53 protein-coding genes (1 of these 53 cut by a window edge) are annotated in these 56,560 nt (G+C 64.5%); 23 read left to right on the forward strand and 30 right to left on the reverse strand.

Annotated features, from left to right (window positions below; all coding sequences use genetic code 11):
* Positions 1-158: SDR family NAD(P)-dependent oxidoreductase (locus DIE04_RS26735; RefSeq protein WP_124523396.1), on the reverse strand; the 158-nt coding region annotated here is incomplete at its 3' end.
* Positions 159-209: 51 nt separating this feature from the next.
* Positions 210-950 carry an acetoacetate decarboxylase gene (locus DIE04_RS26740; protein ID WP_044846508.1) on the reverse strand — a complete coding sequence of 247 codons (741 nt, stop codon included), beginning with the start codon at positions 948-950 and terminating at the stop codon, positions 210-212.
* A 449-nt stretch (positions 951-1,399) separates the two neighbouring features.
* Between DIE04_RS26740 and DIE04_RS26745 the strand changes: the two genes are divergently transcribed.
* Positions 1,400-1,981 carry an undecaprenyl-diphosphatase gene (locus tag DIE04_RS26745; RefSeq protein ID WP_124488981.1) on the forward strand — a complete coding sequence of 194 codons (582 nt, stop codon included), beginning with the start codon at positions 1,400-1,402 and terminating at the stop codon, positions 1,979-1,981.
* Between the two features lie 39 nt (positions 1,982-2,020).
* On the opposite strand, the gene DIE04_RS26750 is transcribed toward DIE04_RS26745, so the two are convergent.
* From DIE04_RS26750 to DIE04_RS26760, 3 genes are all read right to left on the reverse strand, one after another.
* Complete coding sequence (locus DIE04_RS26750; protein ID WP_124488982.1) at positions 2,021-2,245, reverse strand: hypothetical protein; 225 nt, start codon at positions 2,243-2,245, stop codon at positions 2,021-2,023.
* A gap of 119 nt (positions 2,246-2,364) precedes the next feature.
* Entirely contained in the window at positions 2,365-3,186 is an 822-nt protein-coding gene (locus DIE04_RS26755; protein ID WP_185500428.1) for a siderophore-interacting protein, read from the reverse strand.
* Between the two features lie 38 nt (positions 3,187-3,224).
* The gene (locus DIE04_RS26760) at positions 3,225-3,935 is read right to left on the reverse strand and encodes a PadR family transcriptional regulator (protein ID WP_044846504.1); all 711 of its coding nucleotides are present in this window, start codon (positions 3,933-3,935) and stop codon (positions 3,225-3,227) included.
* An 875-nt stretch (positions 3,936-4,810) separates the two neighbouring features.
* Here DIE04_RS26760 and DIE04_RS26770 point away from each other — a divergent pair.
* From DIE04_RS26770 to DIE04_RS26785, 4 genes are all read left to right on the forward strand, one after another.
* On the forward strand, positions 4,811-7,594 hold the full coding sequence (locus tag DIE04_RS26770; protein WP_124488985.1) for a type VI secretion system Vgr family protein: 2,784 nt from the start codon (positions 4,811-4,813) through the stop codon (positions 7,592-7,594).
* A gap of 11 nt (positions 7,595-7,605) precedes the next feature.
* A complete protein-coding gene (locus DIE04_RS26775; RefSeq protein ID WP_124524075.1) occupies positions 7,606-9,780 on the forward strand; it encodes a DUF3274 domain-containing protein in 2,175 nt (724 codons plus the stop codon).
* Positions 9,781-9,929: 149 nt separating this feature from the next.
* Complete coding sequence (locus tag DIE04_RS26780; protein WP_260426309.1) at positions 9,930-11,414, forward strand: DUF2875 family protein; 1,485 nt, start codon at positions 9,930-9,932, stop codon at positions 11,412-11,414.
* Positions 11,415-11,433: 19 nt separating this feature from the next.
* On the forward strand, positions 11,434-11,694 hold the full coding sequence (locus DIE04_RS26785; protein WP_124524079.1) for a PAAR domain-containing protein: 261 nt from the start codon (positions 11,434-11,436) through the stop codon (positions 11,692-11,694).
* A gap of 69 nt (positions 11,695-11,763) precedes the next feature.
* On the opposite strand, the gene DIE04_RS26790 is transcribed toward DIE04_RS26785, so the two are convergent.
* From DIE04_RS26790 to DIE04_RS26800, 3 genes are read right to left on the reverse strand one after another with little or no spacing between them, the layout of a single operon-like run.
* The gene (locus DIE04_RS26790) at positions 11,764-12,885 is read right to left on the reverse strand and encodes an aromatic ring-hydroxylating dioxygenase subunit alpha (protein ID WP_124488989.1); all 1,122 of its coding nucleotides are present in this window, start codon (positions 12,883-12,885) and stop codon (positions 11,764-11,766) included.
* On the reverse strand, positions 12,879-14,459 hold the full coding sequence (locus DIE04_RS26795; RefSeq protein WP_124524081.1) for a GH3 auxin-responsive promoter family protein: 1,581 nt from the start codon (positions 14,457-14,459) through the stop codon (positions 12,879-12,881). Before DIE04_RS26795 ends, DIE04_RS26790 begins: the two co-directional genes overlap by 7 nt.
* 13 nt (positions 14,460-14,472) lie before the next feature.
* Entirely contained in the window at positions 14,473-15,408 is a 936-nt protein-coding gene (locus DIE04_RS26800; protein ID WP_044846489.1) for a fatty acid desaturase, read from the reverse strand.
* Positions 15,409-15,521: 113 nt separating this feature from the next.
* Here DIE04_RS26800 and DIE04_RS26805 point away from each other — a divergent pair, with 113 nt between their 5' ends.
* A complete protein-coding gene (locus DIE04_RS26805; RefSeq protein ID WP_124524083.1) occupies positions 15,522-16,406 on the forward strand; it encodes a metal-dependent hydrolase in 885 nt (294 codons plus the stop codon).
* A complete protein-coding gene (locus DIE04_RS26810; RefSeq protein WP_124488991.1) occupies positions 16,403-17,323 on the forward strand; it encodes a hypothetical protein in 921 nt (306 codons plus the stop codon). The genes DIE04_RS26805 and DIE04_RS26810 overlap by 4 nt, the downstream gene beginning before the upstream one ends.
* Here DIE04_RS26810 and DIE04_RS26815 read toward each other — a convergent pair.
* Together DIE04_RS26815 and DIE04_RS26820 are read right to left on the reverse strand one after the other, a co-directional pair.
* Complete coding sequence (locus DIE04_RS26815; RefSeq protein ID WP_260426310.1) at positions 17,311-18,429, reverse strand: hypothetical protein; 1,119 nt, start codon at positions 18,427-18,429, stop codon at positions 17,311-17,313. The two genes, DIE04_RS26810 and DIE04_RS26815, sit on opposite strands and share 13 nt — an antisense overlap.
* The gene (locus DIE04_RS26820) at positions 18,422-19,111 is read right to left on the reverse strand and encodes a hypothetical protein (RefSeq protein ID WP_235879180.1); all 690 of its coding nucleotides are present in this window, start codon (positions 19,109-19,111) and stop codon (positions 18,422-18,424) included. Before DIE04_RS26820 ends, DIE04_RS26815 begins: the two co-directional genes overlap by 8 nt.
* Here DIE04_RS26820 and DIE04_RS26825 point away from each other — a divergent pair.
* Together DIE04_RS26825 and DIE04_RS26830 are read left to right on the forward strand one after the other, a co-directional pair.
* Positions 19,110-20,669, forward strand: coding sequence for a fatty acid desaturase family protein (locus tag DIE04_RS26825; protein ID WP_260426311.1), 1,560 nt, complete (start codon positions 19,110-19,112; stop codon positions 20,667-20,669). The genes DIE04_RS26820 and DIE04_RS26825 overlap by 2 nt on opposite strands.
* 321 nt (positions 20,670-20,990) lie before the next feature.
* Positions 20,991-21,365 (forward strand): cobalamin-dependent protein, encoded by a 375-nt coding sequence (locus tag DIE04_RS26830; protein WP_260426917.1) that lies wholly within the window; start codon positions 20,991-20,993, stop codon positions 21,363-21,365.
* Between the two features lie 165 nt (positions 21,366-21,530).
* Here the strand turns inward: DIE04_RS26830 and DIE04_RS26835 are convergent, their stop codons facing one another.
* Together DIE04_RS26835 and DIE04_RS26840 are read right to left on the reverse strand one after the other, a co-directional pair.
* Complete coding sequence (locus DIE04_RS26835; RefSeq protein ID WP_124488992.1) at positions 21,531-22,478, reverse strand: ketopantoate reductase family protein; 948 nt, start codon at positions 22,476-22,478, stop codon at positions 21,531-21,533.
* 10 nt (positions 22,479-22,488) lie between these two features.
* Complete coding sequence (locus DIE04_RS26840; RefSeq protein WP_124488993.1) at positions 22,489-22,734, reverse strand: hypothetical protein; 246 nt, start codon at positions 22,732-22,734, stop codon at positions 22,489-22,491.
* A gap of 264 nt (positions 22,735-22,998) precedes the next feature.
* On the opposite strand from DIE04_RS26840, the gene DIE04_RS26845 reads away from it, so the two are divergent.
* The 3 genes from DIE04_RS26845 to DIE04_RS26855 all read left to right on the forward strand — a co-directional run bounded on the left by DIE04_RS26845 (position 22,999) and on the right by DIE04_RS26855 (position 25,965).
* On the forward strand, positions 22,999-23,907 hold the full coding sequence (locus DIE04_RS26845) for a LysR family transcriptional regulator (RefSeq protein ID WP_124489030.1): 909 nt from the start codon (positions 22,999-23,001) through the stop codon (positions 23,905-23,907).
* Between the two features lie 352 nt (positions 23,908-24,259).
* Positions 24,260-25,192 carry an MBL fold metallo-hydrolase gene (locus DIE04_RS26850; protein ID WP_124524085.1) on the forward strand — a complete coding sequence of 311 codons (933 nt, stop codon included), beginning with the start codon at positions 24,260-24,262 and terminating at the stop codon, positions 25,190-25,192.
* 242 nt (positions 25,193-25,434) lie between these two features.
* On the forward strand, positions 25,435-25,965 hold the full coding sequence (locus tag DIE04_RS26855; protein WP_124489031.1) for a YbhB/YbcL family Raf kinase inhibitor-like protein: 531 nt from the start codon (positions 25,435-25,437) through the stop codon (positions 25,963-25,965).
* A 16-nt stretch (positions 25,966-25,981) separates the two neighbouring features.
* Here the strand turns inward: DIE04_RS26855 and DIE04_RS26860 are convergent, their stop codons facing one another.
* Positions 25,982-26,731 (reverse strand): SDR family NAD(P)-dependent oxidoreductase, encoded by a 750-nt coding sequence (locus DIE04_RS26860; RefSeq protein ID WP_124524087.1) that lies wholly within the window; start codon positions 26,729-26,731, stop codon positions 25,982-25,984.
* A gap of 110 nt (positions 26,732-26,841) precedes the next feature.
* Between DIE04_RS26860 and DIE04_RS26865 the strand changes: the two genes are divergently transcribed.
* Positions 26,842-27,726 (forward strand): LysR family transcriptional regulator, encoded by an 885-nt coding sequence (locus DIE04_RS26865; protein WP_124524089.1) that lies wholly within the window; start codon positions 26,842-26,844, stop codon positions 27,724-27,726.
* 435 nt (positions 27,727-28,161) lie between these two features.
* Positions 28,162-29,157 carry an alpha/beta fold hydrolase gene (locus DIE04_RS26870; RefSeq protein ID WP_124524091.1) on the forward strand — a complete coding sequence of 332 codons (996 nt, stop codon included), beginning with the start codon at positions 28,162-28,164 and terminating at the stop codon, positions 29,155-29,157.
* Positions 29,158-29,381: 224 nt separating this feature from the next.
* On the opposite strand, the gene DIE04_RS26875 is transcribed toward DIE04_RS26870, so the two are convergent.
* Both DIE04_RS26875 and DIE04_RS26880 read right to left on the reverse strand, forming a co-directional pair.
* On the reverse strand, positions 29,382-31,106 hold the full coding sequence (locus tag DIE04_RS26875) for an ATP-binding protein (protein ID WP_185500429.1): 1,725 nt from the start codon (positions 31,104-31,106) through the stop codon (positions 29,382-29,384).
* Between the two features lie 708 nt (positions 31,107-31,814).
* Positions 31,815-32,765, reverse strand: a complete 951-nt coding sequence (locus tag DIE04_RS26880) for a helix-turn-helix domain-containing protein (RefSeq protein ID WP_124524093.1) — start codon at positions 32,763-32,765, stop codon at positions 31,815-31,817.
* 265 nt (positions 32,766-33,030) lie between these two features.
* On the opposite strand from DIE04_RS26880, the gene DIE04_RS26885 reads away from it, so the two are divergent.
* A complete protein-coding gene (locus DIE04_RS26885) occupies positions 33,031-34,518 on the forward strand; it encodes an NAD-dependent phenylacetaldehyde dehydrogenase (protein WP_124524095.1) in 1,488 nt (495 codons plus the stop codon).
* Between the two features lie 87 nt (positions 34,519-34,605).
* Here the strand turns inward: DIE04_RS26885 and DIE04_RS26890 are convergent, their stop codons facing one another.
* The 5 genes from DIE04_RS26890 to DIE04_RS26910 all read right to left on the reverse strand — a co-directional run bounded on the left by DIE04_RS26890 (position 34,606) and on the right by DIE04_RS26910 (position 39,603).
* Positions 34,606-35,697, reverse strand: coding sequence for a porin (locus tag DIE04_RS26890; RefSeq protein ID WP_124524097.1), 1,092 nt, complete (start codon positions 35,695-35,697; stop codon positions 34,606-34,608).
* A gap of 220 nt (positions 35,698-35,917) precedes the next feature.
* Entirely contained in the window at positions 35,918-36,640 is a 723-nt protein-coding gene (locus tag DIE04_RS26895; protein ID WP_124524098.1) for an SDR family NAD(P)-dependent oxidoreductase, read from the reverse strand.
* Positions 36,618-37,739, reverse strand: coding sequence for a 2,3-butanediol dehydrogenase (locus tag DIE04_RS26900; RefSeq protein WP_124524100.1), 1,122 nt, complete (start codon positions 37,737-37,739; stop codon positions 36,618-36,620). The genes DIE04_RS26895 and DIE04_RS26900 overlap by 23 nt, the downstream gene beginning before the upstream one ends.
* A 1-nt stretch (position 37,740) precedes the next feature.
* Positions 37,741-39,051 carry an MFS transporter gene (locus DIE04_RS26905; RefSeq protein ID WP_124524102.1) on the reverse strand — a complete coding sequence of 437 codons (1,311 nt, stop codon included), beginning with the start codon at positions 39,049-39,051 and terminating at the stop codon, positions 37,741-37,743.
* 18 nt (positions 39,052-39,069) lie between these two features.
* Complete coding sequence (locus DIE04_RS26910; protein WP_124524104.1) at positions 39,070-39,603, reverse strand: 2,4'-dihydroxyacetophenone dioxygenase family protein; 534 nt, start codon at positions 39,601-39,603, stop codon at positions 39,070-39,072.
* Positions 39,604-39,780: 177 nt separating this feature from the next.
* Between DIE04_RS26910 and DIE04_RS26915 the strand changes: the two genes are divergently transcribed.
* Positions 39,781-40,743, forward strand: coding sequence for a helix-turn-helix domain-containing protein (locus DIE04_RS26915; RefSeq protein ID WP_124524106.1), 963 nt, complete (start codon positions 39,781-39,783; stop codon positions 40,741-40,743).
* A gap of 92 nt (positions 40,744-40,835) precedes the next feature.
* Here the strand turns inward: DIE04_RS26915 and DIE04_RS26920 are convergent, their stop codons facing one another.
* The 4 genes from DIE04_RS26920 to DIE04_RS26935 all read right to left on the reverse strand — a co-directional run bounded on the left by DIE04_RS26920 (position 40,836) and on the right by DIE04_RS26935 (position 46,097).
* Complete coding sequence (locus DIE04_RS26920; protein ID WP_409333461.1) at positions 40,836-42,425, reverse strand: GMC family oxidoreductase; 1,590 nt, start codon at positions 42,423-42,425, stop codon at positions 40,836-40,838.
* A 187-nt stretch (positions 42,426-42,612) separates the two neighbouring features.
* Positions 42,613-43,581, reverse strand: a complete 969-nt coding sequence (locus DIE04_RS26925; RefSeq protein WP_124524110.1) for a helix-turn-helix domain-containing protein — start codon at positions 43,579-43,581, stop codon at positions 42,613-42,615.
* Between the two features lie 588 nt (positions 43,582-44,169).
* Positions 44,170-45,117 (reverse strand): aldo/keto reductase, encoded by a 948-nt coding sequence (locus DIE04_RS26930; protein WP_124489009.1) that lies wholly within the window; start codon positions 45,115-45,117, stop codon positions 44,170-44,172.
* Positions 45,118-45,476: 359 nt separating this feature from the next.
* Entirely contained in the window at positions 45,477-46,097 is a 621-nt protein-coding gene (locus DIE04_RS26935; protein WP_124489010.1) for a LysE/ArgO family amino acid transporter, read from the reverse strand.
* Between the two features lie 106 nt (positions 46,098-46,203).
* Here DIE04_RS26935 and DIE04_RS26940 point away from each other — a divergent pair, with 106 nt between their 5' ends.
* Positions 46,204-47,097 carry a LysR family transcriptional regulator ArgP gene (locus tag DIE04_RS26940; RefSeq protein ID WP_124524112.1) on the forward strand — a complete coding sequence of 298 codons (894 nt, stop codon included), beginning with the start codon at positions 46,204-46,206 and terminating at the stop codon, positions 47,095-47,097.
* Positions 47,098-47,157: 60 nt separating this feature from the next.
* Here DIE04_RS26940 and fnr read toward each other — a convergent pair whose 3' ends face one another.
* The 3 genes from fnr to DIE04_RS26955 all read right to left on the reverse strand — a co-directional run bounded on the left by fnr (position 47,158) and on the right by DIE04_RS26955 (position 49,329).
* The gene (gene fnr / locus DIE04_RS26945; RefSeq protein ID WP_044846467.1) at positions 47,158-47,904 is read right to left on the reverse strand and encodes a fumarate/nitrate reduction transcriptional regulator Fnr; all 747 of its coding nucleotides are present in this window, start codon (positions 47,902-47,904) and stop codon (positions 47,158-47,160) included.
* Positions 47,905-48,082: 178 nt separating this feature from the next.
* Positions 48,083-48,550, reverse strand: a complete 468-nt coding sequence (locus tag DIE04_RS26950) for a universal stress protein (protein WP_124524114.1) — start codon at positions 48,548-48,550, stop codon at positions 48,083-48,085.
* Between the two features lie 368 nt (positions 48,551-48,918).
* Positions 48,919-49,329, reverse strand: a complete 411-nt coding sequence (locus DIE04_RS26955) for a DUF3005 domain-containing protein (RefSeq protein WP_124524116.1) — start codon at positions 49,327-49,329, stop codon at positions 48,919-48,921.
* 279 nt (positions 49,330-49,608) lie between these two features.
* Between DIE04_RS26955 and DIE04_RS26960 the strand changes: the two genes are divergently transcribed.
* Positions 49,609-49,842: a hypothetical protein gene (locus DIE04_RS26960; protein ID WP_044846464.1), complete on the forward strand. Its 234-nt coding sequence runs from the start codon at positions 49,609-49,611 to the stop codon at positions 49,840-49,842.
* Between the two features lie 137 nt (positions 49,843-49,979).
* A complete protein-coding gene (gene epsC / locus DIE04_RS26965) occupies positions 49,980-50,900 on the forward strand; it encodes a serine O-acetyltransferase EpsC (RefSeq protein ID WP_124524118.1) in 921 nt (306 codons plus the stop codon).
* Between the two features lie 131 nt (positions 50,901-51,031).
* Here epsC and DIE04_RS26970 read toward each other — a convergent pair whose 3' ends face one another.
* From DIE04_RS26970 to DIE04_RS26980, 3 genes are all read right to left on the reverse strand, one after another.
* Positions 51,032-51,835, reverse strand: a complete 804-nt coding sequence (locus DIE04_RS26970) for an SDR family oxidoreductase (RefSeq protein WP_124524120.1) — start codon at positions 51,833-51,835, stop codon at positions 51,032-51,034.
* Positions 51,835-52,464, reverse strand: coding sequence for a GTP cyclohydrolase I FolE (gene folE / locus DIE04_RS26975; RefSeq protein WP_044846461.1), 630 nt, complete (start codon positions 52,462-52,464; stop codon positions 51,835-51,837). Before folE ends, DIE04_RS26970 begins: the two co-directional genes overlap by 1 nt.
* Before the next feature lie 101 nt (positions 52,465-52,565).
* Positions 52,566-53,492 (reverse strand): LysR family transcriptional regulator, encoded by a 927-nt coding sequence (locus DIE04_RS26980; protein WP_044846460.1) that lies wholly within the window; start codon positions 53,490-53,492, stop codon positions 52,566-52,568.
* Between the two features lie 117 nt (positions 53,493-53,609).
* Here DIE04_RS26980 and pobA point away from each other — a divergent pair, with 117 nt between their 5' ends.
* The 4 genes from pobA to DIE04_RS27000 form a co-directional block, all read left to right on the forward strand.
* On the forward strand, positions 53,610-54,842 hold the full coding sequence (gene pobA / locus DIE04_RS26985; protein WP_044846459.1) for a 4-hydroxybenzoate 3-monooxygenase: 1,233 nt from the start codon (positions 53,610-53,612) through the stop codon (positions 54,840-54,842).
* A 145-nt stretch (positions 54,843-54,987) separates the two neighbouring features.
* The gene (locus DIE04_RS26990; RefSeq protein ID WP_124489018.1) at positions 54,988-55,704 is read left to right on the forward strand and encodes a 3-oxoacid CoA-transferase subunit A; all 717 of its coding nucleotides are present in this window, start codon (positions 54,988-54,990) and stop codon (positions 55,702-55,704) included.
* Between the two features lie 15 nt (positions 55,705-55,719).
* A complete protein-coding gene (locus DIE04_RS26995; protein ID WP_012365076.1) occupies positions 55,720-56,376 on the forward strand; it encodes a CoA transferase subunit B in 657 nt (218 codons plus the stop codon).
* An 88-nt stretch (positions 56,377-56,464) separates the two neighbouring features.
* Positions 56,465-56,560 carry the beginning of a 3-carboxy-cis,cis-muconate cycloisomerase gene (locus DIE04_RS27000; RefSeq protein WP_124540754.1) on the forward strand. 1,278 nt of this gene lie beyond the right edge of the window, so only the first 96 of its 1,374 coding nucleotides appear in the window; the start codon lies at positions 56,465-56,467; the stop codon falls past the right edge of the window.

Genomic DNA, 56,560 nt, shown 5'->3' on the forward strand with positions numbered 1-56,560 from the left:
GCCTTGACGATCTCGTCGGCAACCGCGTTTGCGCCGTCCTGGTTCAGGTCGGCGATCGCCACGGCCGCGCCCGCTTTCGCGAGCTCCAGCGCGATTTCCTTGCCGATGCCGCTTGCGGCGCCCGTGACGACTGCGGTCTTGCCATTCAGGTTGCTCATTTCGAATTCCCGTGGTGAAAGGATTGACAGGGAGAAAGGACTGCGGACGTGTTACTGAGCCAGGTAATCGTAGACGACTTCGCCGAGGCCGAGTGTCAAATCCGCGACGAGGTGGCGCGCTTCGACGATCTCGAGCACCGGCAGGTCGGCCACCGGCGCGAGCGCGTGCGGTGCCAGTTCGAGCGACGCGGGGCCCGTCCACGCGCCCTTCATCCTGATGTCCTGCATGTAGTAGCGCACCAGTTCGCACACGCGCGCGGTGCCGTCGACGTGCGGGATGATCTTCAGCAGGAAGTTCGGGCCGGCGAGGCGCTTCGTCTGCTCGTCGATGTCGAGTTCCTTGTGCTTGTAGCCCATCGTGCCGGTCGCGACGCGCACCTTGCCGTAGTCGAGCGTGCCCAGGAGGTGGTCGGTGTTCACGTGCAGCGTGGGCGACGCGAGTTTTTTCGGGAAACCCCACAGCTCGCGGCCGCCGGCGATCGGCGGGTGATCGTCGAGATACATCGCGAGCGTGTAGCCGCCGGCCTGGCCGTTGTACTCGACGGGGATCACCTGGCCGCTTTCCGTGTAGTCGCCGAAGCCGGTCGAATCGGCCATGCGAATGAATTCGTAATGGACGAGCGGCTCCTTGACCTGCAACGGCTCGGGCACGATTTCACGCAGACGGTCCGGATCGGTGCGGTACGTGATGATCAGAAACTCACGATCGACGAAACGGTACGGGCCCATCGGAAAGGCCGGGCTGGTCAACGGCATCGCAAACGCTTTCGATCGGACATCGCTGGGTTTCATGCGGACTCCTTGTTGTTGATCGCTTCGTGGATGAGTGCTCGTAAGCTCGTAATCCTATGCCTGTGCGTTGCCGTTGTGCGATGCCGCATATGGAATTAATTGTTGCCGATTTCGAATGATTTGCGACGCAAATATTGAGACGAACGGTGCAAACGGCATGGCGCGCGTGAGCGGTCCGATACTCGCACGGGCCGGTGACGCCACGATGTGAAAAAGGTGAGCCTTTACGGGATAGTCGGTGAGCTTTTACGGGAGACAGTCGCGCGTGAATGTGACAATTATGTGAACTTGTGTTGCAGTACAGGCTCTAAGTGCGTTCGCGCGCGGGCCTCGGTCCTGGTCACCGGTCGCCCGGCGCATTAAGCACTGCTTAAGCGAGTGAGCACTAGCATCGTTCGCATCCGACCGGCACCGCCGGTCCCGTCACGACATCCCACGCAACCGGATTCATGCAGAACCTCAATCTCACCCTGTTTTCCGCCTTCAATGCCGGCGCCGCGCCGCACCCCGGCGTTGCCCACCTCGCGATCTTCGCCGCCGACTGGCTCGTCTATGCGCTGCCCGCGATGCTGCTGCTGGCCTGGATCTTCGGCGAACGCCCGACGCGCCGCCAGGCGATCGAGGCCGGCGTCGGCACGTGTGTGGCGCTGGCGCTCGCGCAGGTGATCGGGCATTTCTGGTTTTCGCCGCGGCCGTTCATGGCCGGAATCGGCACGCAACTGATTCCGCATGCGCCGGACAGCTCGTTTCCAAGCGATCACATGACGTTTGCCTGGAGTCTCGCGGTCGGCATGATGCTCGCTGGTACCACGCGGCTGACCGGCGTCGTGATGGCCGCGATGGCCGTCGCGATTGCATGGGGGCGTGTGTATGCGGGCGTGCACTGGCCGTTCGACATGGCCGGCGGCGTGCTGGTCGGCACGGCCGGCGCGCTGGCCGCGCACCTGTACGGACAACGCGTGGTCGAGCTGCTCGAACGGATCGGCGACGTCGTGCACGCGGTGCTGATGGGGCGCGAGCGCACGCCCTGAGCGGCAGGACTACGCGGGAGAAGTGCGGGCCGGACGCCGTCAACCGGGCGTCTTGGCTGCTTCCGCCGAAGCGGACGGGCCGCCGCCCGCTTCATGCAGTTCGGGCGTCTCGCCCGGATGCTGCGCGGCGTCACGTTCGAGCGCGCTTTCCTTCAGGATCGCGCACATCGCGACGAACAGCGCGAGCACGACGACCGCCAGGCCGCAATAACCGGCGATCTTCAGATTGCGAAGGAAAGGCGAAGCGTGGCTTTCTCTTGTCATGACCGGGCGCTCCTGGGCGGGCTGCGGCGGCTGTCGCCCGACAGCGGCGTCGCAGACATAGATATATACCAGCCGCCCCGCCGATGCCAAGCCCGCCCGTGCGCGGGCACCCGTCCGCGTCAGTCTTCCAGCGTTTCGTGCACGGCCGTCGCGCCGCGCTTCCAGTAGGCCGCCGCGCGGATGCGCGACTTGTCGACGCCGCACTCGCCGGTCAGGTACTGACGCACCGCGCGCATCGCTTGCGCTTCGCCTGCCGCCCACACGTAACCGTCGCCGGAGGACGGCAGCGGCAGCTCGCGCACCGCGTTCAGCAGCAGGTCGCCGTCCGCGGCGTCGGCTTCGTCGCGAAAGCGCCAGATTTCGTGCACGTCGGCACGCGTATCGAACGCGATCTGCGCGGTGCGATCCGCGACTTCCAGCACGACCGCCGTGCGTGTGCCGGCCGGCAATTGCTCGAGACGCCGCGCGACCGCCGGCAGCGCCGTATCGTCGCCGATCAGCAGATGCCAGTCGAAATCGATCGGGACCACGAACGATCCGCGCGGGCCGCCGATGCCGAGCCATTGGCCGACGCGTGCCTGTGCCGCCCACTGCGATGCGGGGCCCGGATGGTTCAGCACGAATTCCAGATCGAGTTCGCAGGCGGCGCGGTCGAAACGGCGCGGCGTGAAATCGCGCGCGACCGGCTTCGGTTCGCCTTCGGGAAACTCGGGGCCGTTCGCGCCGAGCGTCGGCATCGCGGGGCGTTCGGCGCCGGGCGGCGGGAAGAACACCTTCACGTGATCGTCGAACGACGACGATTCGAAATCCGCGAGGTCGGGGCCGCCGAGGGTGACGCGCAGCAGGTGCGGCGTCACGGCGTGCACGCGCACGACCTGCAGCAGGCGGAACTTGAGGGTATGGCGCACGCGCGTGACGGCGCGTTCGGAGGGGTTCTGCATCAATCCGTACTCCTTGGGTTTTGACGGGACGGCGCGGGTTACGCGCCGGTGCCGCCTTCGATTTCGGCCGTCGCGCGGCGCATGATTGCCGCGATGCGCCGCTGTTCGTCGGCATCGGCCGCGCTCTTGTGGAGCAGCGCCCGTTTCAGTGCGAGGCGGGCCTCGACGAACTCCGGCAGCCAGCCGGGCTGCGTGTCGTCCTGTGCCTCGCTGCCCGCCGCTTCGCCGGCGAACGCGCGACGCATGAATTCCATCTTGCGTGCGAGGTGCGTGAGGCGCGCGAACAAGGTGTCGACGCGTTCGCGCTGTGCATCGAGATGCGCGCGGCCGGCGTCGGTCAGCGCATAGCGCTTGCGGTTGCCTTCCGCCTGCGACGCGACGAAGCCGACTTCGTCGAGATACGTGAGCGCCGGATACACCATGCCGGGGCTCGGGCTGTAGAAGCCGTTCGAGCGCGTATCGAGCGCCTTGATCAGTTCGTAACCGTGGCTCGGTTGCTCGGCGACCAGCGCGAGCAGCAGCAGCTGGAGATCGTCGGAGCTGAACTGGCGGCCGCGCGGCATGCCGTCGTCGCCGAAATCGCCAAAGCCGCCGCGTCCGCCACGGCCACCGAACGGGCCGCCGCCGAACGGATCGTGGCCGCGTCGATGGCGGCCGATCAGTTGCCAGACACTGGTGTACCAGTCAGGGCCCGCATGCGCACCATGACCGTCGCATCGGGCATGGCCGCGGGAGGAGTTGTGTCGCATGATCGTGTCCTATATGTCGTAAAACATATCTAAAGATATATATCGAAAGATAGGGTGTCAAGGAGGATTATTGGGGGGCGGATGTTGATGGGAGGGGATGTAGGCTGGAAAAACGGTGGCCCTTTTTTGCAGTATTTGAACAAAACTATTAATTTCCCAATTCAATAGCTACTGCTCGAGGTTGACGGGAAGTTCCGCCTAAATGGCGCCCAGCGTCTCGAGACGGGAGATCGTTGCTGTGGCATTGCGGATTGGCAACGGGGCATTGCGATACCAGAAGAGCGTGCTCTGTACGTCGCCGGAAATATCGGTTGCTGCCCGAATGATCCGAGGCGCGTCTCCAAGGAACTTCCGTACGCTCTCGGAGCCTGCCAAACGGCTCATCATGTTACGGTGTACATGGGCCAGCCCCGCGAGCGTTTGCATATGGATGTGGATGTGCAAAGCGAGAGCGAATCGCTTCGCCGAGACGATCGGAGCGATGCTCGTCGGTCCTCTCAATGACGCCATGAATTAGGCGAAATCGCTGGAACTGCCGGTGATATCGGATTCCACGACTGCTTTTTATTGCACGCTATATGCACATTTATAGCATCAGCATTCACTTCGGCCCGTCTAGCCAAGACGAACACAGCGATGGAAGCGTGTACGCGCCTTGGGCGGGGCCCGGGAGACATCCGACGTTCGGAGCACTGCGCGTCGGTCCAGATAGAGCGGCGGAATATAGTGTTCTTCGTCGAATAACATGAAAAATTGTTAGTCGGCATCCCCGATTGTTATTTCCGTGTCACATTTTGGTAAACTCGCGCGCAGCCGCCAGCTATTTAGAACAGCAACATCCGGCGGGTCATAACGAATCAAACTGAGAGACCGTCGTGGATATCCGAGAGTCGTTCCGCAAATTCGTATCGGGAATCGATGCGAATCGCCGGCCGGTCGTGCTGAATTGGGGTAAGGCGCAGCACGCGCTGGCGTCGAAGATCGCGTTGCAGCACGCGAGCATCCGCGAAAGCATGATGACCGGCATCAGCGGCTATCTGACCTGCATTTCGCAGCAGGGCGATTTGCCTCCGAAGCTTTTCATTGGTGCGCCGGTCTCAGTCGGTATCGTCACGGATCGCGGCCAACTGCATGCCATCAACGCAATCGTCAGCGCCGTTCAGATCGGCCGGACCGACGGGGAGCTGACGGTTTACCAGTTCACCGTGACCGACGCGGTGAACCTGCTGCAAAAGCGCACCAATTCCCGCATCTTCCGTAACGTCAGCGTTGTCGATGTACTTGGAGTCGTCCTGAGCGAATGGCGACAGCGTAGTGTTGCCCTCGCGCAGGCGTTCGAGTTCGACCTGTCCCAACTCGACAGATCCCGCTATCCAAGTCGCTCTTTCGTACGCCAGGTCAACGAATCTGATGCCCGTTTCATCTCCCGGATTGCACGTCGCGACGGCATCACGCTGTTCGTGCGCGCCGGACGGGTGAGCGGGGAGGCGAAAGACGGCGATCCTCCCGTGCATACGCTGGTGTTCTGCGATGACCCTCAGAAACTGAGCGAGTCCGCCGCAGGTACAGTGCGCGTCCATCCACGAGACGCTGGAACGGAACAGCGCGACACCATCACCGCTCTGACGATGCGCCAGCAACTGATTTCGGGGGAATCGGGGCGACCTTCGTGGGACTACCGATATGCCCGCGTGGACCAGTCGAGCGCATCGACAAGGATCGATCAAGGCGAATCGGGTAACGATCTCGCGAAATTGCTATCGGACTTCGTGATCGACGTCCCGCATATGGCGGACTCGTGGGCAGACCACGAACGGATGACGGAAGATCGCATTCTGGCTCATGAAGCGCAGGCGGTTCGATACGACGGCGTGAGCGGAATTCGCGACCTCGCAGTCGGCTCATGGATCACGATCGCCGGAGAGGACGAGTGGGGCACGCTCCCGTCCGACAAGCAGCAATTCGTGATTACGTCACTGCACCACGAGATCTGGAACAATCTGCCCAAAGGGTTGAACGAGCGTGCGCAGACGCTGTTCGCCGCCAGCCACACGCTTCAGCAGCCACGCTCGCTGAGCGATGGCGACCCGTCCGGGCAGGATACGCGCTACGAAAATACGTTCTCGTGCGTGCCGCGTGGCACGCCTCTCACGCCGCTTTACGATCCCAAGACTGACCTTCCGCCGACGCCGTTGATTACCGGGCGCGTGGTCGGGGCCGAGGGCGAGGAGGTCAGTTGCGACGAGAATGGCTGCGTGTTCGTGCAGATTCTCGGTCAGGATTCCCGCGATCATGCGCACGCGCAGGGTGCCGGAACGAACAGCAACGAGAGCGACAGCGCACCGATCCGCGTGGCATCCAGTCTGGCCGGGCCGAATTTCGGGGAGACTTTCTTGCCGCGGGTGGGCACCGAAGTTCTGCTCGGGAGCCTCGGCGGGGATCCGGACAGGCTGGTCATCATCGGCGTGCTGGCAAACGGCGCGAACATGCCGGCGAGTTTCACTCATACGGGCAGTCTGCCGGGCAATCGCTTTCTCTCCGGTATCAAGACGAAGGAAATCAAGGGGCAACGCTACAACCAGCTTCGTCTCGACGATACACCGCAGCAAATCAGCGCGCAGCTTGCATCGGAGCATGCGCATAGCCAGTTGAATCTCGGCTACCTGACGCAACCACGCGACAACGGACAGGGTGCAGACCGCGGCCAAGGCGCCGAATTGCGCACGGACGCGGCAGCTGCGTTGCGCGCGGCGCAAGGGATGCTTCTGACGACTTACGCGCGTACGCAGGCGAGCGGCGGACAGCTTGACCGCAATGAACTCGTCGAGTTGCTCGGCGAATGCGCTGAGCTGTTCAAGGCGTTGGGAGATTACGCCGGACAGCACGGCGGCACGGCGACCGATGCGACGGGGCAGCAAGCTGTCGTGACCGCCTTCAAGGGATGGACGCCGGGCGGCCACGCTTCAGGCGACGATCGTGCGTCGAACGCCGACGCAGACGACTCTCAGGCGCTGATGGCATTCGGCGCAAAGGCGGGCGCGCTCAATATCACCCCGAAGACTTACGTGACCTACGCCGGCGAGAACATCGATCAGATCGCGCGGCAGAACCTGCAATTCGCCGGCGGTCAGCGCGTAATCACGACGGCGGGCCAGGGCATCCACCTGTTCGGGCGCGGAGAAGGCGTCCGTGCGATTGCCGGCGAGGGCCCCGTTGTCTTGCAGGCGCAACAGGACACGCTTGCGGCGACTGCTCAGAAGGGGATACAGATCATGTCGGTCGGCGACGAGGTGTTGATCTCGGGCAAGTCGATCCGGCTCGTCGCGGAAGACGGAAGCTACGTGAAAGTCGGTGGCGGCGTCGAGGTCGGTTCCGACGGTGCGTTCACCGCGCACACGGCGGGACATGATTTCGTCGGCCCGAACACGGACCACGTTGCGCCGCCGGCGTTCAATCGCGGAGGAGCCGATCAGAAGTTCCGCTTGCGGTACCCCGGCACCGACGGTGACGACGGTATGCATCCCGTGCCGAATCGTCCATACAAGATCACGCTGCGCAATGGCCAGGTCATTAACGGGATCTCGGATGCACACGGGTTGACGGAGCTGGCATCGAGCGACGCGATGCACATTGCACACATTCAGGTTTTCGACGTTTAAGGCAGGCGATCATGTCCGATACCACAACCTCGTCGCCCCGGATCGTCGGCGAACATCAGGCGATTCTCAATTGCAACCGGCCGCAGGATGCGTTCGTCAATACCGACGTACAAAATCGCTTCCCGTGCACGACGATCCTGATCCATGGCGTGAATGACCTTGGAACGGATTTCGGCACGGTCGAAGGCGGACTGTGCGATGGATTGAACGACCGCCTCGGTCGCACCGATTTCAAGGGCGCGGAGTACTCGCACGGCCGCATGGCGAACGACCCGAGCCAGGTGAGCGTTGCCGACATGATGAAGAACATGGACGACGCCATCTATCGTCGGCAGGAAAGCGAAGAGACAAGGAGCCCGTTGATTCCGTTTTATTGGGGGTTACGCGTCGGGAAGGAGGATTTGCCCCGGGACCCCAATAAGGAAACCGTCAACGGCCAGTACGTCGACCGGTTCGGCAACCGCCTCGATGAGCACCGCGCGCGCAACGGCGGATTCTTCGCCAACGCGACCAACAACATCCCCGACATGTTCGACTCGAATTTCAAAGGGGGAATGACGACGAAAATTCTCGACCGGATGCAGGGCGACCCGACGCACCCGCTTCGCGAGGCGGAAAATCGGCACTACATGTTGCTGGCAGCTCGGCGGCTCGCGGCATTGGTGCGGCAAATCCGCCTTATCGACCCGGACGGGACGGTCAACATCATTGCGCACAGTCAGGGCACGCTGATATCGCTGCTCGCCCAGGCCTATCTCGTCGAGGGGCTGATTCCCAACCAATGTGGCCCGGCTGACCGTCCTGCCGACACGTTGGTCCTGATCGACTCGCCCTACAGCTTGAGCGAGGAGTTCATGGATCGGCTGCTGCAACGCGGGGACCAGCAGCAGACGGCTTACGCGCGTGCAAAGACCCTGGCAAACCTGGCCGGGTTTGTGGCGAGCGGCAAATATTCGACGCCACCACTCGATCAATTGAAGTACGTGCCAGGTCGGGACAATTTCGGCATCGTCGGCCCGACGTGGGATCCCGTGCAGGCGACGCGCCTGAGCGGGTTGCAAGGCAACGAATGCGTCGTGTTCGCCGAGCGCGACAATCGCGGCAAAGTGTATATGTACTTCAGCCCGGAGGATGCGACCGTCGGTCTGCGCGGCGTCAATGGCATGGGTTGCTCGGGCTTGCCCGACTCAATCCACGTGCGTGCGGCGCAGCGGGGAAGCAAGCCTGAGAAAATCGATCTGCTGTCGGCGGCTTTCCGGCAGCGTGTCTTTACCCGGCGTCTGCGGCAGGGCAAGCCGGTTCAGGTTGGTACGCCGCCCGGAAACTTTACGATGCGGGAAAAGGGTGAAACATCCCATGGCTTGCCCGGCGGCTTCACGACATGGGTGAAATCGACGCAGATAAGCGTCGGTACCGAGCGCAATATCAATGGCGAAGCATTGACGCCACCGTTCGATCCCGAAATGGAAGGCAATGTGCTGCCTGGAACGGAGGTAACGCCTCTTTCGGCAAATAATGCTGGCGAGTATGCGCCCGGCAAACAATCCATTGACCAGCTCGAAGCGGAAATTGCCTTGAGCACGAACAGTGGCGAAGGTGCGTTGCAGCCATTGCCCGCACAAACCATCGAATGGCCAACGAGCGAGGATGGGACGCTGCCGACCACCGCCGAGGTCGAGGCGTCGTTGAATGCGGGCAAGGATCCAGACGATCAGTGCAAGGTAGGCCGGGTCGTGTCGACGGTACCGCCGTCGCCCGGGCACATCGTCGTCTATCGGCAGGAGACGCTCAACGAAGCCAAGGTTCGGCTGATGAATAATCATCAGGGAGAAAGCTCATATCACTCGGCGGTCATGAGCGGTCGTAGAAATCACCGCTGTGCGACCGCGTTCGATGTATCGGTAGGCCAGGCGCGTGCGCTGGACGATCCGGACTGGGCAAAACTCCTGCGGGCAATTGCCGATTGGAGACTTCCGGAGAGCGATATAGTAAAAGCCGAGAGAAAACTCGGCAAAAAGCTCGACCCCGTAACGTCCGAAATAATAAAAGCCAATTGCAGCTATTACGAAAGCGGAGTTTTCCCGGAAGAAAATATCGTGCCCAAGGATTTTCCTGACGGTGTGGTCAGTGAAACCAGGAAAGATCGAAATAGCGAAGATACAAAAGAAGCACGATCGGTACATTGACAAATTGATGCGCCATGATTACGACAAACGTCACGCGACCACCGGCTTCACGAATATTTCTGCTCGCACTCGCAATCCTGACTCTCTTATGGATTGCAGTCTTTGAGTTTGTTGTTGGAAGGGAGGGATTTTTGGGAGGGAATATTGCAATGTATCGACGCTTGTCGCTGTTGATCTTGCCGCCGCTATTGTTGGCGGCATGCGTCAGTATCGCCTATGGTGCCTCGTTGCGTCGAGACTCGCCGCCTCGAGACACGCCCGCTGCCGCTCGTCCCTCGAGCGTAAATGAAGCTGTCGTTGCCGGGGACGGATCTCGGGACGCACGGTTCACATTGGAGATACGACGCTTTGGCGTCGCCGTTGACCGGTTTCGCCAGCGTGCGCTATTGATGCGGCTGGACGAGGCAGGAACCAATGGAACGTTGCTCCTGCAAGATCCCAAACAATATCCGTGGTCGAGTAGTGATCGAAGCTTTGCGGGACATAAGCGCGAGAACAACGTTTTCGGCTATACATTGCGTGGATGGGTCGATTATTGGCCGATTCCCGTGATAGTGGCCGGGCCGCCCCGAAACGAGAGTGATCCGGAGGCGGGCCGGATGGCAACCCACATCAGTAGTGCGGATAACGGGGCGGGGATTGGCAATACAATTTATACGAGACTCGATGAAATACATACTGCGTATGGGGACGATGTAGTCTCTAGAGCGTTTGATATTTTTGACCGCGAGCCGGACTTGCCGGCAGTAGTGTTGCTGGTTGAGGATGGAATCAACACGCGATCCTATTTGGGTACTCCGGGCGCCGATTACCTGGGTTTGTCCACAAAAGATGGAAACTTCGTACCAAAGAATCCGGACAGTTACGTTGCGTTGCTCGTGACGAGAAAGGATCGCGTTGACCGATTGATTCGTCCATATGTGGTGGACGCACCAGAGGCAATCGACAACACCCAGACCCGATATGACGTGATCAAGCTGTGGAATTATTTCTGGCAGCTTCAGAAAGCCTACTGGAAGAAGGGTGAAAAGGAGATGCCGGCGGATTATTGGCAGGCGAAGCTCCCCGAGTTCTGGAAGACCGCGTCGCTGAAGATACCGGACGGCTTCAAGCCGAACCCGTGGGTGCCGATTCCGTGGACGACGTGGCAACTGAAGGAGTACGACAAATGGCCGGTCCTGGCCAATCTGCATCGGCCGGTGCGAGTTGATCTGAGCAACGGGCACGGGGCGCCGTTGAAGAAGGGCGAGCGAATCGAAAAGATCCGCGCCGGCTGGCAGCAGGCAGTGGGCACGCTTGCGCCCGGCGAGCAGCCGGGACGGATGTTCTACGACACCGGCTCTTCGACCGCCAATCTCGCGTTGCTGGTGCAGTCGCTGCACGACAACCCGCAGCATATCGATATTGACGATCCGAAAGACGCATTCGACATGCAACGCCGTATCGGCGGCGACACCGGAACGAGCTCGATCTGGGTCCAGACCGCGCTGGCGCTGATGATGGGTTATGGCGACGGGAAGACGAGCGCACTGATCAACCTGCGGGATCCGCTGCATGCCACGATCGTCATGCTGACGCCGTCGGACGCCGCGTCGCGGCAAGCGCATCCGCAGACGTTCAGCTGGGATTTCTGACGGACCGGATCGACACGTCATGGGTCAAAAGCGATACATCATCGAAGGCGATGTGCACAGCCACGGCGGACGCGTTGTGTCCGGGGCGCCGAACTCGCGAATCAACGGGCGCGCGATTGCACGCTTGCACGATCCCGCGATTTGCGAGATTCACGGCCTGACCTTCATTGCGACGGTGTCGGGTTACGCCCGGTTCGACGGGCAAGTCGCCGCATGCGACGGCGACTTGCTGGCATGCGGAGCACGCCTGATCGCGAGCCAGGACCAGACGGGAGGCTAACGGAAATACGGGGCACGTGGGCGGTGCGCCGGTCGAGCCGGGCGCCTCGCCCGATCGCGCCGGTGACGCTCAGATCACGAATTCCATCGGCTTCGTGCCGCATTGCGCATCGGGCAACGGCTCGCCACGCTGCGTCGCGGCCAACAACCGACCGATCGCAATGTGGACCACATCGGCGCGCACGCTCGACGGCGTGAAGCCTGCGGCGTTGTCGAGTCCCTCGCGGTGCGCGCGCATGATTCGCACGTCTTGCTGGATCACGGAATGCGTGTAGAGGTGCAGCAGCGGTTTCAGCGCGCGCAGCACCGCAGCCGGCAAGGAAAAGCGATAGGCGATGTATGTATAGACACGCGATCGACGCGTGTCGAGCGGCGTGATCTGGCTGATGATCAGAAAACTCGAACGGCTACCCCAGTGATAGTCGCACCGTGTGACGTTCGGTGCATAAAAATGATCGGTATGCCGAAGCGGTTCCCTGGACGGATTGGTCAGCCAGTCCAGCATGCCGATCTTGTCGCCATCATCGTGATACGTGACCTCGACGCTCTGCTGCTTCAGTTCGACGGTCGCCCGTAGTCGCCGCCCAGTGGATGAGCGAAAGATCCGGTCGTGCACGAACACCGTATGCGGGACGTCCATGAAGTTCTCGACCAGCGCACCGAGATCGCCATCGAACGTATTGACCATGTAGTACGACTGCCACGGCCGTTCGCCGTGGTGCGGCATGTCGAACGGCCGCTTCAGCGCTGGATCACCTCGCCCGCGATAGACCCAGACGAGGCCGTGCCGAGTCAGCACCGGCAACCTGCGCTGACGATATGGGTAGGTCGTACCGGTCGATTCGGCGCTTGCGCCGTCGATGCTGGGAATTCGGGTGACGCGGCCGTGCTGGTCGTAATGCCAGCCGTGATACGGACAGACGAGGCAGCCGTCGATGACATTCCCGGCCGACAACCGGGTGCCGCGATGCACGCATTGGTCGACGAGCGCGACGATCTCGCCGTCTGCCGCCCGGAATAGCACGATGCCGAGGCCGAGTACGCGCGTGCCGAACGGTTTGTCCCGCTTGACCTCGGCTTCGGTGCCCGCGACGTACCATTGCTCGACGAGCGCGCCGAAGGCTTCGCCATCGGCGTCCGGCTCGGATTCGTCGCACGGGGGGCACGTTGATGCGATCGATATGTTCAACATGAGCACGCGTCCTCGATGAATGCGCGGAGTGCGTCCGCCACGGCGGGCTTGGCCACCAGTGCGCGGGGTTTGACGTCGCCAGCCCGGATGCCAGCACGCTCGTGGGCTCGCTGGACGAGATCCGCCAGCTGGGCGGCACCCCCGGGTATACGAACCACGCGCAACGGGCCAAGCTGGCCGACCGTGCGTGCGTGTCGGTAGTGAAAAGCGCGGGCGAGAGCCTGTTCCAGCGCATCACGCAGGGCGGCGACGTCCTGCGTACCGCTTGCAAGCAACAGCAGGTAATGGGGCGGATCCGCGTCTGCGCACGGAATCACGCAACCTTCATCGCCCGGTTGCAGCACCTCGGAAAGCGACGCAGCCAGATAGGCTTCGTCCAGCTTTTCACCGACCAGATCGCTTTGCGTGCCAGCCCGCCCGACGAAGGCCACGCATGGCGTTCGTCCCGCATATCCGGTCACACGGACCCGATCGCCGAGCCGATAGCGGTACAGGCCGCCTCCGGTCGTCACGACGACCTCGACCGTATCGCCCGGCTTCAGTTCTTCCACGCCTATCGCGGTTCCATCGTCGAGCAGGAACTCCAGGAAGTGGCTGCAGACGGCGAGGGGACAGCCGGCCATATCGCCGAACGGCAGGCTGACCACCGCCTCGGTGGAAAACAAGCCTTTCGGAAGCCATGCGGCCTGCGGAAACAAGGTGCGGGCATGTGCGGCGTAGTGTTTGCTCGGACCGTCCATCCAGCAACTCACTGCCGCGAGCTGCGGCCACAGCCGGCTGCAGTGGCCATCGTCGAGTGCGCGCCGCAGCGCTGCCGTACGGTTCGACGGCAGCGAATCGAACAGGAAGGTGAGCGTATCGCCGCGTTGCGGTTCGGCTTCGTCGAACAGCGGACGAAGCAGACTGGTCAGGAAGGTCGGGCTCCATACGCTGATGAAGGCCAGATCTTCAGCGGCGATCAGCGCGCGCAACGTTTCGTTGCGCCACGCCCGACCGTCACCCGATAGCGATGGTGCGACGAGCGTCGGCAGCAGATCGACGAGCGGGCTGTCGGCCAGGTATTCGAGATCGCTGTCCGATCCGATCATGATGCCGTTGGGAGCGCGTTCGCGCGCGTGCATTGGAGGTGACATCGACCAGTACGCGCGCCCGGCCGCGACGCCGGGCACGGCGCGATGCAGATCGGAGAGCCAGACGATCAGCGCGAACTGCAATTCTTCGAGAAAGGCCGGCGTATAGGGAATGAGCTTTTGCTGCTCGCTGCCGCCGCTCGTGCGCTCGAAGAAGCGTGGCGCTTGCGCGGTCAGGATCGGAGCGGACTCCTTGAGTGCACGATCAATCCATCGGGACATGCCGGCGTAGGGGGCCACCGGCACGCGCTCGCGAAATTGTGCCGGATCTGCGATATCGGCAAACCCGTTGGCAATGCCGAACGTCGTGTTCCGATTCGCGGCGAGCAAGCGTGACAGATAGGCCGCCTGCGCGTCGCCCGGCGCATCGAGCGCGCTGAGCCACGCGCGACGGAAGGGTTCTGCTGCCGCGCCAAACGTGGCCCACGCATCCTGTGCACGCACGTGCGTCCTCTCGTCAGAAATAGGTCTTTTCGAGCTGTGTCGGATCGCTGGGCAAACGCCGGGGCGCCTCGAACACATGCAGCCAACCGTACCACAGCGGTCGCGTCTCCGCTGCGTCGGAGCATGCATGAAGCTCCTGCCAGCGCAGGCTCGGATGCCGGTGATGCGTCAGGTTGTAGTTGAAGTTGAGGAACGCCCAGCGGATCAGTGCGGGGGCACGCATGTTGTATGTGCCCTCGACAACGTCGAGCGGAGTGTGCATGTGATACACCCATTGGAGCGACGACCACGAAAACGCGAATGCGAGGTAGGCAATCGCGATGTCGAGCACGCGCCAGTCCAGCAATGCACCCAGTGCAATCCACGCGGCCACGGCTGCGAGGGTTTCGTATCGAATTCGTCGAAAGTCGGCCTGGTCGAAGTCCCTGAACGCAGCCGCATACGTGTTGTCGTGTCCGTACTTCGCCCAACCATGCGGGATGCGACTCGGAAGCACGGCCAGGACGAAGCTGCCCGCGAAACTCGCCAACCAAATGCCGCCGACGATCGCCACGTAGTATTCGATTCGCTTGCGCCACAGCGAAACGTCCGGCTCGACGAAGTCCACCCGCTCCGCAGGCGTTCGATTCCGCACGTGGTGACCGAGATGATTCACGTGGATCAGCGTTGCTGCGGCGCCGAACATCGTCGATGCCCACCACATCATCAAGTAGTTGATTTCCCCGCGCCGATGCCCGAAACCGTGGAATGTTTCGTGCATCATCGAAAACACACCTTGCATGATCAGGCAGAACGGTACGAGCGACACCCAGCGCAAGGGGCTCGTACCATGCGACAGCCACGTCAGGATGCCGGCCCATGCAACGCTCTGCAGCGCGAGCACGCAGAGATTCAGCCGATCGAACCGTCGCGAACGATTATCTATGGCGCTTGCATTGGCAACGAACATACAATTCGGACATGGATGGTGGCGGCGACGCAGAGCATACCTTCGATCGCCATCATCGAACAATACGCCCGCCTGCGCTGACCCTGCGCGTTACGCCACGATCGGCCACGACCATGTACGCCAAACGAACCGACGATTCAACGCATGAACGCCGCAACGACGCGGCAGACATCCGTCGGCGCAATCCGCGTTTTTGCTTCGCCGACCACATTCCGCGCTATTGGTATCGTGACAACCGCCGCGTGACGCGCTTTTTCGACGCGTTCTCGATCATGTTTCCGCTTGGCGAGAAGTTCTTTGTCGATAGCGTGAGGCAGTACTGCGACGCGCTGCCGGCCGACGGCACGCTCGCCGCGCAAGTGGATGCTTTCCTGTACCAGGAAGCCGCTCACATCCGCGAGCACCGCGCGTATAACCGGCGCCTGGCTCGCCAGGGCATGCCGGTCGACGCACTCGAGGCGCTCATGCGGAGACGGCAGCAACAATGCCGGCGTGTCGCTTCGCCGCTGCTTCAATTGACCTTCACGGCATGTCTTGAGCACTACACGGCCATTCTGGCCGATCTGCTATTGCGCGATCCGGCCATTCTCGACGGCGTCGACCCGTCGATGGCCGCGATCTGGCGGTGGCATGCGATAGAGGAAACCGAACACAAGGCCGTCGCGTTCGACGTATTTCGCGCTTGCGGCGGCGGCGCGATCAAGCGCTATTTCATGCGGACGGCGGCGATGCTCGGCGTTACGGCATGCTTCGTCGTCGATCTGGGCTATTTCATCGTCCGTCTCGCGTGTGCCGACCGCGACGCCGGCAATTGGCGAAGCTGGGCACAGCTTGGCTGGTGGCTGTTCGGCGCGCCGGGCATCGTTACCCGCGTGCTGCCTGCGTGGCTGGCATGGTTCTCGCCGCGTTTTCACCCTGCCCGAATCGGGAATCCAGCCACGCTGGCTGCTGCCCGCGCGGCGCTCGCTGCCGATGGCGTGACAACGGAGCCGGCATGAGCGCACGGTGTCCGGCATGGTCGCCGTCCGGCTTCGACGAGTGGCGGCAACACTACCCGTTGACGCCGTTCGAACCGGCGCCCGCAGCACTCGACTGGACCGGGCGCTTCATCGAATGTTGGCACGCACATGGCGCTCACGCATTCCCGGACACCGTCATCGTGCTGGTTGCGGGACTCTATTCCGAATGGATACCTGCCTGCTTCGGGCATGCTGCGCGGGCGTTGCGTGCCGCGCGGTACTCAGTCCTTCGTGTGCCGGTCCGCTCGTCGCGCGCCGTTGCCGAGCAGGGCGCGCATATCGCGCGCAACCTGTATGCGCGCTTGCCCGCTGATCGCCGTTTTATCGTCCTTACCCATAGCAAGGGCGGGCTCGATGCATTGGCGGCTCTGCATGCGGATTCAGGGCTTCGTGCTCGCTGCGACGGTATCGCACTCGTTCAGCCGCCCGTCGGCCCGAGTGCGATCGTCGATGGCCTGCTCGAGCAACGGGGGGCGCGCATCGATCCCGCATGGTTGGGTCGAGCCGCCGGGAGATTGCTGCGCACACGCTGGCTGCATGCAGGCTCGCGCGATATCGGCAGCGGGCGCGACGCGGGCATCGCGAATCTGTTGTCTGCGGTGCCCGGTGGCCTGCACTGTGTGCATGTCGTGAGCTGGTCGATAGAACGCACGTCCCGGTTCGACGCACATCACTCACGCCTCGACCGCTACCGTCCCGGTTGTGCGCATGACGGACAGTTCTACCTCGATCACCAGACGATTCGCGGCATGCCCCAAGTGTGCGTGCCGCATCTCGACCATGGCCAGCCTGTACTCGGCGGCGCCGGCTTCGATGCGGGGCGTTTCTGGCTTGCACTCGTTGCGCTCCTGAACGACACGCGAGCGGCTGCGGTCGCGAGCGGTCAGACGAGATAGATTTCGAATCCCGGGATCGCTTCGGTGCCGCCCGGATCAAGTGCGCTCGCGCCGGGCGTGGATAGCGTGTATAGATCCATCGGCAGTGCGGTGTACCGATAGCCGTGCAAGGCGGGCCATAGCGGGTCGTGATCGTACAGGCAAAGCTGCAGCAACGCATAGCGGCTCCGCTCTCGTTGCCAGACCGCATCGAGCAGTGCCTGTGCGATGTCCGGGTTGCGTCCGCTCACATGCAGATGAGTCAGGTAGATGTCCTGAAGCGGCTGGCCGGGTGCTGCGATGGGAGGGCGTCCGAGCAACGGCGCGATGGCGTTGAAGCCGTGACGCAGCGCACCGAGCGAGCGCGGCAGACGTTCCAACACGATGCGCTTGATACGTCCTGCATCCCACGGAGCAACGCAGCCCACGATACGCCGCTGCGCGTTACGTGCGACCAGAAAGCGCTCGATTCCAAAGTCGGGCCAGACGTTCAGGCGGCGCGCGAATTCGTCCGCCGTAAAGACGCAACCGAAGGGTTGGGAACGCGACTCCTGGTCCAGAAATGCGCGGAGCGCGTCGGCGTCGGCGGCCGACGCGTTCGTGATCCTGACGGAACTGGCGCTCCGCGCAGCGATACGCCGCGCATAGATCGACACGTTACTGTAGCCGCGCCAATGTCGAAATCCGAGCCGGGTCCGCTTGCCTGTCTTGAATAGCGATTGCGTTGCGATCCTGTTGTCGCGAATGACGCAGCAGTACGTATGCTGCACATCTTCGTGCCGGGCGAGATCAGCGAGGCGATCGACGACATAGTCGACCCACGTGTGCGCCAGTTCGCGATCGGGTGCGATGCGCAAGTCGCCGAGGTAAGCGATGCGCTGTTTCTCGCCGGCGATGTAGCCGTCGCGAACGACCATGCTGGCTATTCCTTTGACGCGCCCGGCGCTGTCCTCCGCGAGCCAGGTTCGATAGTCGTTCGAATGACACCGATGCAGTGCGGAGTAATCCGGCGAGCGATCGAAGCGAAGCGGCATCCCGCTTAGCATCGCGTAACGTGTTTGAAACGCGAGGAGCCGTTCGTTGTCGACCGCTGTGGCTAGCCGGATCCGCGTCATCGGCTCATTCACCGGTGAAGATTCGTCTTGCCATCGGGCGCAGGTTTTCCGGCGTCAGTTCACACAGGCAGGCGAGCTCGTTGCCGCATGCGTATTCTGGATTGCGCTCCAGAAAATAGGCGACATCCGGCAGCCGTCGATGCACGTCCGGCACTTCGGCGAGGGCTGGGGCGAGGCGGCCTTGCGGTACCGGAAACTTGAGCACGCCGGACGCGGCGTCGTATGCGTGCCCGAAGCGCTCAACTGCCAGATGATCGAGCAGTGCCTGATTCACGGGCTCAGTCGGTCGGTCGAATCGCGGAGTGAAGTCATGCGCGAACGCTCGCAAGTAGCGGTACGTACGATGCCCTTTGCAGATCAGAAACCAGTATAGTGCCACGTCGGGCGAGTTGCGTTTGAGCTCACCTGCGAGTCGAATCCAGCAAAACGCGAGTTGCTGGCTGCCCCAGCAGGCCGGATCCACGATCGTGTCGCCGGAAAACAGGATGCGCAGTGTGGTGTCGCACCACTGCTGTTCATATAGTTTCAATGTGGAGAAGCCGCGCAGCTTGCCGGTGTCATCGCGCATGATGACGCAATGTGTCTTGTCGTCGAGATCGTGTTCGAAACGTGCCTGTTCCGTATCCCGGTAACAGGTCGAGTAGAGCGCGTACATATGTGCAACGTCGACGTCGCGCAGCTGCGCACGTGTCATGGAACTGGCTCGAAGCGGCATAGCGTCGTTATTCATGCGAGCTGAAACGATTTATCATGATACGCGATTGAGCCGCTCCTTTTTTCACATGCGCGCCATACCTCCTGTTTCCGCCTCCTATATACCGTCAGCGTTCGACGCGTGGCGCTGGCTCGCAATCTATGTCGTCGTGTCGGGTGCGCTGTACTTCTGGGTCACACACGCGCCGATGGCACCCGTGGCGCTGTTGCGTCCGGGGCCGTACGATGCGGTCATTCCGCGCGTGTCCGCCAGCGTGCCGCTTTATTTGAGTTACGCGCTCGTGATGCCGTCGATCGTCTGGTTCGGCCGATGCCGAAATTGGCTGCTGCCCGCGTTTTTCGCAGGTGCGCTTGCCGCAGGCCTGTGCATCGTCAGTCATCTGCTATGGCCGACTGCCGTGAGCCGGTCGCCGGCTGCGACAGGATGGATCGCGTGGCTGTATCGGATCGACGCGCCACTCGCCGCGAGTCCATGCGGGCATGTTGCGCTGCCTGTGGCTGTAACCGTGGTATTGGCTGCGCTACGTGTCCGTGCAGCGCGCTATTACGCTGCGTGGAGCGCAATGCTGGCGCTCACGGTTTTGACGACCGGGCAGCATCTGATCGCGGACATGCTCGCGGGACTCGCACTCGGTATTGGCGTTGGCGGTGCGACGACCGTGCTCATTCGTCTCGACGTTGACCTGCGTACGGCCGCCGCATTGTTGCTTGAATGGCTATGTATCGTAGTTATGCTGCGAGTTGCGTTATCGGTGGGGCATTGGGGAGGCTACCTCGTCGCTGCCGTTGTTGTCGCGACCCGGCAACACGCGTTATTCATTCTGTATCACGACGCGACACACTATCATTTGACCCGCCGCCGTTTCGCGAACGACTTTCTGATCAACTTGGCAATCGGCGTACCGGGACTCGTGCCCATCGAGTTTTATCGCCCGCTGCATCTCGCACACCATCGTCACGTCGGGACTTCGGAAGATCCAGAGCGGAATTATCTGTACCACGCGCAGCCATGGAAATTCGAGCCACTCGACACACTCCCGCTCGTCCGGCAACTGCTCGGTGATTTGTTCCTGGTCAACATGGTGAAAAACATGCGCGCATACCGGCGTGCGAACGGGCGTGGTGCGTCCATGTCACTGCCGCTGCTTACGGCGATAGCGACTTGGGGCATCCTGCTCGTGCCGCTCCTGCATGCATGCACAGTACGCGAACTGTTGACGCTTGCGGCGCTTTGGTTCGTTCCTCTTGTGACAATTGGGGCGCTGGTGCAGAAGATCCGTAGTATTGCAGAGCACAGCGGCGGGCCGGGTGTCACGGCTGGCTGGAATGACTGGACTTATTCGTGGCGCGTCGGGTTACTGGGCCGCTTCTTTATCTGGCCGTACAACATCAACTATCACCAACAGCATCATCGCGAACCCGGCGTGGCGTGGCATCGCTTGCCCGGATTGCGCTCGTCTGACGAGCCGGTTCTGCCTTCGCGGCAATTGCTTGCATTGCTCTGGTCGGGTGCTTCGCGCCGTGGTAGTCAAAGATAGAAAAAATCCCTTCCACGACGCGATGAAGTTTCCTATCGGTCCTGGAGCGAAAGAACGGCTCGACCCGTCGCGATCCGTCTGACGCGTGCCGCGCAACCATTGCACACGGATTGCGTCATGAGGTCCCACCGCTGCCCGGCAGATAGTCGAAAGTGATCGACGTGTTGCACACATTCAATGCGGCGATCCGAGCGTCGTCAGCGACGCGCTGAAGCGCATTCCGAACCCGCCCGTACACGCGGCCGTGTCGGTCAGCTCGCTCGCCGGCATCACCGGTTCGGCGTCGACCGCCTGGCAAAACGCGCGGGACGCAGGCCGCGCATCGCGATCGCCAAGCTCGGCCAGGACGGACACGACCGCGGTGCGGCCGTCGTCGCAGCCGCGCTCGAGGACGCCGGATTCGACGTCCTGCGCCTGCCGCTGTTTCAGCAACCGGCGTCCGTGGCGGCAGCCGTGCAGGCGCATGGCGCCGATATCGTGGGCATTTCGTCGTTGTCCGGCGCCCACCTCGAGCTCGTCGAAGGGCTGCTCGACGAACTGGCATTGCATCGCGCCCGGATTCCGGTGGTGTTGGGTGGCATCTTTCCGGCCGCGGATATTCGCCATCTGAAGGCGAAGGGCGTCGCGGCGACGTTCGGGCCCGGCACACCGCTCGATGCGATCGCGCAAGCGCTGTGCGCATGTCTCGACGCATGAGTCGTTCCTCGAGAAGTTCAGGGCGCGGTTAGAACGAGGTCTAGAGGAACGGGTGATCGTCGCCGATGCGCCGATTTGCGTGACGCTCCGCACCGCGGCCAGCTGCGTGGATGGGTCGACGGACGGACGCTTCGACGAAGCGCCTGGCGGCAACCGCCACGCGCTTCAGTGTCGAGCCGTCGCGCCGCCCGACTGACGCGTACGCGCATCGACGAGCCTGACGAGGCAGGCCAGGCTGTTCGTATACGGCACCGCGACACCGGCCTTGCGAGCAGCCTCGACTACCGCGCCATTGATCGCTTCGATCTCGGTGCGCCGGCCGGCCAGCACGTCCTGCAGCATCGATGGCCGATGCGTACGATGATGGGCGAGCGCATCGCGCACATTCGACGCCACGTGCGCTTCACTTGCCGAAATGCCGAGCGCACGCGCGACGGCCATCACCTCTGAAACGATCTTCAGCGCCAGCTCTTCGCCGTCTGGAGTATTCGTCAATTCGCCGACCGTGCATTGCGTCACGGCACACAGACTGTTGAGGGCGGCGTTGAATGCAACCTTCTCCCAAATCGCGGCCCAGACGTCGGGATCGACATGGCACGAGAGGCCGGCGTCATTCAACGTATGCACGGTCTGTTCGAGCGCGCTCGTATGCGTGCCGTTCGCGTTCATCAGCCGGATCGTGCCCTGGCCATGCGAGCTGACGGCGCCAGGTTCCGACTTGTCGGCCGGCCACGTGGTGACGCCGACCATGACCCGGTCGGGCGAGACGGATCGGGCGAGCCGTTCGGCGTTCCCCAGGCCGTTCTGCAACGACAGGATGACGGTGTCGGGGCCGAGTACGGCGCTTGCGGCAGCGAGTGCGGCGGTCGTATGCATCGTCTTCGTGAAGACGATGACGAGGTCGACGGGCTCGCCGGCCTCCTCCGGCCTCAGTGCGACGAGATTGCGCACGATTTGCTCGCCGGAATCGGTCGAAAGCCGCAGGCCGTGGCTGCGAATCGATGCGAGATGAGCGTCGTCGATATCGAGCAGGCTGACCGAATGCCCCGCAAGCGCGAGGCGGCCGCCAAAGAACGAACCCATCGCACCGGCACCCAGAATGGCGATCTGCATGGCGTGCTCCTCAGAACGGATCGTGGTGGAGAGTGCTCTGCAGGGTAATCCCCCGCAAGTCGGTGAATTCCGCGACACCCGCGCGGCCGCCGAAGCACCGGAAGCCGCTGCCCGGCTTGAGCGGGCCGAATCCCGACCAGATCGGGAATGCGCGGGCCGCGGCGTCCACCGCTGCCTCGGCATCCTCGACGCCGGCGGCGGCGGCGGGCGCGCGTGACGCTACCTCACCGTCGATGAGCATCGACACTGTCTTCATCGTTTGTCTCCTGGATTTCTTCGACGCCGATGTCCTCGGCGAGACGGGCTTCACTCGGCGCGTGCAGCGCGAAGGCGACCGACATGCGCTCTCACCCGGACCGGGCGCAAGCGCGCGCGGCGGAAACTGCCGGGGCGCCTAGCGGCGGGAGGCTGAGCTCCATTGAAGTCTCCTGTCGTTCAGTACGGTTCAGGTGAACGCATTATCGAAACATCAGGAAGAATCCGAAATTGCCGATTTCACAAAAAGGCATTACCTTCAGGCATGACTTTCAATCTCCAGCAGCTTCACGCATTCGTCACGATCGCCTCGGCCGGTAGTCTCGGGCGCGCGGCCGAGACCTTGCACGTCACCCAACCGGCCTTGAGCCGCGCGATCCGCCGGCTCGAAGACGAGGTTGGCGCCCCTTTATTCGAGCGCCATACGCGCGGCATGCACCTGACGGCGGTGGGAGAGGCGCTGCTGCCGCACGCGATTCTGTTGCAGCGCGAGGCGGAGCAGGCGCGTGAAGAGATCGACGCGATGCGCGGGCTCGCACGCGGGACGATTCGCTGCGGTGCGGTAGGCAGCATCGCGAGCCTCGTGCTGCCGCTCGCCGTGAGCGGCGTGTTGCAGAAGTGGCCCAATTTGCGCGTTCACGTCATCGAAGGCGTCTGGGATCGTCTTGCCGAGGCGCTGGTGCAGCGCGAAATCGATCTCGCACTCAGCATGGTGATGCCCGACACCGAGGAGATCGTCGCGATCGAGGACTGTCGCTGGGAGGACAACAGCTACGTGGTGGCGGCGCTCGATCACCCGCTGCGGGCAAAGCCCGGGATCACGCTGGCCGATACGCTGGATCAGCAGTGGGCGATCCCGCCGCGCGGCACCGCGCCGTTCGAGCACATGCAGCAGGTGTTCGTCGCAAACGGGCTCGGCTTGCCGAACGTCGTGGTCGAAACCCGATCGATCACCGTGCTGAAGAGTCTCGTCGCCCGATCCGGTTTTCTGAGCTGGATGGCCGAACCGATGTACGTGACGGAGAGCAAGGCGGGGGTGTTCGATACGCTCGAATTGCCGGGGGTAGTCGGGCGGCGCACGTTGACCGCATTTCGGCGTCGGCACGGTTTGTTGCCGAGTCCTGCCGTCAAGCTGCTCGAACAGTTGCGGCAACTGACGGCTGAACCGCGCTAGCGCCAGCGGTTGGACACATGCACGTCGGCGTTGCCCTTCGAGAGAAAAAAGGTCGGCGCCGACGGTGAACTGATTTGCGCTGAAATCCACCTCCTGTCGAAGGATCCGGTCGAACGCTCAAACACGACGGGTGACGGATCGGCTCGTGTTGCCTGCCGGACGTCGATTGTTGCCAGTTGGACAACGCGGTGTGTGCATTCCCGACGCTACTGGCGTTTGCCTCCCCCTGACTACAATCCGTCTCACGTTCGGTTGAAATGCGAGCGAAACCAGGCGAGCGAAATTCGTGGCCGCGCTCGTGAATCGCGCCGCGCCGAGCGCCTCACCCACTTGACCAACAGGACAATCGAAGATGAGCGAAACGACCCGCAATGTGCAGCCGGTTACCTCCGGGCTCGGCAAAGAAGGATCGGGAGAACTCGTGCCTTCCCGTTACGCCGTGCGCGTGGGTAACGTCGACGTCGTGCTGATCAGCGACGGCGTTCTGCCGCTGCCGACTTCCACCATGTCCACCAACGTGAGCGAAGCAGACAGAAACGAGTGGTTCGACGGCCGTTTCCTGCAACGTGACATGTTCGACTGGGCACTGAACATCGCACTCGTGCGTAGCGGCGAACGCCTGATCCTGATCGACTCGGGTGTCGGCGACGGATTTGAGTACTTCACGCGTGCAGGGAAGTCGGTGATGCGACTGGAATCGGCCGGCATCGACCTGGCTGCGATCACCGATATCGTGATTACGCATATGCACATGGATCACGTCGGCGGGCTGAACGTCGACGGTATCAAGGCCAGGCTGCGTCCGGACGTGCGCATTCATGTATCGGCCGAGGAAGTGGCGTTCTGGAAAAATCCGGATTTCAGCAAGACGGTGATGCCGGAAACGGTTCCTCCCGCGCTCCGCAAGGCAGCTTCGAAGTTCGTGGAACTCTATCGCGAAAACATCGTGCAGTTCGATCGGGCCGTGGAAGTTGCAGCGGGTGTGTCGGCGCGCGTGACGGGGGGGCACACGCCGGGGCACTGCGTGGTGGATGTCGCATCGAACGGCGAGAAGCTGACGTTCGTGGGCGACGCGATTTTCGAAGTCAACTTCGACAATCCCGACTGGCAAAACGGCTTCGAGCACGATCCTGAAGCCGCTGTGGACGTACGTATCTCGCTGTTGAACGAAGCCGCCGAGACCGGCGCTCTGCTGGCCGCGGCACATGTCGCGTTCCCGTCCGTCGGCCACGTTGCAAAGAAGGGGAACGGTTTCAGCTTTGTGCCTGTTCTGTGGGACTACTGATTGATTTTTGAACGTCGGCGGCCGATGCGGGACGCGTCCGTACTTGGTCGGGCGAACGCACGCAAGCCTGCACGGTGATCTTGGGGCGGGCGGCATGCGCGTCAGCACCCTGGCAGCGCAAGTGTCGTCTCGTCCCGCCCCGCTCGGCCGGGTCGTTCTCGCCCCCTGCAGAAGCGCCCTCCTTTTCAACGGAGTACACCGTGCGATTCAACTTCTTTCCGCGCTCGACCCTCTGCTCTGCAATGCTCTTGTCGATCGTGCCGACGATCGCTGTCGCGGGTGCGTTCTCCGTTAAAGTCGATGGCCTGAACCGCGGCCGGTTCGAGAACGAACAGGTCTACGGCGGATTCGGCTGCCACGGCGACAACGTCTCGCCACGCATTTCGTGGTCCCATCTTCCTCATGGAACGAAGAGCGTCGTCGTGACCATTCACGACCCAGACGCCCCGACCGGCGGGCTGGGCTGGACGCATTGGGGCGTCGTCAATATACCGGCGTCGGAAGCGTCGATCGAAAAAGGCGCGTCCGGCAATCCGAAGCGGATGCCTGCCGGGGCCATCGAAACGCTGACCGACTTCGGGGCGGCGAAATACGGCGGCCCTTGCCCGCCTCAGGGGGAATCGCACCGATACATCGTCACGGCATCGGCGCTCGCCGTGCCAAGTATCGACGTGAACGCCACATCGAGCCCGGCCCTCGTTGCCTATCAGATGCACGGAAAAGTGCTTGCACGGGCACGCTACGTTGCGATGTATCGCCGAGCGGCAGAGTGAGCGCCCTGGCGGGAGGTCAGCGCAGCGACATCCCGCCGTCGACATTCAGGTTCACGCCGTTGACGAAGCTCCCTTCGCTGCTGACGAGAAACAGTGCGGCGCGAGCCAGTTCTTCCGGGCGGCCGAAACGGCCGAGCGGGATGCTGTCAGAGACGGCAGCCTCGAATGCCGGTCGGTCAGCGGATTCGATACCGAGCTTGGAAAGAATGGGGGTGTCGGTGGGACCGGGACTGATTACGTTGACCCGGATGCCGCGGGTATTGAATTCGAGCACCCAGCTGCGGGCAAATGCTTCGATGGCGGCCTTCGTTCCCGCATAAACGGCATGTCCGTCGAACACTTTGGAACTGGCGATCGAACTCGTCAACAGGATCGCTCCGCCGTCGCGCACGTGGGGCGCGATCTTTTGCACGCCGAAGAACACGGCTCTGGTATTGGTGGCGAAATGTTCGTCATACGACTCGACGCCCACCTGGCTCGACGGTGCGATCGTATTGACGCCGGCATTCGCGACGTATATGTCGGCGCCGCCGAACCGTTCGGCTACCAGGGTTGCGACGCGATCGTGCGTTCGAAGATCGGCGAGATCTCCTGTCAGTCCCGTCGCGCGATTTCCGAGTTCCGCCACGGCCGCGGTCACGGCCTCGGAGCGACGGCCCACGATGACGACGTTTGCACCTTCCTCGACGAACAGCCTTGCCGTGGCATACCCGATTCCACTGTTGCCACCCGTAATGACGGCAACCTTGTTTGCGAGTCGATTCATTGAAATCTCCGTTGTTTCGCGCCGATCTGGCGTACGGCGCCAATATAGTCCGGGGACTTCGAGTGCTGTAGTCATGCAACGGAACTATCAATTTTGCCGAAGAGTCACGAATGGCATTCGAGAAATTCAGCGGTCTTCCAGCGTTCGTGAGGTCGGTCGAGGCAGGATCGTTCACGGCCGCGGCACGGTCGCTCGAAACGACACCGTCCGCCGTGTCGAGGAGCGTCGCAAGGCTGGAGAAGCGGCTCGGCGTAACGCTGTTTCAGCGGTCGACGCGGGCGTTCGTCCTGACGAGCGAAGGGCAAACATACTATGAGCGCGTTGCGCCGCTCATGCGAGGTCTCGAGGATGCGAGCGACGTTCTGACGACGCCTGAAAAAGCGGTAGGAAAGTTGCGCGTGAGCCTTCCAGTCGATCTGGGGCGGACCCTGCTCGAGCCGATCACGCGGGAATTGATGGGCAGCAATCCCGAATTGTCACTCGAAGTCAACATCAGCGATCGTCACGTCGATGTGATCCGTGAGGGCTTCGATATCGCCATCAGAGCCGGGCGCGCCGTCGATAGCAGACTCTATGCGCACACGCTGATGAGCTTGCCGCTGGTGCTCGTGGCTTCCCCGAACTATCTGCTCAAGCATGGCATGCCCAAGGGAAAGGACGATCTCGTTGCGCATCTTCATGTGCGTTACAAACTCGACGGACGCGTCGTACCGATCGTTTTTGCCGACGGAACGAGCATCCCCATCGATGGCATGTTCGATGCCGACAATGGTGATGCGATGAGAGTGGCTGCATTGAACGGACTCGGTATCGCCCAGATTCTGAGAACGGCAGTACAGCCTGATCTCGATTCCGGCCGGTTGACAGAGGTGCTGCCTGACGTGAAGTTGAGTGCGGTGCCGGTCATTGCGCTGCACGCATTCGGAAAAGGTTTGCCCGCCCGCGCGAGAATATTCATCGATTTCGTCTCGCAACAGCTCGCTCGATCCAGATAGCGCGAGAAGGAACATGGGCCGACATGAATGAGACGCTCAAATTTGGCCGGCGAGACAAAATCGTCGAGTGATTCCTGTCGATATGCGTGAGGTGCGGATATTCGGCCCGGCGTCTGCTCCGGCGTCGAAATCTCGATGGCCGACCGCGTTCATCTTCACGCCGCAATCCCCCACATGTCCTGAGTTGGTCCGGGCGAGGGCATGTTGAGACGCGCGGATTGGTGCTGTTTGAACAACACCGTGAGCACTTCTACGTAGCTACCGCCGGGTTAATGGCCGTCCTACGATTCCCGCCATATCGAGCAAACATGATCGCGAGTTCCAATCGCCTCGTGAGCGCGTGCTTGTATCTGAAATTCGCCAACGGCGCGGCGGGTTCGTCTGGCCGATCGATCGGCCGGCATGACGATTTCTTCCACAACAGGAGCATATTGCATGAAGCCTGATTCTCACCTGTCTCCCGACGATGCCAGCCGTCGAGGTCTGATGCTGGGCGGTGTTCTGGCAACCGTCGCTGCCGTTGTACCGGCTGCAGCGGACGCAACCACCGGGCGCTTGTCGAAGTCCACTGCGGTTTCCGGCGCGAGGAGAAATCAATCGGCGGACAGGATCATCACCAGGGACGGCGTGGAAATTTTCTACAAGGACTGGGGACCGAAGGACGCTCCGGTAGTCACACTCAGCCACGGCTGGCCCCTTAGTTCTGATAGTTGGGACAACCAGGCATTTTTCCTTGCGTCGAACGGCTTCAGGGTGATTGCTCATGACCGGCGTGGGCATGGAAGATCAAGCCAGCCGTGGGACGGCAACGACATGGACCACTACGCCGACGACCTGGCTGCCGTCATTGACAGGCTGAACCTCAAGAACGTGACGGCGATCGGCTTTTCGACCGGAGGGGGCGAAGTCACGCGCTATATCGGCCGCCATGGTGGCTCGCGCGTGACGAAAGTCGGGCTGATTTCGGCCGTTCCGCCGTTGATGCTCAAGACTCCCGCCAATCCGCAGGGGGTACCGATAGAGGTTTTTGATGCCATCCGTTCCGGGATGGTTGCTGACCGGTCACAGTTGTTCAGGGAGATTGCCAGCGGCCCGTTCTATGGCTTCAACCGTCCCGGCGCCAAGGTGTCTCAGGGGATGATCGACTCGTGGTGGAGCCAGGGAATGATGGGGGGCTTCAAGAACACTTACGACTCGGTGCGGGCATTCTCGGAAACGGACTTTTCTTCGGATCTGAGCAAGTTCGACATGCCGACGTTGATCGTGCACGGGGACGACGATCAAGTCGTGCCGGTCGACGTCGGCGGGCGCGCCACGAAGAAACTGGTTCCGCACGCCATTCTGAAGATTTACAAGGGGGCGCCGCACGGTTTGACCGAAACGCACAAGGCTCAGCTCAACCAGGACCTTCTTGCGTTCCTGCGTAGTTGACCGGTACACGGACCTGTCGACCAGGGACCGCCCGCCGCATTGATGTCGCAATGAAGCCGGTGACGGGCGTTCCTAATGACTGGTCGGAAACCGGGAACCGCGAATGAGGCGTCGGTGGTCGATCGTTTCAATATCCAAAGCGCGAGCCCGCATGGACTGACACCGCTTCAGAGTACGTGGCATCTTGCGGGCGCGTGGCGGGGCGACGCTTCAAGGAACCGGCATCAGGCACCGTCCTGTATCGACGAGACACCCGGCAACGTCAGGATGAACGTGCAGCCTTCGCCCGGGCGGGTATGCAAATCGATGTTGCCGCCATAGCGCTTGGCGATCGTCTTCACGAAAGCCAGCCCGAGACCGGCGCCCGAAGGGTAACGAGGCGGTTCGACTTGCAGCCGTTGAAATGGCTCGAACAGACGTTGTTGGGCTTCGGCCGATATGCCGGGCCCGTGGTCTGCAACGGAAATGGCGTAGCCATGTTCGACGCCGGTCAGGCGCACGGTTACCGTCGCATTGCCAGGACTGAACTTGATGGCATTGCTCACGAGATTGACGACCGCGCGCATCAGCAGGAAGGGTTCCACGCGTGCGATGCAGATCTCGTCCCCGACGTTCACGTCGAGCCGGATGCCGCGCGCTTGAGCGAGTGCCCACAGTTCGTCGATCGCATCGAGTACCACGCTGCCGATATCCGTTTCCACCAGTGACCAGGTCGGTGCTTCGGCGCGCGCCAGCAGAACGAAGTCGTCGGCCAGTGCCAGCGTACGGCGCGCGTACGCGGCAATTCGATCGAGCAGGTCCTTGGCGGGCGGGGCCGGTTCAGCGGCTCGCTGAAGATCGATCAACGCGAGAATCGATGCCTGAGGCGAGCGCATGTCGTGGGAAATGAAGTGCAGCCATGCCTCCCGGCGCCGCTCCGCCAGACGAATCTTCGTCACGTCGAGCACGAACCCGATCGTTCGCTGGGTCACGCCGTCTTCATGCTGCGGATAGGCGGTGGACTGAACCCATCGAATCTCGCCGTTGGGCTGAATGACGCGATACTCGACGCGATAATCCCTGCCGAACGAATTGAATTCCTCCGCGGTCCGAGTGACCTTCATCGCCTTGTCGACGTCGTCCGGATGAATCAACGCGCGAAACTGGTCGATCGAGGTAATCGCCGTCCCGGGAGCGTGGCCCATGATTCGATGCCAGTTCTCGTCGCAGTGCAGTGTGTCCGATGCGATGTCGTAGTCCCAGATTCCCAGTCCGCCGACGCGGGCCGCGATGGCCAGCCTTTCTTCGCTTCGCCGAAGCAGATCGAGCGCCACGCGCTCGCGCGTCACGTCTCTCGAAACACACAGAATGGCGGTCGTTTTTCCATCGGCGTCCAAGATCGGCGTCAGCATGTTGTCCCAGTATTGAACGTCGCGCCCCGGACGCTCGCTGCGCCCGGGAAACCTGCCGAACACACCGTTCCTGGCGGATTCGAGCGCGACATTTCCGTCGGGCCACACGTCTTCGGGCAGGAGCGGCAGCCACGGCATACCGAATCCCGAGTCTTCGTCGACGCCCAGCGCCTGGCATCCGGCGCGGTTCATGTGCAGCACGTTGCCTGTCGGCGAAATCAGTTTGATGCAGTCGATGCTGATATTCAGCATGTCTGTCTGTATCGACGTGTGACTCTTCAGTTCGATTTCCTTGGCCTTCAGGTCGTGGATATTCGTGCAGGTGCAGAGCCATCCGTCGTCGACACGGTGAAGGTCGACGGTGAACCACTGGTCGATGCCGTGGGAACCCGCCAGCCGGCACTCCAGCGTTTCGTGTACCGAGCCGGGTTGCGCCGCGTGAAGTGTCGACTCGGCGGTGCATCGGTGCTCCGGATGGATCAACTCCGTCCATTGGAGTCGATACGTGGCCTCGGCGGAGCGATCCGCGTAGGCAAGCCATGCATCGTTGATGCTCACGACCCGCCCGTTCTCGTCGAAATGGCATGCCGGTGTCCGAAGGACATCGATCAGGCGGGCAATCCTGAGACAGTCGGGGCGTGCGGGGGCTGTTTCGTCGGGCGAAACAACAGGAGATTCCGTCTTCGAACGTGTGCGGGGCGCAAGGTCCGGGCCGTCTACGTTGCATGCGCAAGAAATTTCATTTTCAAGACGAAATCCATTCATGTTTGTTACATTCCATGCATCGCTGACACGCTTCCAGAATGTCAGACATCAAATGATGCATCAATGGGTAGTCAGCACTATGGATTGGCACCGTAGTAGTGCATATTATTTTCGAGTGATCGAATCAGGTGAAGATGCGGAGCTCGTCGAGTGGAAGTTGGGCCTGATTGAATCTCATGTTGCACATAGTGTCGGCCTCAAGCGTCGCATTGAATGCTGATCATGTTGAATGACTTGTGCGGAGGCCGGACGGGGCGATACGCGTGGTGTCGCCGATTTTTTGCAGTAACGGACCGTCGAGCCGACACGCCGGAATCGCAAGTGGACGATCGCATGTGCGTTGGCCGACGTCGTCGAACCGTGCCGGGATGACACGAATGCACGTGTGGTCGACACCGGGCGGCGATGCGAGGCTGCTGATGATGCATATTTCCCCGGAGCACGCGAGCGTCGACCCCGGGATCGTTCATCGAAATCGCTGCAGTTCGCGGCGATCCCGCTTCACGCCTCCGAAATACCGCGACATGCGATGCGATACGCGCCCGGGCTGCATCCGAACCGTGCCTTGAACGCGCGCCCGAAATGCGTGATGTCCGAGAAGCCGCACGCGATCGCCAGCTCCAGCAGGTTGCGGTTGGGATCCGCCGGATCCTCCAGCGCGCGCTTGCTCGCCTGCAGCCGGTATTCCTGGATTAGGCTCTGCGGCGTCCGCCCGGTCGCGGCCAGCGCGCTGTACAACGTGCGCCGCGACACGTTCAGCGCGCTCGCGAGCTTGTCCGGCGACAGGTCGGGATCGCTGTAGTGGTGCGACAGGTGGATTTCCGCATTCATCCGCAGCGTCGCGCTGCGCGCATCGGCGCCGCTCAGCGAATCGCTCGCCTCGCGGCGGATCACCGAATCGAGCAGCATCAGCGTCGACTGCTCGAAGCCGAACAGGCTTTCCGGATCGTTCGGCACCTGTCCGTCCATCAGGTAATGGATCGATTGAAGCGCCAATTGCGCATTGCCGACGGTTCGACGGACCTGCACGCCCGCGCGCTCCACGAACCAGCGCCACATCGTGCCGCTTCTCGGCGGCGTCAACGCCGCGACGAAGCGCGACGCGTTCGCCGATTCGATCATGTACGGCTGCGTCGCATCGTAGATCACCCACTCGCCGGGATTGACCGTCGACGCCGCGTTGCGCTGCGTGACGCGGCTTTGTCCGGCGATCTGGAACAGGATCTTGTAGCAGTCGCTGTCGGCGCGCGACGCGAGCGAGCGGTCGCGATCGACGCGGATCGCGGTGGTGTCGACCTCCGCCATCCGCAGGCCGCCGACCGTGGCAACCCGCACCGACATCCGGAACTGCGGGCCGGTGTCGTGAAAGAGCAGCGGCAGGAAGCTGTCCGCGATCAGGTCGCGCAGATTCGCGTTGCTGTTGCTGGCGTCGACGACGAGTTCGTGTGCCATTGCCGGAAGAGGGAGAGGGCCGGGGAATGCGTCGAGCTTAATGCATTCGGCTTGGACGCGGGGGCGAAACGCAATCATCGTCGGCAGCAGCGACTTTCAGCGTCAATGGCGGTTTCCACAGGGAAACCGCTGCATCGCACCGATCTGCACGCTGAAGCCAAAAGTGTGCACGCAACGCCGATCCGAGTGCGCGACGCGTCCCTAGAATCGAAGAGCGGCCGGCAAGTCGGGCCTTTCACTCAATTCGAATTCCGGAGGGATACAGATGGCACGGGTACGGATGCTGGACGAAGTCAGCGCGTTTCTCGCGCGCGAACACGGTCACTACATCGACGGCCGGGCGGTAGCCGGCCGCGGCGAGCGGATCGACGTGCGCGATCCGTCGACGCGCGCGGTGATCGGCTCCGTCGCGCAGGCGACCGACGACGACGTCGAGGCCGCGGTCGCGTCGTCGCATCGCGCGTTCCGCGGCGAGTGGGCCAGCCTGACGCCGGCCGATCGCGAGCGCATCCTGCTGCGTTTCGCCGACCTGATCGACGCGCACGGCGAAGAGATCGCGCAGATCGAAACCGCGCAGTCGGGCAAGCTGATCGGGCTGTCGCGCGTGATCGAAGTCGGCTGGTCGGCTCGCTGGCTGCGCTATTACGCGGGCTGGGCGACGAAGATCGCGGGCGAAACGCTCGCCCCGTCGTTCCCGAGCATGAACGGCGAGCGCTACACGTCGTTCACGCTGCGCGAACCGCTGGGCGTCGTGTTCGGGATCATTCCGTGGAATTTCCCGGTGATGATCCCGGTATGGAAATTCGGCGCGGCGCTCGCGACCGGCAACACGGTGCTCATCAAGTCGTCGGAGTTCACGCCGCTCACGATGCTGCGCATCGCCGAACTGGCGACCGAAGCCGGCCTGCCGCCCGGCACGCTCAACGTGATCAACGGCACGGGCCAGGTCGGCGCGAAGGTGATCCGCGATCCGCGCGTGGCGAAGGTGTCGTTCACGGGGTCGGTGCCGACCGGCCGCATCATCGGCGCGGAGGCCGTCAACGCGAACTTCACGCGCTTCACGCTCGAACTGGGCGGCAAGAACGCGGCGGCGTTCCTGCCGGATACGCCGGTCGACAAGATCCTCGACGGCATCGTCGAAGCCGGGTTCCTGCATAGCGGGCAGGTGTGCGCGTCGGCGGAACGCTTCTTCGTGCATCGCGCGAAGTTCGACGAAGTGGTCGAGAAGATGAAGGCGCGCCTGGACAGCTTCCAGCCGGCCGACCCGATGGACGACGCCGGGATGATCGGCCCCGTCTGCAACGAGCCGCAGTTCCGCAAGTGTCTCGACGCGTTCGAGCTCGCGCGCATGGAGGGCGATACGATCGTCACCGGCGGCGGTGCGTATGCGCGTGACGGCTTCTACGTGAAGCCGACGATCGTGCTGCCGCGCTCGCTGGAATCGGCTTCGTATCGCAAGGAGATCTTCGGGCCGGTCGGCGCGTTCGTGCCGTTCGACGACGAGGAAGAACTGATCGCGATGATGAACGACACGCCGTTCGGGCTGACCGCGAGCCTGTGGACGAACGACCTGTCGAAGGCGCTGCGCTACGTGCCGCGGATCGAAGCCGGCACCGTGTGGGTGAACATGCACACGCTGGTCGACCCGGCCGTGCCGTTCGGCGGCGCGAAGGGCTCCGGTATCGGACGCGAGTATGGCTCGTCGTTCATCGACGCTTATACCGAGCCGAAATCGGTGACCATTCGCTTCTGACGGCTTCGCTTCTGACGACATGACCCGCCAACGGAAACCCGCCCGGCATCGACCGGGCGGGCGTTTTCCGTTCAACGCCGACGTCGATCAGAACCGCGTACTGAACCCGATCCGCGCGACCGACTGCAGCGCGCCGCTCGACGCGCCGTTCGCATCCATCACGCCGTTGATCTGCGCGTTGCTGCCGTGGCTTGCACGCTGATGCACGCCCGCGACATACACCATCGTGCGTTTCGACAGCCAGTACTGGACGCCGGCCAGGAACTGGTGCGCATGCGCGTTGTCGAGCGTGTCGTTGCCCTTCATGTACGTGTAGCTCGCCCCGATCACCCAGACCGGCGACGGATGCCACGCGGCGCCGGCTTCCGCCGACCACGCGCCCGCGCCGTTCCACGCGTTGTGCACGGTCGTGAAGAGCGCCTTCGCCGTGACCGTGCCGAGCGTGTAGTGCGCGCCCGCGCCCCAGTTGCGCACGGTGGTGGCCGGCAGCCCGCCCGCCGCGCCGTACTTCTGGTTCGTATAGGCCGCGCCGGCGCCGAACGGGCCGTTGTCGTAGCTCGCGCCGACGCTGACCGTATTGTTCGCGCCGACCGATCCCGCGACGTTGCCGAAGCCGTACAGCGCGCCGAAGGTCAGGCCCGAGATCGACGCGCTCGTGTACTTCACGGAATTCGCGACGCGGTTGCTGCCCGCGACGCGATCCCAGTCGAATGCGCCGGTCGGGTTGTTCGGCAGCGCGAGCTTGTCGAACGGGCCGTTGCGAAAGCCGTACAGCCCGACGAGATCCTGCGCGATCTCGTTGCCGCTCGCGGCCAGCGCGTCGACCATGAACTCGTACTGGTTGCCGAGCGTGAGCGTGCCGTAGCGGTCGTTCTGCAGCCCGACATAGGCCGTGCGCGCGAACAGGCCGCCGCCGATCATCGATCCGTTCGCGAGCGAGAACTGATCGACGAGCCGGAAGATCGCGCACGTGCCGGCGCCGAGGTCCTCCTTGCCCTCGAAACCAAGCAGGTTCGGGAAGAAGATGTTGTCGTCGAATTTCGCGTTGCCGTGGCCGCCTTCGTTGCTCACGTAGCTGAGGCCGGCGTCCAGCAGCCCGAACATCGTCACGCTGCTCTGCGCGAACGAGGCGGCCGGAATCGTGCAGGCCGCGAGGGCCAGCAAGGTCTTTTTCGTCATCTCCAAAGTGCTCCTCACATGTCCGGTCACGCCGGAATATTTTTGATTGGACTACTGATTGATATGAAGATAGTGAAACGTGCAACGGTCGATCGGGTCGCGCCCGGAAACAGGAGCCGAAAGCAGGAGCCGAAAACGTAAGCCGAAAACGGCACGCCGGCATTCCGGCACGCGGACACCGACGCACACCTCCTGCGCCGATGCCCTCGCGCGCCCGGCGCTAGACCGTCGAATACCCGCCATCCACCGGCACGATCGCGCCGGTGACGAACGATGCGCCGGGCGAGCACAGGAACAGGATCACGTCCGCGACCTCGTCGGCCGTGCCCCAGCGCGCGAGCGGCGTGCGATCGAGAATCCGCCGCGACGCCTGCGCGTCGGCCATCAGCCCGCTGCTGAGCGGCGTGTCGATCCAGCCGGGCGCCACGGCGTTCACGCGGATGCCGCGCTCGGCCCACGCCTGCGCGAGCGAGCGCGTCAGTTGCGCGATGCCGCCCTTGCTCGCGCTGTATGCCGGGCGATCCTTGCTGCCGAAGTACGTGTACATCGACGCGACGTTGACGATGCTGCCGCCGTTCGCCGAGAGTGCCGGCAGCGCGGCGTCGGACGCCCGCATCACCGACGTCAGGTTCACGTTCAGCACGAGTTCGAACTGGTCCATCCGGTATTCGTCCGCGTGCCGGCTGATGCCGACGCCGTTGACGAGCACGTCGACGCGCTGCAGCGAGCGGATCTGCCGCGTCAATGCTGCGTCGTCGGTCACGTCGAGCTCGACGCAGCCGATGCCGGGATGCACCGGCGCATGCGGGCCGGCGGCATCGAGCCCGAGCGCGACGACCGACGCGCCCGCTTCCGCGAAACGCCACGCGGTGCGCGCGCCGATGCCCGACGTGCCGCCCGTGACAACGACGGTCTTGCCGTCAAACGACCAGGGGCGGCTCATGTTCGATGCTCCCGACGGTGTGAACAGGGCGCGCATGCCGGCGCGATGGTGCAACCAGGATCTTGATCTGCGCGCGATCGGCGAGCAGCGCGTCGAAGCCGTCGCCGACGGCGTCCTCGAGCGAGACGGTGCGCGTGACGATCGACGTGAGATCGAGCGCGCCCGACCCGATCAGCCGCAGCAGGTCTTCGTACACGTGCCGGTAGCCGACGCTCGCCGTGAAGGTCAGCTCGTCGTTGACCGCGCGGAACGCATCGAAGCCCGCATGCGGCATCAGGCCGACCATCACGAGGCGGCCGCCCTTGCGCAGCCCCTGCATCGCCGCCTCGAACGTGGCCGGCAGGCCGGCCGCCTCGAAGCTCACGTCGACGCCGAGCCCGCCCGCCGCTTCGCGGATCGCGTCGCGCAGCACCGGGGCGTCGAGCGAGCGCGCGTCGAACGCGTGCGTCGCGCCGAAGCGCGCGGCCGCCGCGAGCCGCTCGGGCGACACGTCGACCGCGACGATGGTCGTCGCGCCCTGCAGTCTCGCGAGCATGACCAGCAGCAGGCCGATCGGCCCGAGCCCGAACACCGCGCAGGTGTCGCCGAGCCGCAGTTCGCCGCGCCGCAGCGCGTGCAGCGCGACGGCCGCCGGTTCCATCACCGCGGCCTGTTCGAGACTGACGTCGTCGGGCAGGCGGTGCAGCATGTAGGCCGGCACGACCGCGAAATCGGCCATCCCGCCGTCGCCCATCAGGCCGGCGAAGCCCATCGACACGCACAGGTTGTACGACCCTGCGCGGCAATACGCGCACTGGTGGCAGTGATACTCGGGCTCGACCGCCACGCGGTCGCCGGGGACCAGCGTCGTGACGCCCGCACCGACTTCGACGACGGTGCCGCAGAACTCATGACCGAGCGTCAGCGGCGCGGTGCGGCCGGACAGCGGATGCGGCGCGTCGATGGGAATCGCGTGCGGGCCGTCCGCGTATTCGTGCAGGTCGCTGCCGCAGATGCCGCAATACGCGACCGCGATGCGAACCTCGCCGGGCCCGGCGCGCGGCGTGTCGAGATCGACCAGGCGGATGTCGCGCGGGCCGTGCCATTGAAGTGCGCGCATGTCAGCGTCCTCCGAGGTTTTGCGTATCGAGACGGGGAGCGGCATCGGCGCGCGCGCGCTTGCGCAGCACCGCGGGCGCGGTTTCGACCAGGCCGAACGACAGCACGCACGCGAGGATCGCGCCGGCGGCCGACGTCCACATCGCGAACTGCAGGCCGTACTTGTCGGCCGCGAAGCCCGCGACGGTCGGCGCGACGAAGCCGCCGATCAGCTCGCCCGCGCCCATGATCAGGCCGAGCGCGCTGGCGATCGCGCGGGGCGGCACCGTTTCGGCCGGGATCGTCGCCATGAACAGCGTGAAGCAGCCGAGGCCGGTGTACGTGACGAACACGAGCGCGCCGAGCGCCCAGAGCGAATCGACGTGGATCATCACGACCGGGCAGGCGGCGGCGATCAGCGCGAACGCGATCATCGTCGGCTTGCGACCGATCCGGTCGGAGATCGCCGGCACCGCGAAGCCCCAGAACACCCACGCGGCGCCGAGGCACGTCATCACGACGCCCATGTCGGCCGGGGACAGGTGGCGGCTCTCGACGAGGAAGACCGGCGCGAACGAGATGATCACGATGAACCACGTGAGGAAGAAGCAGCTGATCAGCACGCAGAGCAGGATGTTGCGCTCCTTCAGCAGCGCCCAGCGGTCGATCGCGGTGCCGCCGGCCGTCTGCGTACCGTGCGTGGCCGCGTCTTCGGCCTGTGCGTGCCGTACGCCGCCGGGCGGCACCTCGCGCACCCAGCGCCAGATGCAGAACGCGATCAGGAAGCCGGGCACGCACGACACGTAGAACGCCTCGCGCCAGCCGTAGGCGGTCGCGATGCCGATCACGACGGGCGGGCCGATCATCGCGCCGAGCAGGCCGGCGGCCGAGCCCTGCAGCAGGCCCATGTTCAGCCCGCGGCGGCTCGGCGTCGAGCTCTCGACCATCAGCGATTGCGACAGCGGCAGCACGGGGCCCTCGGCGATGCCCATCAGCGCGCGGAACGCGATCAGGCTCGCGAAGCCGCCGACGAGCCCCGACAGCGCCGAGCATACGGAAAAGCCGAGCACGGCCGCGATCAACAGCGGCTTGCGCGTGCCGCGCGCATCGGACCACGCGCCGGTCGCGGCGCCCGACAGCGCCCACGTGAGCGCGAGCGCGGACGAAACCATGCCGAGCTGCGTATTCGACAGGTGCAGTTCGGCCGACATGAACGGGAACAGGAACGACAGCGCGAGGCGGTCGAAGAACACGAAGCCGAACGTCATGAACAGGATCAGCAGCAGCCTGTTCTCGTACGTCCATGCGAGTTTGGGGGAAGGGCGGGATGTCATGGGCGGCCTCGTCGCGCGTCAGCGGAACAGCTTCTCGATCGCGTGCGCGCCGAGGCCGACCTTCTCGTAATGCGCCTTGCACATCGCGATGTACGAATGCACGTCGAAGTAGCCGTCGGGGTTGCCTTCGTCGTCGAGCCAGATCAGCGGGCCCTTGACGATGAAGAACGCGCGCATCGGTTCCGGATGATCGAACGCGACGAGCGTGTGGCCTTCGCCGGGCGTTTCATACACGAAATCGCCGCGCGTCGCGGTCCATTCGTGCTCCAGGTAGCCCCACTTGCCGGACAGCGTGTAAGCGAACACCTCGTGCGGGTGGTAGTGCCGGTTCACGAGCCCGGCTTCCTTCGCCATCAGGATGTCGCACCATTTGTTCTGCGACGGCGAGATCCACAGCGGCCGCGACGAAACCGTTTCGGTAAACGGAACGTAATAGCGCGTGTCCTCGGTGGCCGCGTTCGGGATGTACGCTTCCGGCAGCGCATCGGGCTTGAACGGATTGGCAATCGGCGCGATGTTTTGCCAGAATTCGGATACGGCTTGGTCGACCACGGTTCGTCTCCTTGTGGTTAGGTGTCGTGGGGTCGACTTTAGCCAGCCGGTGCGCGCCGCTCTTGACTGGGCTGGACGAATTGCTTGATCCGGCCGGACATCGCACCGCAACAACAACCAGACGCACCATCCCCCAATCCGTGCCGCTCCGCACGACGGGCGCCCGCAGGAGGCGACGTGACGAATTCGACCGTTCTTTCATGCACGCGCGGCTCGACGGCCGACGTGCCGGTGCGCGACCGGATGGCCTACTGGGATGCGTTCAACGCCGCGACGCTGGTCGGCCTGCGCTGCTCGTCGCTGTCGCCGGCCGGGCTCGAGGTCGAGAAGACCGATCTCGCGCTGCCGGGGCTCGGCGTGGCCGACATCAGCGGGCGCGATCACGTGATCGAGCGCAGCCCCGCGCTGGTGCGCCAGTTGCCGAAGGAGTCGCTGTTTGCGTGCCAGATCCTGAGCGGTCGCGCGTATTTCATCCAGCGCGAGCGCTGCCTGCTCGCGGAAGCCGGCGACATCGTCGTGTACGATACGCGCGTGCCCTATCTGTTCGGATTCCTGACGCCGATGCGGCAATTGCTGATCGATATCCCGATTGCCACGTTCGACGATCGATTCGACGCGGAGCTGGCGGCGCTGCCGTTGCGGATCGCGCCGAAACCGGGTGCGGGCGCGATGCTCGGCGCGACACTGCGCGCGAGCGTCGAGCGCTTCATGAAGGCGCCGGTCGAAGACGACGCCGCGCGCTTCGTCGAACACACGCGCATGCTGGTCGCGGAACTCATCGACGCCGAAGTGAACGGCGCACGCGCATCGCGCGCGTCGCTGTCGTACCTGCTGACCGCGAAGCAGTACATCGCGACCCATCTCGGCGATCCGGAGCTCGGGCCACAGGCGGTGGCCGATGCGGTCGGGCTGTCGTTGCGGCACCTGGGCCGGCTCTTCGCGGCCGAAGGCGAGTCGATCACGCAGCACATCTGGTCCGAGCGGCTGACGCATGCGCATCGCGAGCTGACCGACGCGCGCCTGCGCAAGACGAGCATCGGCGAGATCGCGTTTCGGTGGGGCTTCTCCAGCCAGGCGCACTTCAGCCGTGCGATTCGCGAGCGCTACGGTGCGTCGCCGATGGCGCTGCGCAGCGCTTGACGTTGAAGCAGCGGAACCGATGCCGACGCGGCGCGTGGCTCACGCGCCGCTTTCGTTTTCATTGCATGCCGGTCGCGGCGTGAGTCGCCGCGTCACTCCGCGAGCATGAACTCGGCACAGCGTTCCGCGATCATGATCGTCGGCGCGTTCGTGTTGCCCGATACGATGCGCGGCATCACCGATGCGTCGCAGATCCGCAATCCGTCGATCCCTTGCACCGCGAGACGCGGCGTCACGACCGCGGTTTCGTCGCTCCCCATCCGGCAGGTGCCGGCCGGGTGATAGACGGTTTTCGCGCGGCACCGCACGTAGTCGGCCAGCGCGTCGTCGGTCAGCGCTTCGGCTTCGCGGACGATGCGGGCGAGCGACGGCGCGCGGATGATCTTCCGGGCGAGCGCGACGCCGCGCACGAGGCCGTCGACGTCCGCCGGATCCGACAGTGCGCCGCTGTCGAACCGGATCGGCACGGCCGGATCGTTGCCGCGCAGTTGCACCGAGCCGCGCGAACGCGGCCGCAACAGGCACGGATTGATCGACAGGCCGTGGCCCGGCAGCGGTGCGCGATCGACGTCGCCGACGAGCGTCGGCAGCACGTGGAACTGGATGTCGGGGCGGCCGCTGCCGGTCGTATCGACGAACGCGCCGGATTCGACGACGTTCGACGTCAGCAGGCCCGTGCGGGTCAGCATCCATTGCAGCCCGTGCCGCAGCGCCTTCAGCCCGCGATCCTCGCCGAACAGGCTGATCGGCGAGTGGCTGTAGCCGTAGATCGAGACCTCGAGATGGTCCTGGAAATTCGCGCCGACTTCCGGGCTGTCGTGCAGCACGTCGATGCCGTGCGCGCGCAGGTGCGCGCCGGGTCCGATGCCCGACAGCATCAGCAGCTTCGGCGTACTGAGCGCGCCGGCGGCGAGTACGACGTCGGCGCGGGAGGTGGCCGAGCCGGTCGCGCCGTTCTCCATCCGCCATTCGACGCCGGTCGCGCGCCGGCCGTCGAAACGCACGCGGGTCACGCGGCAGCCGGTCAGCACGCGCAGGTTCGGGTCGCCGAGCGCGTCGGCGAGATAGGTCGCCGCGGTGCTGCCGCGCTGCCCGTCGAAAATCGTCGTGTGGTAGAAGCCGGCGCCGTGCTGCGCGGCGCCGTTGAAATCGTCGTTGTACGCGATGCCGGTTTCCTGCGCGGCCTTCACGAACGCCAGGCTCAGCGGATGCCGGAAGCGCGTGTCGCCGACCTTCAGCGGCCCGTCGGTGCCGTGGAACGGCTCGGACAGCCGCAGGTGCGACTCGGCGCGCTTGAACACCGGCAGCACGTCGCTCCAGCGCCAGCCCGTGCAGCCGAGCGCGGCCCATTCGTCGTAGTCGGCGCGCGTGCCGCGCACGTACAGCATCGCGTTGACCGAACTGCCGCCGCCGAGCGTGCGGCCCTGCGGCACGTAGGTCCTGCGTCCCGCCGCGCCGGCCTGCGGCTCGCTTTCGAACGTGACCGTGCGCTGCGTGCCGAGCACGCGGATGAACGTCGCCGGAATCCGGATGAACAGGCTGTCGTCCTTCGGGCCGTCCTCGAGCAGCAGCACGCGCCTGCCGGCCTTCACCAGTCGATGTGCCACCGTGCAGCCGGCCGAACCGCCGCCGACGACGATATGGTCGTACGTCTCCATCCCGCTTTGTCTCCTCGCTGTCAGGCGGCGGAACGAGCACCGCCGCGCAGGAAGCCAGCTTAGCGACGGGCGCGTGTCCCCGTTTGACCGGGGCGGACGCCGGGCTTGCTTCGCGCGGACACGGCGGCGCGCCGCGGCGGCTCATGCAGCGATCTCGTTGCGCTGACCATTGGCCGTGGATTGCGCAGCGGGAGAACCCGGCGACGAGTGGCTAGCGCGGGTTGCCCGGCGCGCGCGTGTCGCTCGGCGTCTCGCCGAAGCGCGCGCGATAGCTGCGGCTGAAGTGCGCGCTGTTGTTGAAGCCCCAGCGGAACGCGATTTCGCTGACCGTCAGGTGTTTCAGCGATCGGTCGCGCAGGTCGGCGCGGCAGCGTTCGAGACGCCGCGCGAGGATGTAGCGCGTGAGCGGCATCCCTTCGATTTCGAAGATGCGCGCGAGTTGGCGCGGCGACAGGTTGATCGCGCGGCTGACCGACCGGGTATCGAGATCGTCGTCGGCGAGATGGCTGTCGATGAATGCCTTCGCGCGCGACAGCGTGTGGACGGTCGACTTGGTCGGCGACGCGTCGCCTTCGCGCAGCCGCAGCATCGACTGCATCAGGTCGAGCATCGCGGCGGCGCGCCGTTCGCGCGCGGTGGGCATCGATTCGTGCGGTTCGGCGAGCAGTGCGTAGAGCTGCCGCGCGGCCCACGACGTGACGCCGTCGTCGCGGTCGATCTTGACGACGCTGCGATGGCGCCACGGGCCCACGTGCGCTTCGAACACGTCGCGCGGCACGTCGAGCACGGTCATCGCCATATTCGCGGGAAAGCCGTGACCGTACGGCATCGACGTGTCGTACAGCACGATGTCGCCGGGCGCATGCTGGATGCACTCGACGTCCTGGAACGTATAGCCCTGCCCTTCGTGCATCAGGCACACGAACACGGCGTCGCGCGGGTCCGCGTGGATGTTGTGCGGCGTGCGCACGACCGCATGCCGGTTCGCGACGATGTCGCACACCCCCAGCAGCCCCAGGTCGCGCTTGCGCAGCGACGCGTCGATGCCTTCGGACGATTTGCCGCTGCATTCGATGCGCACGAGCGAGCGGGCGACATGGTCGACCCAGAAGTCGACGCGTTCGTCGCCGCGTACGGCGCGCGTCGAGATCGACACGATTCCCGTGCTGATGTCCGGCATGACGTCCTCCCAATGACCGCCCGAGCGGCGCAGTCTCGGATACGCCGGCGGGCGCGGTCAATCGGTGAAAGACCCGGGGCGGGCCCGGGATGCGCTTGCGGCGGCGCGTTGCGGCCGGATGTCCGTGTGAGTCAACGAATATGGCCGGGAAAGGCAAAACGTGCGGGCGTGTGCGGGGTATGTTGTTCGGTTCGGTTCGGTTCGAACGGTGAGACGCGCAGCTGCTTCGTTATACGGAATAAAAGTCGCGTGCCGCCGGATCGTCTCGTTGAAGCTGCGCGGTGGTCGCGTGATTCGTCGAGCTCGCATCTCGCGCGCTGGCCAAGCGATGGCGGTATGCATGTTTGCGTGCCGCCGAAGACCTGGGGCAGCGGTGTGTCGTGGACTTTTTTCGTTGAGTTGGAACAGAAGCGCGTGTTGTCGGATCGCATTGCCGAAACCGCGCGCCGGTCGAGTGATTCGCGGCGCTCTTCCCGCGCGCGCGGCGTGAGCGATGCCGACGTCCCTGTTCGCGTCACCCGCGCCTCGCACCGGCGGCTTGAAGCGCGAAACGCCGCGATTCAAGCCGTCATCTGCTTGTACGCGACGTCAGACCGCGCTGGCCGCGTCGATCTTCCGAATGTCCTCATCGTCGAGCCGCACGCGAATCGCCTCGCCGAGCAGCGCGAGCTGTTCGAGCGACGTCGCGCTCGCGATCGGCGCGGTGATCGTCGGCCGCGCGATCTGCCATGCGAGCGCGATCGCGGCCGGCTGCGTGCCGTGCTTCGCCGACACATCGTCGAGCGCCGCGAGAATGCGCAGGCCGCGCGCATCGAGATAGCGGGCGACGCGATCGCCGCGCACGCTCTTCTTCAGGTCGGCCTCGCTGCGGTACTTGCCCGACAGGAAGCCGCTCGCGAGCGCGTAGTAGTTGACGACGCCGAGCTGCAGGTCGCGCACGACCGGTTCGAGATCGCGCTCGTAGTCGGCGCGGTTGATCAGGTTGTATTCCGGCTGGATCACCTGGTACGCGGGCAGGCCGTCGCGCTTGCTGATGTCGGCGGCTTCGCGCAGGCGCGCGCCGCTGTAGTTCGACGCGCCGATGATGCGCACCTTGCCCGCGTCGATCAGCGTCTGGTATGCGGCGAGCGTTTCTTCGAGCGGGGCCGTGTCGGCCAGATCGCGGTGCGAAAAGTACAGGTCGATGTAGTCGGTCTGCAGGCGGCGCAGCGAATCGTCGGCGGCCTTCAGGATGTTGTCTTTCGTGAGGCCCGCACGCGCGTCTAGCAGGCCGACCTTGGTCGCGATCACGACCTGGTCGCGCTTGCCGGAACGCTTCAGCCACTTGCCGATGATCGTCTCCGATTCGCCGCCGCGGTTGCCGGGCACCCAGGCCGAATAGACGTCGGCCGTGTCGATGAAGTTGATGCCGGTGTCGGCGAGCGCGTCGAGCAGCGCAAACGATGCGTTTTCGTCGACGGTCCAGCCGAAGACGTTGCCGCCGAAGGCGAGCGGGGAAACCTGGATGTCCGAGGTGCCGAGGGTGCGTAGTGCCATGTTGCTCTCCGGAATCTGAAGGGTGACGGGTTGGAGCGACGGGATTGGCCGCGATGAATGCGACGGGACGGCGGTCGGGTGAAGCACGTTCGCCGTTGTCGCGGGACGCTGGAACATTCTCGCCGATCGACCGGATTCGTGCAGCGGGCGCGCGGCCGTGAAGACGGAGGAATTGCAGCGGACGGCGGACGCATCGTCTGCTGCGTGGGTCATTCGTGCCGCCGCGTTCGATCGGGAACCGAATTTTGTTGCGGCCGGGCGCGGCAACGGGAGAGACGGGCGGAGCTGGCCGCTTCGCCGCAGCGGAACGAAAAGCGGGCGGCAAGTTGCCGCCCGCGATCGATCATTCACCGAGGCCGTTATCGCAACTGCACGGCCGCCAGGAACAGCACCATGCTGCCGATCGCGCCGTCCAGCACGCGCCACGCGACGGCCTTGCGGAACCACGGCGCGAGCAGTCGCGCACCGTATCCGAGCCCGAGGAACCACACGACGCTGACCGACATCGCGCCGATCGCGAACGCCAGCCGCGTGCCTTCCGGCTCTCGCGCACCGGCCGTGCCGATCAGCAGGAACGTATCGAGATACACGTGCGGGTTGAGCCACGTGAACGCGAGCGTCATCAGCACGATCGCGACCGCGCTCTGCGGCGGCGGCGCGACGGCGTCGCCGCGCACGTCGAGCGTTGCGTGTCCCGGCTTGAACGCGCGACGCAGCGCGTTGAAGCCGAACCATGCGAGATACGCGAGGCCGACGTACAGCACCATGTGGACGAAGGTCGGATAGCGTTCGACGAGGACCGACGCGCCGCCGACGCCCGCGCCGATCAGGATCATGTCGGACAGCGCGCACAGCAGCACGATCTTGCCGACATGCGAGCGCATGATGCCTTGCCGGAGCACGAATGCGTTCTGCGCGCCGATGGTGACGATGAGCGACCCGCACAGAGCGGCGCCGTGGGAAAAAGCGATCCAGTTCATGATGGGGAGCGGTGACGCAGTAGACGGGTGAATCGGTTGGCGCTAGTCTGCGGTGAGCTGAGACATAAGAGAAGCTAATTCACCTAATGCAGATTAAGGAAATCTAATGCTCGACTACGCATTGCTCGATGCCCTCGCGGCGGTGATCCGGCACGGTTCGTTCGAGCGGGCGGCCAAGGAGCTGAACGTCACGCCGTCGGCGGTATCGCAGCGCGTGAAACTGCTGGAGGAGCGTGTCGGCAGCGTGCTCGTCAAGCGCGGGCAGCCGTGCGTCGCGACGACGTCGGGTGCGCTGCTGTGCCGGCATACCGAGCGCGTGCAATTGCTCGAGGCCGAACTGGGCGGCCGGATGCCCGCCTTGCCGGGCCAGATCGCGAGCGCATGGCCGACGTTGCGTGTCGCCGTCAACGACGACAGCGTCGCGACCTGGTTCATCGATGCGGTCGGGCCGTTCTGCACCGAGCGCGAGACCTTGCTCGACCTCGTGATCGACGACCAGGACCATACGGCCGCGCGAATTCGCGATGGCAGCGTGCAGGGCGCGGTGACCGCGCAGGCCGAGCCGATCCAGGGATGCCGGTCGACGCGGCTCGGGCGTATCCGCTATCGCGCGGTGTGTTCGCCGGCGTTTTACGCGCGCTATTTTGGTGCGGGCATCACGCGCGATGCGCTGCGCCGCGCGCCGTGCGTGATGTTCAATTCGAAGGACGGCTTGCAGGCGCGCTTCGTCCGGCGCGTGACGCGCGCGGATCTCGATCCGCCGCAACACTGGATCCCGCACGTCGCGGGCTACCTGCGCGCTTGCGAAACGGGGCTGGGATGGGGGATGTGCCCGGACCGGATGGTCGATCGCCAACTGGCGGCGGGCGAACTGGTCGACATGTCGCGCGGGCGGACCGTCGATATCGATCTGTACTGGCAGAGCTGGCGCCTGTCGATCGGCTGGCTCGACGACTTCAGCGCGGCACTGAAGGCGCGCGCCGCGCTGTTTCTCGACTGATCGAGGCGGGCGCGGCGAATGGCGGCCGGCGTCGGCGCGCAGGTCACGCGCCGCGCGGGGTCAGACGTGGTGCAGGCCGTCGAAGTCGACGATCTGCACGAGGCGGCCGTGCATTTCGATCAGGCCGCGCTTCTGGAACTTCGACAGTGTGCGGCTGACCGTTTCGAGCGTCATGCCGAGGTAGCTGCCGATGTCTTCGCGCGTCATCCGCAGGTTGAATTCCGACGGCGAGTAACCGCGCTTCAGGTAACGCGCCGACACGTCGAGCAGGAATGCGGCGACGCGCTCTTCGGCGTTCAGCGAACCGAGCAGCATGGTCTGCGACGTTTCGCGCACGATCTGTTCGCTCATCAGCTTGTGCATCCGCAGCTGCATCGTGCCGGCTTCCGAGCACAGCGACTTGAGCGCGCTGTACGGAATCACGCAGACCGAGCTGTCTTCCAGCGCGACCGCGGTGCGCGGGTGCGTGTCGTCGCAGATGCCGTCGAGGCCGAGCGCCTCGCCCGCGAGGTGCAGGCCGGTGACCTGCTCGCGGCCGTCGTGGCGCGTGGCGACGGTTTTCAGCGAACCCGAGCGCACGGCGTACAGGTTGTCGAAGGTGTCGCCTTCGCGGAACAGCGCTTCGCCGCGCTTGACCGGGCGTGCCGCGCAGATGACCGATTCGAGGCGGCTGAGCGCGTCGGGTGCGAGGCCCTGCGGCATGCACAGGTGCCGCATTGCGCACGACGAGCAGTGCGGGGCCTGGCGGGGCGCCCAGGTGCCTGCATGGGACGGTACGGCGGGGCGTGTGGCGACGGGCGTCAACATGATCGTTTACTCCGGCATTGAATCGACGGAATCATTGTCCCACCGCAAGTTGCCGCTGTCGGGCGACAAAACGTCGCGACCGCGCGCACATGCCGCGGGCATTGCAGCGGCCTGCGTGCAGGCACGCCGCTGCGCGTGCGCGCCGCGCCGCGCACGCCGATGCCGATGCCGACACCGCTCAGCCTTCCTGATCGTCCGTATGCGCGGCGGCCGGGATCAGCAGCACGGGCAGCGTCGCATGCCGCACGCACTGTTCGGCGATGCTGCCGAGCACGAGGCGACGGAACCCGCGGCGGCCGTGCGTGCCGAGCACGAGGAGGTCGGCGCCGAATGCTCTCGCACCGTCGAGGATCAGCGTCGACACGTCGTTGAGCGACGACGCCTCGCTCGTCAGCGTCTCGCCCTTCACGCCGGCCGCCTGCATCAGCTTCGTGAAATCCGCCGCGAGCGCATTGCCTTGCGCGATGAGCTGATCGCGCAGCACGGACGGGTCGTAGCCCGGCACGTTGTAGTAGATCGCGGCGTTTTCGACGACGTAGAACGGCTGCAGTTCGGCACCGTGCTCCTTTGCGAGCGCGAGGGCGGCGTCGAACGCGTGGCGTGCGGTGTCGCTGCCGTCGATGGCAACCAGAATGCGCTTGTACATAGTGTCTCCGAGTGGCGGATTGAACGGAAGTCGGCCGAACGGCCGGGCCGGCCGTGCGTCGCTGCGAGGCAGGGTAAACCAACGGCGGGGACTTTGCAGCGACGTGCCGGCGGTCGCGAATGGGCATTGAAGCGCATCCGTATCGCGATGACGTGACTTCGATCAATGCCGATGCATCGGCGTCGTGAAATCCCGCGTGCCGAACCCGAACCGGGCGCCGATATCGATTCCGGCGCCGATTCGGAAGATCGCACCGCCTGCGCACCGAGCGACCGGCCGGCGCGCGAACGCGCACGCCGGTCCGCCGCCATCGGCCGTCGGCGCTCTTCAACCCGCCGATCGAACGATCGATTCAAACGCTGCGTGCGTTACCGCGGCACCGCGGTGATTTCGATCACCCGTTCCGGCCGGCGTCCGTGGCCGGGCCAGTGCGCGCTGCCGTACATCCGGTGAACCGGGCCGTACGGCGTGTCGCCCGCGTGCGACGGCGCGTCGAACCCCTTCTCGATCACCATGTAGCCGGCCCGCAGCGCGAACGCCGGATGATTGCCGCCCGGCCGGCTGTCGAAGCCGGCGAAGCCGTCACCAGCCTCGGGCATCGCGTTGACGAGCGACGCGTTGCTGCCCGTGATCTGGTCGGGCGGGAAGGGGCTGCCGCTCGCGAGACGCGCCGCCTCGCGATTCTTGCCGTCGGTGTCGACGGTGCTGTCGTGCGTGTCGTCGTTGTCGAGTTCGATGCTGCGCGGATGCGCGGCGTGCGCTTGAGCTGACGTTTCCATCACGGCTCTCCTGGCGGCGTAGCGCTCCGGATCGAAGCAAATCCCGTTCCGGGCAAGACGGGAAAATGGTGCGCGGGCGATCGCCGCAGTCGCGTGGCGCGCACTGATTTGTCATGATTTATTTCAGCTAGAACACCCGTTTTCTACAGAGTATGATTCTTTTCCTGCGAAGCGGCGACAGGGGATGCAGTACGCGCCGACTCTGCCCGCACCGGGCGCCGCAGCACCCTTAGAGACGGGTAGCGAACAACAAGCAAAGGGACTAGAGGTGGCGGATTCATGCAAGCGACTACTGCCTTCACGCACCGCGGTTATCTGTTGAATTGCGCGCCCGCGCGCGCCACTGACGGATCGTTCAAGCCCTACGTCGTGATCTCCCGATCGAGTGACGGGGAACTCGTCGCGAACCGTTTTTTCCCGAGCGAGCTCCAGTTCAACGACGAAGGCGACGCGATCGCGCATGCGCGCGACTGGGCCGTGCGCTGGATCGACGCGAGCAGCGTCACGATCTGACGCCGTCGCGCGGCGGCAGCGGCGGCCGTCCGGCCGATCCCCCGGCGTGCCGCCGCCCGGCGAAAACGCGGTAATCTTGCGGAACCCGTCACTTTATTAGCGGCCGTGCGATCGCGCGCGGCTGCCTGCATTGGCATATGTCGACATCACCCGCCCGTCAGTGGGGCCTCGAAGAAATCGTTGCCGGCTTGCGCGAATCGCGCGAGGAACTTCACCGCACGCGTCATCCGCGCGGCATCCGCGAGCTGCCGTCGCGCGACGCGATCTGCAAGATCGTCACCGGCCTGCGTGCGTCGATGTTCCCGACGCACTACGGCGCGCCGGATCTGACCGACGAAAGCGTCGACTACTACGTCGGCCACACGCTAGAAAGCACGCTGCGGATCCTGTCCGAACAGATCCGCCGCGCGCTGCCGTTCCTGCCTGAGCATGCGGACACGCCATTCGCGGAACTCGACGAACGCGCGTTCGAGATCGCGCGCGAGTTCGGCCGGCAGTTGCCGGCGGTTCGCGCGCTGCTGGTCAGCGACATCCAGGCTGCCTACGCGGGCGATCCGGCCGCGCAGCACATCACCGAGATCCTGCTGTGCTATCCCGGCGTGTTCGCGATGATGCACCATCGGCTCGCGCATGCGCTGCACCAACTCGGTGTGCCGCTGCTCGCCCGCTTCATCAATGAAATCGCGCACTCGGCCACCGGCATCGACATTCACCCGGGCGCGCAGATCGGCCCGAGCTTCTTCATCGATCACGGCACCGGTGTCGTGATCGGCGAAACCGCGATCATCGGCGAGCGCGTGCGCGTGTACCAGGCCGTCACGCTCGGCGCGAAGAGCTTCCCGGCCGATGGGGACGGCACGCTGGTGAAGGGCAACGCGCGGCATCCGATCGTCGAGGACGACGTGGTGATCTATGCGGGCGCGACCATTCTCGGCCGCGTGACGATCGGGCGCGGCTCGGTGATCGGCGGCAACGTGTGGCTTACGCACAGCGTGCCGCCCGGCACGAGCGTCGCGCAGGGCAAGGTCCGCGAAGGCGGCAGCGGCGAGAAGCCGTAACGCGGCGCGCGAACGGCGAAACTGTCGTTCGCGCGGCGCAGGCGCAGGCGCAGCGAAGGCGAAGGCGCGCGCCGACACCCGCATACCGGTGTGCCAAGAGGGTGCACGGCTGCCGCCGCACCCCCGCTTCGTCAGTGCTTGCCGGCCGGCGAGCGATGCTTGTAGAGCACGTCCTGGTCGACGCGGATCAGGTTCTGCCCCGCATCGACGACGAAATCCACGCCGTTGTACGCGCTGCCCGTCAGCAGCAGGATCGCGCTCGCGACGTCGTCGGGGCCGGCGATGCGCGCGAGCGGCGTCGACGCGCGGCTCGCGTGTTCGAAGTCGGCCTGCGTCTGGTCGTCGCTCGGCAGCATCAGCCCCGGGAACACCGCATTCACGCGCAGCACCGGCGACGACGACAGCGCGAGCATCTGCGTGAGGTTGCCGAGCGCGGCCTTCGCGACCGTGTAGCTGAAATGGTCGCGGTGGAAGTTTTCCTTGATCTTCTGGTCGACCACGTTGACGACGACGCCCTGCGTGCCGGCCGCGCGGGCCCGTTCGTAGAACGCGCGCGTGAGCAGGATCGGCGCGCGGCAGTTGACGGCCCAGGCCTGGTCGAATGCCGCAAGGTCGAAGCTCGGGAAATGGTCCTGCCAGAACACCGACGCGTTGTTGACCAGCACGTCGAGGCGGCCGAAGCGCGCATAGACCTGGTCGATCAGTGCGGTGATCTGCACGGCATCCGACAGGTCGGCCTGCAACGCGACCGAATCATGCCCGCGTTCGGCGATCGTGCGGGCGGCCGCCTGCGCGGCATCGGCGGAGCGGTCGTAATGGACCGCGGTGCGATAGCCGTGCGCGGCGAAATACTCGGCGAACGCGCGCCCGGCCCGGCGCGCGGCGCCGGTCACGAGCACGACCGGCGCGTGTGCCGCTTGCTTCGTGGACTGCATTACGTATTCGTCAGGTTGACTGAAGAAGGATTGGCGACGATCGACAGGAATTCGCGCCGCGTCGACGGATCGGTGCGGAACGTGCCGAGCATGCGCGACGTGACCATTTCGACGCCCGGCTTGTGAATGCCGCGCGTCGAGATGCACTGGTGCGCGGCTTCGAGGATCACGCCGACGCCCTTCGGCTGCAGCACGTCGAACAGCGTGTCGGCGATCTGCACGGTCATCTTTTCCTGGATCTGCAGGCGCTTCGCAAACGCGTCGACGAGACGCGCGAGCTTCGAGATGCCGACGACGCGATGGTTCGGCAGATACGCGACGTGCGCGCGGCCGATGATCGGCACCATGTGGTGCTCGCAGTAGCTCTCGAAGCGGATGTCCTTCAGCACGATCATCTCGTCGTAGCCGTCGACTTCGCTGAACGTGCGCGCGAGGATGTCGCGCGGTTCCAGCGCATAGCCGGCGAAGAACTCTTCGTATGCGCGCACGACGCGCGCCGGCGTGTCGAGCAGCCCTTCGCGGGCGGGATCGTCGCCGGCCCAGCGCAGCAGCACGCGAACGGCATCCTCCGCTTCTTCGCGGCTCGGCCGGGATGCGGCCGGCTCGGGCCGCGCGTTCTTTTTACCCATCTAGTCGCTCCATCGAATGCGGCCGCCTGCGGCGGCGCGGATATCCGGTCATTGTTTCATGCTTTCGCGGGTCGTGCGTGCGGCCTGCCGCACACCCCGCGTCACTTCGGCCACTCGTCCTGCTCGTCGTTGAACAGCGACGCGACGACGCCGCGCAGCCACGCGGTGCGCGGATCGTTGTGGAACTTGCGATGCCAGTGCTGCTTCAGGTCGAAGCGCGGCAGCGGCACCGGCGGCTCGACCGGCACGATGAACGCGTGCTCCGCCGCATACGCATAGCCGATCGCGTGCGGCACCGTCGCGATCAGGTCGGTGCGGCTCAGGATGAACGGCAGGCTCATGAAGTGCGGCGTCTCGAGCACCGCGCGGCGCTGCATGCGCTGCTTCGCGAGGTATTTCTCGAGCACCTCCTGGCTGCGCCCTTCGGCGCGCACCACCGCATGCCCGCATGCGAGGAACTGCTCGGCCGTGAACGGGCGCGCCTGTTCGAGCGGATGGCCGCGCCGCATCAGGCAGACGAACCGGTGTGTAAACAGACGCTGCTGGAAGAAGTTGTTGCCGTCGAGATCGGGGAAATAGCCGACCGCGAGATCGATCGAGCCGGCTTCGAGGCCGCGGCCGACTTCGTCGTGTGCGAGCGAGACCGAGCGCAGGTTCGCGTGCGGCGCGCGCGTCGCGAACGCCTGCAGCAGCTTCGGCAGGAACACGATCTCGCCGACGTCCGACAGCGCGATCGAGAACGTATGCGTGCTCGCCGCCGGATCGAAGTCGTGCGGCGCGACGAGGCCGCGCTCGATCTGCGCGAGCGCATCGCGCGCGGCCGGCAGCAGCGCGAGCGCGCGTGGCGTCGGCTCCATCCCGCGCGACGTGCGCACGAACAGCGGATCGCCGAAATACTCGCGCAGGCGGCCGAGCGCGGTGCTCACGCGCGGCTGGCTCACGCCGAGCAGGTCGCCAGCGCGGCTGACGTTGCGCGTGTCGTCCAGCGCGACGAGGTACGGAATCAGGTTCAGATCGAGCGTGTCCATCACGGGAGCCAGTATCTTCAAAGCGTATACAACATATCTCCTGAATCGCGTTGCTGCATAGTCGGGAAAGCGCTCAAATGGGTTCCATTACTCGAACCAATGTTCAGGAGACGAACAATGCGCACCCAGGTCGCCATCATCGGCGCCGGTCCGTCCGGCCTTTTGCTTTCCCATCTGCTGCGCCTGCAAGGCGTGGATTCCATCCTCGTCGAGGCGCGTTCGCGCGAATATTGCGAGAACCGCATCCGCGCCGGCGTGCTGGAGCAGGGCACGGTCGACACGCTCAACGAAGCCGGCCTCGGCGACCGGATGCGCCGCGAAGGGCTCGAACACCACGGCATCGAGCTGCTGTTCTCGGGCCAGCGCCATCGCATCGACCTGAGCGCGCTCACCGGCGGGCGCGCGATCACCGTCTACAGCCAGCACGAAGTGGTGCGCGACCTGATCGCGGCCGGCGTCGAGCACGGCCACGCGATGCATTTCGAAGTGAGCGACGTTGCGCTGCACGATGTCGAGAGCGAGCGCCCATTCGTCACGTTCAAGCATGCCGACGGCCGCGAAGACCGCATCGACTGCGACTACATCGCCGGCTGCGACGGCTTTCACGGCATCGCGCGCCAGACGATTCCGGCCGAGCGGCTGAACACGTTCGAGCGCGTCTATCCGTTCGCGTGGCTCGGCATCCTCGCCGACGCGGCACCGTCGCTCGACGAACTCGTCTACGCGCATCACGACAACGGTTTCGCACTGTTCTCGATGCGCTCGCCGACGGTCACGCGCCTCTACCTGCAGTGCAAGCCCGACGAAGACCTCGCCGAATGGTCCGACGCGCGGATCTGGGACGAACTGCACACGCGCTTCTCGAACGACACCGGCTGGACGCCGACCGAGGGCCGGATCACGCAGAAGAGCGTGACGCCGATGCGCAGCTTCGTGTCGGAGACGATGCAGCACGGCCGCCTGTTCCTCGCCGGCGACGCCGCGCACATCGTGCCGCCGACCGGCGCGAAGGGGATGAACCTCGCGGTGGCCGACGTCCGCGCGCTGTCCCGCGCGCTCGGCGCCCGCTACCGCAACGGCGACGCGACGCCGCTCGAGCGCTACTCGGCGACCTGTCTCGAACGCGTGTGGCGCGCCGAACATTTCTCGTACTTCATGACGAACATGCTGCATGCGTCACCGGAGGACTCGCCGTTCGTCAATCGCCTGAAGTTTGCCGAGCTGAAGTACGTGACGCGCTCGCGGGCCGCCGCGCAGTCGCTCGCCGAAAACTACGTCGGCCTGCCGTTCGACGACCAGACGCCCCCCGAGGGATCCCGCCTTGACAACGCGCTGTGCGCGACTCTATGATCGGCCAATCGTTCGCTAATCGAATCTCGGTTCGACTATCGAACAAATGCCGAAGGTCGACGACGGCCTTCGACGCGGCACGCGACACGCGCGTGTCCCCTCGACAGGCCGCGCATCGAGCCGCGGGTTCGTATCAGGAAGAGACATGGTCAACAAGATTTTCGAATCGCTTCAATCGGCGGTCGCGGACGTCCACGACGGCGCGACCATCATGATCGGCGGGTTCGGCACGGCAGGCATGCCGTCCGAGCTGATCGACGCGCTGATCGAGCAGGGCGCGCGCGGCCTGACGATCGTCAACAACAACGCGGGCAACGGCGAGACCGGCCTCGCGGCGCTGCTCAAGGCGAAGCGGGTGCGCAAGATCATCTGTTCGTTCCCGCGCCAGAGCGACTCGCAGGTGTTCGACGCGCTGTATCGCGCGGGCGAGATCGAGCTGGAGCTCGTGCCGCAGGGCAACCTCGCGGAGCGGATTCGCGCGGCGGGCGCCGGCATCGGCGGCTTCTTCACGCCGACCGGCTTCGGCACGAAGCTCGCGGAAGGCAAGGAAACGCGTGTGATCGACGGCAAGTCGTACGTGTTCGAGACGCCGATCCACGCCGATTTCGCGCTGGTCAAGGCGTACAAGGGCGATCGCTGGGGCAACCTCGTCTATCGCAAGACCGCGCGCAACTTCGGGCCGATCATGGCGAGCGCCGCGAAGGTCGCGATCGTGCAGGTGTCGGAAGTCGTGCCGCTCGGCGGGCTGAACCCGGAACACATCGTGACGCCGGGCATTTTCGTGCAGCGCGTCGTCGAAGTGCCGCAGGCCGCGCACGCGGCCGAGCTGGCTGCCGAACATGCTGCATCGCAAGCTGCCTGACCGAGGAGACCCGACATGAAACGACTGACCCGCGATGAAATGGCCAAGCGCGTCGCCCAGGACATCCCCGAAGGCGCGTACGTGAACCTCGGCATCGGCGTGCCGACGCTGGTGGCGAACCACCTCGACCCGAGCAAGGAGATCTTCCTGCACAGCGAGAACGGCCTGCTCGGCATGGGCCCGGCGCCCGCGCCCGGCGAGGAAGACGACGAGCTGATCAACGCCGGCAAGCAGCACGTGACGCTGCTCACCGGCGGCGCGTATTTCCACCACTCGGATTCGTTCGCGATGATGCGCGGCGGCCACCTCGACTACTGCGTGCTCGGCGCATTCCAGGTGTCGGCGAACGGCGACCTCGCGAACTGGCATACGGGCGCGCCGGATGCGATTCCGGCCGTCGGCGGCGCGATGGACCTCGCGATCGGCGCGAAGCAGGTGTTCGTGATGATGGAGCACCTGACGAAGCAGGGCGAGAGCAAGATCGTCGCGCAGTGCTCGTATCCGGTCACCGGCGTGCAATGCGTGAGCCGCATCTACACCGATCTCGCGGTGCTCGACGTGACGGCCGACGGCCTCGCGGTGAGCGAGATCTTCACCGACCTGTCGTTCGACGAACTGCAGAAGCTGACCGGCGTGCCGCTGATCGACGCGACGCGCAAGGCCGCGGCCTGACCGGCAAGCGTGCCGGCGCGCGCGATCCCGCGCACGCCGGCACGCTTGGGTAGACAATAAGCGCACGCCGTTTCCCCAATCTGATGCCATGCTCGAAGACAGCGCCCGCCTGACCTCCCTCATTTGCGGCACCGAGTCGCTCAACCGGATCTGGTCGCCCCGCGCGACGATCCAGCGGATGCTC

The sequence above is a fragment of the Burkholderia sp. Bp8994 genome, from assembly GCF_003853805.1.
In the GTDB taxonomy this organism is placed as follows: domain Bacteria; phylum Pseudomonadota; class Gammaproteobacteria; order Burkholderiales; family Burkholderiaceae; genus Burkholderia.

What these genes read in the sequence shown, in the direction of transcription:
- epsC (WP_124524118.1), top strand. Translation starts at nt 49,980, where the DNA reads ATGTCGACATCACCCGCCCGTCAGTGGGGCCTCGAAGAAATCGTTGCC.
- DIE04_RS26960 (WP_044846464.1), top strand. Translation starts at nt 49,609, where the DNA reads ATGCAAGCGACTACTGCCTTCACGCACCGCGGTTATCTGTTGAATTGC.
- DIE04_RS26865 (WP_124524089.1), top strand. Translation starts at nt 26,842, where the DNA reads ATGGCATTCGAGAAATTCAGCGGTCTTCCAGCGTTCGTGAGGTCGGTC.
- DIE04_RS26990 (WP_124489018.1), top strand. Translation starts at nt 54,988, where the DNA reads ATGGTCAACAAGATTTTCGAATCGCTTCAATCGGCGGTCGCGGACGTC.
- DIE04_RS26785 (WP_124524079.1), top strand. Translation starts at nt 11,434, where the DNA reads ATGGGTCAAAAGCGATACATCATCGAAGGCGATGTGCACAGCCACGGC.
- DIE04_RS26825 (WP_260426311.1), top strand. Translation starts at nt 19,110, where the DNA reads ATGGAACTGGCTCGAAGCGGCATAGCGTCGTTATTCATGCGAGCTGAA.
- DIE04_RS26840 (WP_124488993.1), bottom strand. Translation starts at nt 22,734, where the DNA reads ATGAAGACAGTGTCGATGCTCATCGACGGTGAGGTAGCGTCACGCGCG.
- DIE04_RS26845 (WP_124489030.1), top strand. Translation starts at nt 22,999, where the DNA reads ATGACTTTCAATCTCCAGCAGCTTCACGCATTCGTCACGATCGCCTCG.
- DIE04_RS26955 (WP_124524116.1), bottom strand. Translation starts at nt 49,329, where the DNA reads ATGGAAACGTCAGCTCAAGCGCACGCCGCGCATCCGCGCAGCATCGAA.
- DIE04_RS26950 (WP_124524114.1), bottom strand. Translation starts at nt 48,550, where the DNA reads ATGTACAAGCGCATTCTGGTTGCCATCGACGGCAGCGACACCGCACGC.
- pobA (WP_044846459.1), top strand. Translation starts at nt 53,610, where the DNA reads ATGCGCACCCAGGTCGCCATCATCGGCGCCGGTCCGTCCGGCCTTTTG.
- DIE04_RS26940 (WP_124524112.1), top strand. Translation starts at nt 46,204, where the DNA reads ATGCTCGACTACGCATTGCTCGATGCCCTCGCGGCGGTGATCCGGCAC.
- DIE04_RS26880 (WP_124524093.1), bottom strand. Translation starts at nt 32,765, where the DNA reads ATGGCACACGAACTCGTCGTCGACGCCAGCAACAGCAACGCGAATCTG.
- DIE04_RS26835 (WP_124488992.1), bottom strand. Translation starts at nt 22,478, where the DNA reads ATGCAGATCGCCATTCTGGGTGCCGGTGCGATGGGTTCGTTCTTTGGC.
- DIE04_RS26850 (WP_124524085.1), top strand. Translation starts at nt 24,260, where the DNA reads ATGAGCGAAACGACCCGCAATGTGCAGCCGGTTACCTCCGGGCTCGGC.
- DIE04_RS26860 (WP_124524087.1), bottom strand. Translation starts at nt 26,731, where the DNA reads ATGAATCGACTCGCAAACAAGGTTGCCGTCATTACGGGTGGCAACAGT.
- DIE04_RS26755 (WP_185500428.1), bottom strand. Translation starts at nt 3,186, where the DNA reads ATGCAGAACCCCTCCGAACGCGCCGTCACGCGCGTGCGCCATACCCTC.
- DIE04_RS26820 (WP_235879180.1), bottom strand. Translation starts at nt 19,111, where the DNA reads ATGACACGTGCGCAGCTGCGCGACGTCGACGTTGCACATATGTACGCG.
- DIE04_RS26925 (WP_124524110.1), bottom strand. Translation starts at nt 43,581, where the DNA reads ATGCCGGACATCAGCACGGGAATCGTGTCGATCTCGACGCGCGCCGTA.
- DIE04_RS26745 (WP_124488981.1), top strand. Translation starts at nt 1,400, where the DNA reads ATGCAGAACCTCAATCTCACCCTGTTTTCCGCCTTCAATGCCGGCGCC.
- DIE04_RS26905 (WP_124524102.1), bottom strand. Translation starts at nt 39,051, where the DNA reads ATGACATCCCGCCCTTCCCCCAAACTCGCATGGACGTACGAGAACAGG.
- DIE04_RS26935 (WP_124489010.1), bottom strand. Translation starts at nt 46,097, where the DNA reads ATGAACTGGATCGCTTTTTCCCACGGCGCCGCTCTGTGCGGGTCGCTC.
- DIE04_RS26855 (WP_124489031.1), top strand. Translation starts at nt 25,435, where the DNA reads ATGCTCTTGTCGATCGTGCCGACGATCGCTGTCGCGGGTGCGTTCTCC.
- DIE04_RS26750 (WP_124488982.1), bottom strand. Translation starts at nt 2,245, where the DNA reads ATGACAAGAGAAAGCCACGCTTCGCCTTTCCTTCGCAATCTGAAGATC.
- DIE04_RS26800 (WP_044846489.1), bottom strand. Translation starts at nt 15,408, where the DNA reads ATGTTCGTTGCCAATGCAAGCGCCATAGATAATCGTTCGCGACGGTTC.
- DIE04_RS26900 (WP_124524100.1), bottom strand. Translation starts at nt 37,739, where the DNA reads ATGCGCGCACTTCAATGGCACGGCCCGCGCGACATCCGCCTGGTCGAT.
- DIE04_RS26930 (WP_124489009.1), bottom strand. Translation starts at nt 45,117, where the DNA reads ATGGCACTACGCACCCTCGGCACCTCGGACATCCAGGTTTCCCCGCTC.
- DIE04_RS26995 (WP_012365076.1), top strand. Translation starts at nt 55,720, where the DNA reads ATGAAACGACTGACCCGCGATGAAATGGCCAAGCGCGTCGCCCAGGAC.
- DIE04_RS26810 (WP_124488991.1), top strand. Translation starts at nt 16,403, where the DNA reads ATGAGCGCACGGTGTCCGGCATGGTCGCCGTCCGGCTTCGACGAGTGG.
- DIE04_RS26780 (WP_260426309.1), top strand. Translation starts at nt 9,930, where the DNA reads ATGTATCGACGCTTGTCGCTGTTGATCTTGCCGCCGCTATTGTTGGCG.
- DIE04_RS26805 (WP_124524083.1), top strand. Translation starts at nt 15,522, where the DNA reads ATGTACGCCAAACGAACCGACGATTCAACGCATGAACGCCGCAACGAC.
- DIE04_RS26980 (WP_044846460.1), bottom strand. Translation starts at nt 53,492, where the DNA reads ATGGACACGCTCGATCTGAACCTGATTCCGTACCTCGTCGCGCTGGAC.
- DIE04_RS26790 (WP_124488989.1), bottom strand. Translation starts at nt 12,885, where the DNA reads ATGTTGAACATATCGATCGCATCAACGTGCCCCCCGTGCGACGAATCC.
- DIE04_RS26775 (WP_124524075.1), top strand. Translation starts at nt 7,606, where the DNA reads ATGTCCGATACCACAACCTCGTCGCCCCGGATCGTCGGCGAACATCAG.
- DIE04_RS26895 (WP_124524098.1), bottom strand. Translation starts at nt 36,640, where the DNA reads ATGAGCCGCCCCTGGTCGTTTGACGGCAAGACCGTCGTTGTCACGGGC.
- DIE04_RS26760 (WP_044846504.1), bottom strand. Translation starts at nt 3,935, where the DNA reads ATGCGACACAACTCCTCCCGCGGCCATGCCCGATGCGACGGTCATGGT.
- DIE04_RS26740 (WP_044846508.1), bottom strand. Translation starts at nt 950, where the DNA reads ATGAAACCCAGCGATGTCCGATCGAAAGCGTTTGCGATGCCGTTGACC.
- DIE04_RS26890 (WP_124524097.1), bottom strand. Translation starts at nt 35,697, where the DNA reads ATGACGAAAAAGACCTTGCTGGCCCTCGCGGCCTGCACGATTCCGGCC.
- DIE04_RS26870 (WP_124524091.1), top strand. Translation starts at nt 28,162, where the DNA reads ATGAAGCCTGATTCTCACCTGTCTCCCGACGATGCCAGCCGTCGAGGT.
- fnr (WP_044846467.1), bottom strand. Translation starts at nt 47,904, where the DNA reads ATGTTGACGCCCGTCGCCACACGCCCCGCCGTACCGTCCCATGCAGGC.
- DIE04_RS26885 (WP_124524095.1), top strand. Translation starts at nt 33,031, where the DNA reads ATGGCACGGGTACGGATGCTGGACGAAGTCAGCGCGTTTCTCGCGCGC.
- folE (WP_044846461.1), bottom strand. Translation starts at nt 52,464, where the DNA reads ATGGGTAAAAAGAACGCGCGGCCCGAGCCGGCCGCATCCCGGCCGAGC.
- DIE04_RS26970 (WP_124524120.1), bottom strand. Translation starts at nt 51,835, where the DNA reads ATGCAGTCCACGAAGCAAGCGGCACACGCGCCGGTCGTGCTCGTGACC.